Source organism: Cloacibacillus evryensis DSM 19522, from assembly GCF_000585335.1.
Classification (GTDB): domain Bacteria; phylum Synergistota; class Synergistia; order Synergistales; family Synergistaceae; genus Cloacibacillus; species Cloacibacillus evryensis.
Genome location: NZ_KK073872.1, coordinates 3,422,579 through 3,479,541 on the forward strand (window position 1 = coordinate 3,422,579; position 56,963 = coordinate 3,479,541).

At 56.7% G+C, this 56,963-nt stretch carries 52 protein-coding genes, 1 tRNA gene, 3 rRNA genes and 1 other annotated feature (2 of these 57 running past the window's edge); of the genes, 24 read left to right on the forward strand and 32 right to left on the reverse strand.

Annotated features, from left to right (window positions below):
• The 4 genes from CLOEV_RS15220 to CLOEV_RS15235 all read left to right on the forward strand — a co-directional run.
• On the forward strand, positions 1-1,876 hold the 3' portion of the coding sequence (locus tag CLOEV_RS15220) for a DUF4118 domain-containing protein (protein ID WP_051485160.1). Its footprint begins 122 nt before the window's first position; 1,876 of the gene's 1,998 nt are visible here — the last part of the coding sequence; its start codon lies off the left edge, out of view; it ends in the stop codon at positions 1,874-1,876.
• Positions 1,877-2,297: 421 nt separating this feature from the next.
• A complete protein-coding gene (locus CLOEV_RS15225) occupies positions 2,298-2,570 on the forward strand; it encodes a thioredoxin family protein (protein WP_218915534.1) in 273 nt (90 codons plus the stop codon).
• Positions 2,571-2,760: 190 nt separating this feature from the next.
• Positions 2,761-3,834 (forward strand): ACR3 family arsenite efflux transporter, encoded by a 1,074-nt coding sequence (arsB, locus tag CLOEV_RS15230; protein ID WP_034444837.1) that lies wholly within the window; start codon positions 2,761-2,763, stop codon positions 3,832-3,834.
• 98 nt (positions 3,835-3,932) lie between these two features.
• Positions 3,933-4,118, forward strand: a complete 186-nt coding sequence (locus CLOEV_RS15235) for a hypothetical protein (RefSeq protein ID WP_034444840.1) — start codon at positions 3,933-3,935, stop codon at positions 4,116-4,118.
• 76 nt (positions 4,119-4,194) lie between these two features.
• On the opposite strand, the gene CLOEV_RS15240 is transcribed toward CLOEV_RS15235, so the two are convergent.
• Complete coding sequence (locus CLOEV_RS15240; protein WP_034444842.1) at positions 4,195-5,088, reverse strand: LysR family transcriptional regulator; 894 nt, start codon at positions 5,086-5,088, stop codon at positions 4,195-4,197.
• Positions 5,089-5,216: 128 nt separating this feature from the next.
• On the opposite strand from CLOEV_RS15240, the gene CLOEV_RS15245 reads away from it, so the two are divergent.
• The 4 genes from CLOEV_RS15245 (at position 5,217) to CLOEV_RS15255 (ending at position 8,150) form a co-directional block, all read left to right on the forward strand.
• Complete coding sequence (locus tag CLOEV_RS15245; protein ID WP_034444844.1) at positions 5,217-5,411, forward strand: hypothetical protein; 195 nt, start codon at positions 5,217-5,219, stop codon at positions 5,409-5,411.
• A 261-nt stretch (positions 5,412-5,672) separates the two neighbouring features.
• Positions 5,673-7,493 (forward strand): BACON domain-containing protein, encoded by a 1,821-nt coding sequence (locus CLOEV_RS15250; RefSeq protein WP_034444846.1) that lies wholly within the window; start codon positions 5,673-5,675, stop codon positions 7,491-7,493.
• 86 nt (positions 7,494-7,579) lie between these two features.
• Entirely contained in the window at positions 7,580-7,696 is a 117-nt protein-coding gene (locus CLOEV_RS16665; protein ID WP_083829518.1) for a 4Fe-4S binding protein, read from the forward strand.
• A gap of 4 nt (positions 7,697-7,700) precedes the next feature.
• Entirely contained in the window at positions 7,701-8,150 is a 450-nt protein-coding gene (locus tag CLOEV_RS15255) for a PaaI family thioesterase (protein ID WP_008708634.1), read from the forward strand.
• A 504-nt stretch (positions 8,151-8,654) separates the two neighbouring features.
• On the opposite strand, the gene CLOEV_RS15260 is transcribed toward CLOEV_RS15255, so the two are convergent.
• The 7 genes from CLOEV_RS15260 to CLOEV_RS15290 form a co-directional block, all read right to left on the reverse strand.
• Positions 8,655-9,434 carry a NifB/NifX family molybdenum-iron cluster-binding protein gene (locus CLOEV_RS15260; RefSeq protein WP_034444851.1) on the reverse strand — a complete coding sequence of 260 codons (780 nt, stop codon included), beginning with the start codon at positions 9,432-9,434 and terminating at the stop codon, positions 8,655-8,657.
• Between the two features lie 74 nt (positions 9,435-9,508).
• Complete coding sequence (locus CLOEV_RS15265) at positions 9,509-9,790, reverse strand: ArsR/SmtB family transcription factor (RefSeq protein WP_034444854.1); 282 nt, start codon at positions 9,788-9,790, stop codon at positions 9,509-9,511.
• 199 nt (positions 9,791-9,989) lie between these two features.
• The gene (locus CLOEV_RS15270; RefSeq protein WP_084482492.1) at positions 9,990-11,540 is read right to left on the reverse strand and encodes an HAL/PAL/TAL family ammonia-lyase; all 1,551 of its coding nucleotides are present in this window, start codon (positions 11,538-11,540) and stop codon (positions 9,990-9,992) included.
• Positions 11,541-11,584: 44 nt separating this feature from the next.
• Positions 11,585-12,151, reverse strand: a complete 567-nt coding sequence (locus CLOEV_RS16310; RefSeq protein ID WP_051485161.1) for a hypothetical protein — start codon at positions 12,149-12,151, stop codon at positions 11,585-11,587.
• A 25-nt stretch (positions 12,152-12,176) separates the two neighbouring features.
• Complete coding sequence (locus CLOEV_RS15280) at positions 12,177-12,425, reverse strand: hypothetical protein (RefSeq protein WP_034444856.1); 249 nt, start codon at positions 12,423-12,425, stop codon at positions 12,177-12,179.
• Positions 12,426-12,440: 15 nt separating this feature from the next.
• Complete coding sequence (locus tag CLOEV_RS15285) at positions 12,441-13,859, reverse strand: sodium:solute symporter family protein (protein ID WP_034444858.1); 1,419 nt, start codon at positions 13,857-13,859, stop codon at positions 12,441-12,443.
• Positions 13,860-13,899: 40 nt separating this feature from the next.
• Positions 13,900-14,835: a 4Fe-4S dicluster-binding protein gene (locus CLOEV_RS15290; RefSeq protein ID WP_034444860.1), complete on the reverse strand. Its 936-nt coding sequence runs from the start codon at positions 14,833-14,835 to the stop codon at positions 13,900-13,902.
• Between the two features lie 188 nt (positions 14,836-15,023).
• On the opposite strand from CLOEV_RS15290, the gene CLOEV_RS15295 reads away from it, so the two are divergent.
• Together CLOEV_RS15295 and CLOEV_RS15300 are read left to right on the forward strand one after the other, a co-directional pair.
• Positions 15,024-15,755, forward strand: coding sequence for a GntR family transcriptional regulator (locus CLOEV_RS15295; RefSeq protein WP_008708620.1), 732 nt, complete (start codon positions 15,024-15,026; stop codon positions 15,753-15,755).
• 146 nt (positions 15,756-15,901) lie between these two features.
• Positions 15,902-16,918: a threonine aldolase family protein gene (locus tag CLOEV_RS15300; RefSeq protein ID WP_245591146.1), complete on the forward strand. Its 1,017-nt coding sequence runs from the start codon at positions 15,902-15,904 to the stop codon at positions 16,916-16,918.
• Positions 16,919-16,992: 74 nt separating this feature from the next.
• Here the strand turns inward: CLOEV_RS15300 and CLOEV_RS15305 are convergent, their stop codons facing one another.
• The 13 genes from CLOEV_RS15305 to abc-f all read right to left on the reverse strand — a co-directional run bounded on the left by CLOEV_RS15305 (position 16,993) and on the right by abc-f (position 33,127).
• Positions 16,993-17,295 carry an AzlD domain-containing protein gene (locus CLOEV_RS15305; protein ID WP_008708616.1) on the reverse strand — a complete coding sequence of 101 codons (303 nt, stop codon included), beginning with the start codon at positions 17,293-17,295 and terminating at the stop codon, positions 16,993-16,995.
• A complete protein-coding gene (locus tag CLOEV_RS15310; RefSeq protein ID WP_051485162.1) occupies positions 17,295-18,038 on the reverse strand; it encodes an AzlC family ABC transporter permease in 744 nt (247 codons plus the stop codon). Before CLOEV_RS15310 ends, CLOEV_RS15305 begins: the two co-directional genes overlap by 1 nt.
• A gap of 187 nt (positions 18,039-18,225) precedes the next feature.
• Positions 18,226-18,807, reverse strand: coding sequence for an ANTAR domain-containing response regulator (locus CLOEV_RS15315; protein ID WP_051485163.1), 582 nt, complete (start codon positions 18,805-18,807; stop codon positions 18,226-18,228).
• A gap of 309 nt (positions 18,808-19,116) precedes the next feature.
• Complete coding sequence (locus CLOEV_RS15320; protein ID WP_008708611.1) at positions 19,117-20,418, reverse strand: glutamine synthetase family protein; 1,302 nt, start codon at positions 20,416-20,418, stop codon at positions 19,117-19,119.
• 686 nt (positions 20,419-21,104) lie between these two features.
• Positions 21,105-21,220, reverse strand: a 5S ribosomal RNA gene (rrf, locus tag CLOEV_RS15325).
• 245 nt (positions 21,221-21,465) lie between these two features.
• Positions 21,466-24,438 (reverse strand): 23S ribosomal RNA (locus tag CLOEV_RS15330).
• Positions 24,439-24,608: 170 nt separating this feature from the next.
• A 16S ribosomal RNA gene (locus tag CLOEV_RS15335) occupies positions 24,609-26,130 on the reverse strand.
• Together the 16S, 23S and 5S rRNA genes form the textbook arrangement of a ribosomal RNA operon.
• Positions 26,131-26,627: 497 nt before the next feature.
• Complete coding sequence (locus CLOEV_RS15340; protein WP_050805825.1) at positions 26,628-27,296, reverse strand: transglycosylase SLT domain-containing protein; 669 nt, start codon at positions 27,294-27,296, stop codon at positions 26,628-26,630.
• A gap of 436 nt (positions 27,297-27,732) precedes the next feature.
• Positions 27,733-28,614, reverse strand: coding sequence for a DMT family transporter (locus CLOEV_RS15345; protein ID WP_051485164.1), 882 nt, complete (start codon positions 28,612-28,614; stop codon positions 27,733-27,735).
• Positions 28,615-28,634: 20 nt separating this feature from the next.
• Entirely contained in the window at positions 28,635-29,642 is a 1,008-nt protein-coding gene (locus CLOEV_RS15350) for a hypothetical protein (protein ID WP_008708449.1), read from the reverse strand.
• A 138-nt stretch (positions 29,643-29,780) separates the two neighbouring features.
• The gene (locus CLOEV_RS15355; protein WP_034444864.1) at positions 29,781-30,653 is read right to left on the reverse strand and encodes a LysR family transcriptional regulator; all 873 of its coding nucleotides are present in this window, start codon (positions 30,651-30,653) and stop codon (positions 29,781-29,783) included.
• Positions 30,654-30,676: 23 nt separating this feature from the next.
• On the reverse strand, positions 30,677-31,129 hold the full coding sequence (locus tag CLOEV_RS15360) for a NanQ anomerase/TabA/YiaL family protein (RefSeq protein WP_008708451.1): 453 nt from the start codon (positions 31,127-31,129) through the stop codon (positions 30,677-30,679).
• 24 nt (positions 31,130-31,153) lie between these two features.
• Positions 31,154-33,127, reverse strand: coding sequence for a ribosomal protection-like ABC-F family protein (gene abc-f, locus CLOEV_RS15365; protein WP_034444867.1), 1,974 nt, complete (start codon positions 33,125-33,127; stop codon positions 31,154-31,156).
• A gap of 284 nt (positions 33,128-33,411) precedes the next feature.
• Here abc-f and CLOEV_RS15370 point away from each other — a divergent pair, with 284 nt between their 5' ends.
• The 3 genes from CLOEV_RS15370 to CLOEV_RS15380 all read left to right on the forward strand — a co-directional run bounded on the left by CLOEV_RS15370 (position 33,412) and on the right by CLOEV_RS15380 (position 38,641).
• Complete coding sequence (locus CLOEV_RS15370) at positions 33,412-35,544, forward strand: glutamine synthetase III family protein (RefSeq protein WP_008708453.1); 2,133 nt, start codon at positions 33,412-33,414, stop codon at positions 35,542-35,544.
• Between the two features lie 216 nt (positions 35,545-35,760).
• Positions 35,761-37,254, forward strand: coding sequence for an aldehyde dehydrogenase family protein (locus tag CLOEV_RS15375; protein WP_008708454.1), 1,494 nt, complete (start codon positions 35,761-35,763; stop codon positions 37,252-37,254).
• Positions 37,255-37,387: 133 nt separating this feature from the next.
• Complete coding sequence (locus tag CLOEV_RS15380; protein ID WP_034444870.1) at positions 37,388-38,641, forward strand: MFS transporter; 1,254 nt, start codon at positions 37,388-37,390, stop codon at positions 38,639-38,641.
• On the opposite strand, the gene CLOEV_RS15385 is transcribed toward CLOEV_RS15380, so the two are convergent.
• Positions 38,625-39,491 carry an amidohydrolase family protein gene (locus tag CLOEV_RS15385; protein WP_034444872.1) on the reverse strand — a complete coding sequence of 289 codons (867 nt, stop codon included), beginning with the start codon at positions 39,489-39,491 and terminating at the stop codon, positions 38,625-38,627. The two genes, CLOEV_RS15380 and CLOEV_RS15385, sit on opposite strands and share 17 nt — an antisense overlap.
• Before the next feature lie 541 nt (positions 39,492-40,032).
• Here CLOEV_RS15385 and CLOEV_RS15390 point away from each other — a divergent pair.
• Positions 40,033-40,707: a YoaK family protein gene (locus tag CLOEV_RS15390; RefSeq protein ID WP_034444874.1), complete on the forward strand. Its 675-nt coding sequence runs from the start codon at positions 40,033-40,035 to the stop codon at positions 40,705-40,707.
• A gap of 86 nt (positions 40,708-40,793) precedes the next feature.
• Here the strand turns inward: CLOEV_RS15390 and rplL are convergent, their stop codons facing one another.
• Positions 40,794-41,177, reverse strand: a complete 384-nt coding sequence (gene rplL, locus CLOEV_RS15395) for a 50S ribosomal protein L7/L12 (protein ID WP_008708462.1) — start codon at positions 41,175-41,177, stop codon at positions 40,794-40,796.
• Between the two features lie 72 nt (positions 41,178-41,249).
• Positions 41,250-41,783, reverse strand: coding sequence for a 50S ribosomal protein L10 (gene rplJ / locus CLOEV_RS15400; protein ID WP_034444876.1), 534 nt, complete (start codon positions 41,781-41,783; stop codon positions 41,250-41,252).
• A 63-nt stretch (positions 41,784-41,846) separates the two neighbouring features.
• Positions 41,847-41,989 (reverse strand) — a sequence feature (ribosomal protein L10 leader region).
• A gap of 397 nt (positions 41,990-42,386) precedes the next feature.
• On the opposite strand from rplJ, the gene CLOEV_RS15405 reads away from it, so the two are divergent.
• The 4 genes from CLOEV_RS15405 (at position 42,387) to CLOEV_RS15420 (ending at position 46,999) form a co-directional block, all read left to right on the forward strand.
• Complete coding sequence (locus CLOEV_RS15405; RefSeq protein ID WP_232196826.1) at positions 42,387-42,698, forward strand: metal-sensing transcriptional repressor; 312 nt, start codon at positions 42,387-42,389, stop codon at positions 42,696-42,698.
• A 13-nt stretch (positions 42,699-42,711) separates the two neighbouring features.
• A complete protein-coding gene (locus CLOEV_RS15410) occupies positions 42,712-45,237 on the forward strand; it encodes a heavy metal translocating P-type ATPase (RefSeq protein ID WP_034444879.1) in 2,526 nt (841 codons plus the stop codon).
• 224 nt (positions 45,238-45,461) lie between these two features.
• Positions 45,462-46,253, forward strand: a complete 792-nt coding sequence (locus CLOEV_RS15415) for a carbon-nitrogen family hydrolase (RefSeq protein ID WP_034444881.1) — start codon at positions 45,462-45,464, stop codon at positions 46,251-46,253.
• 35 nt (positions 46,254-46,288) lie between these two features.
• Positions 46,289-46,999 (forward strand): hypothetical protein, encoded by a 711-nt coding sequence (locus CLOEV_RS15420; RefSeq protein WP_008708468.1) that lies wholly within the window; start codon positions 46,289-46,291, stop codon positions 46,997-46,999.
• A gap of 90 nt (positions 47,000-47,089) precedes the next feature.
• Here CLOEV_RS15420 and rplA read toward each other — a convergent pair whose 3' ends face one another.
• The 8 genes from rplA to CLOEV_RS17020 all read right to left on the reverse strand — a co-directional run bounded on the left by rplA (position 47,090) and on the right by CLOEV_RS17020 (position 51,111).
• The gene (gene rplA / locus CLOEV_RS15425) at positions 47,090-47,800 is read right to left on the reverse strand and encodes a 50S ribosomal protein L1 (protein ID WP_008708469.1); all 711 of its coding nucleotides are present in this window, start codon (positions 47,798-47,800) and stop codon (positions 47,090-47,092) included.
• An 85-nt stretch (positions 47,801-47,885) separates the two neighbouring features.
• Positions 47,886-48,311, reverse strand: a complete 426-nt coding sequence (gene rplK, locus CLOEV_RS15430) for a 50S ribosomal protein L11 (protein WP_008708470.1) — start codon at positions 48,309-48,311, stop codon at positions 47,886-47,888.
• Positions 48,312-48,418: 107 nt separating this feature from the next.
• Positions 48,419-48,970, reverse strand: a complete 552-nt coding sequence (nusG, locus tag CLOEV_RS15435) for a transcription termination/antitermination protein NusG (protein WP_008708471.1) — start codon at positions 48,968-48,970, stop codon at positions 48,419-48,421.
• A 77-nt stretch (positions 48,971-49,047) separates the two neighbouring features.
• Positions 49,048-49,230, reverse strand: a complete 183-nt coding sequence (gene secE, locus CLOEV_RS15440) for a preprotein translocase subunit SecE (protein WP_008708472.1) — start codon at positions 49,228-49,230, stop codon at positions 49,048-49,050.
• A gap of 76 nt (positions 49,231-49,306) precedes the next feature.
• Positions 49,307-49,384, reverse strand: a tRNA-Trp gene (locus CLOEV_RS15445).
• Between the two features lie 21 nt (positions 49,385-49,405).
• The gene (rpmG, locus tag CLOEV_RS15450; protein WP_008708473.1) at positions 49,406-49,555 is read right to left on the reverse strand and encodes a 50S ribosomal protein L33; all 150 of its coding nucleotides are present in this window, start codon (positions 49,553-49,555) and stop codon (positions 49,406-49,408) included.
• A 71-nt stretch (positions 49,556-49,626) separates the two neighbouring features.
• The gene (gene tuf / locus CLOEV_RS15455; RefSeq protein ID WP_034444884.1) at positions 49,627-50,817 is read right to left on the reverse strand and encodes an elongation factor Tu; all 1,191 of its coding nucleotides are present in this window, start codon (positions 50,815-50,817) and stop codon (positions 49,627-49,629) included.
• Positions 50,818-50,922: 105 nt separating this feature from the next.
• Complete coding sequence (locus tag CLOEV_RS17020; RefSeq protein ID WP_156938452.1) at positions 50,923-51,111, reverse strand: hypothetical protein; 189 nt, start codon at positions 51,109-51,111, stop codon at positions 50,923-50,925.
• 227 nt (positions 51,112-51,338) lie between these two features.
• Here CLOEV_RS17020 and CLOEV_RS15460 point away from each other — a divergent pair, with 227 nt between their 5' ends.
• From CLOEV_RS15460 to CLOEV_RS15485, 6 genes are all read left to right on the forward strand, one after another.
• Positions 51,339-51,749 (forward strand): hypothetical protein, encoded by a 411-nt coding sequence (locus CLOEV_RS15460; RefSeq protein WP_008708478.1) that lies wholly within the window; start codon positions 51,339-51,341, stop codon positions 51,747-51,749.
• A gap of 123 nt (positions 51,750-51,872) precedes the next feature.
• Positions 51,873-53,519 (forward strand): carbon starvation CstA family protein, encoded by a 1,647-nt coding sequence (locus tag CLOEV_RS15465; RefSeq protein WP_034444886.1) that lies wholly within the window; start codon positions 51,873-51,875, stop codon positions 53,517-53,519.
• A 78-nt stretch (positions 53,520-53,597) separates the two neighbouring features.
• Complete coding sequence (locus CLOEV_RS15470; RefSeq protein WP_008708480.1) at positions 53,598-54,011, forward strand: EamA family transporter; 414 nt, start codon at positions 53,598-53,600, stop codon at positions 54,009-54,011.
• 323 nt (positions 54,012-54,334) lie between these two features.
• Entirely contained in the window at positions 54,335-55,672 is a 1,338-nt protein-coding gene (rsxC, locus tag CLOEV_RS15475) for an electron transport complex subunit RsxC (RefSeq protein ID WP_008708481.1), read from the forward strand.
• The gene (locus CLOEV_RS15480) at positions 55,672-56,601 is read left to right on the forward strand and encodes an RnfABCDGE type electron transport complex subunit D (RefSeq protein ID WP_008708482.1); all 930 of its coding nucleotides are present in this window, start codon (positions 55,672-55,674) and stop codon (positions 56,599-56,601) included. Before rsxC ends, CLOEV_RS15480 begins: the two co-directional genes overlap by 1 nt.
• Positions 56,594-56,963 carry the 5' portion of an RnfABCDGE type electron transport complex subunit G gene (locus tag CLOEV_RS15485; protein ID WP_008708484.1) on the forward strand. The gene runs 197 nt beyond the window's last position, so the window shows 370 of its 567 coding nt (coding positions 1-370); the start codon lies at positions 56,594-56,596; the stop codon falls past the right edge of the window. The genes CLOEV_RS15480 and CLOEV_RS15485 overlap by 8 nt, the downstream gene beginning before the upstream one ends.

Below are 56,963 nucleotides of genomic sequence, written 5' to 3' on the forward strand. Positions count from 1 at the left end.
CGCGATGCTCGAGGCGGCGCGGCGCGCGAAAAGCCAGGGAATAGACGTGGCCGTCGGCTATATCGAGCCGCACACGCGTCCCGAGACGATGGCGCTGCTTGAGGGACTGGAGACGCTGCCGGTGAGAAGTGTCGGGTACAGGGGCTTGAAGCTCGACGAATTCGACCTCGACGGCGCGCTCGCCCGCCATCCGAAGCTGATTCTCGTAGACGAGCTGGCCCACACGAACGCCCCCGGCTCTCGCCACGTAAAGCGCTATCAGGATATCAAGGAGCTGCTGCGGGCCGGCATCGACGTATACACCACCGTCAACGTCCAGCATATCGAGAGCCTGAACGACATCGTCGCCTCGATAACGGGCGTGACGGTTGCCGAGCGCGTGCCTGACGACGTCTTTGACCGCGCGGAGCTCATCGAAGTGATAGACCTTGAGCCCGACGACCTTATCGAACGCATAGAGTCCGGAAAGGTATATAAGAACGAGCGGGCGAAGAGGGCGCTCGGCGGCTTCTTCACCAAAAAAAACCTCGGCGCCCTGCGCGAGATCACGCTGCGCCGCACCGCAGACAAGCAGAGCAGGGCGGCGATGGCGGAGGGCGGCGGCGTCAATGCCGGCGAGCATGTGCTCACCTGTCTCTCCGCCGCCCCCTCCAACGCGAAGGTCATCCGGACGGCGGCGCGTCTCGCGGAGGCCTTTCACAGCCGCTTCACGGCGCTCTACGTGGAAACCGGGGGCGGCAGGCCGGGAGACGGCGGCGGACGGCGGCTCCAAATGAATATAAAGCTCGCGGAGGATCTCGGCGCGCAGATAGTAACGGCCTACGGCGACGACATCGCCGGACAGATCGCGCAATACGCCAGCCAGAGCGGCGTGACGAAGGCGGTGCTCGGGCGCACGAACCACAAAAACGGCCTCTTCGGGCGAAAAAAGAGCCTCATCGACCGCCTCACCGAGACGGCCCCCGAACTCGACGTTTACATCATACCCGACCGGCAGCCGCCCTACCGCGTGAAAAAACAGTACGGCGGCGGATTGGAACTCTCCTGGCGGGACACGGCATACGCGCTGCTGATCTTCGCCGCGGCGACGCTGTTCTCTTATGTCTTCTTCCGCGCCGGTTTCCAAAACGTCAATACGATCGCCTTTTACATGCTCGCGGTGCTCTTTACCTCGCTCCTGACGCGCGGATATATCTATGGCGCCGCGCTCTCCTTCGCCAGCGTCGCCGCCTTCAACTATCTCTTCATCGAGCCGCTATATTCGTTCACCATGTACGACCCGGCCTATCCCGTCGTCCTTATCGTAATGCTGTGCGCGAGCCTGCTCGCCGGCTCTTTGGCGGCGCGTATCAAAAAACAGGCGGAACTTGCCTCCGGCAGCGCCTATATGACCGAGGTGCTGCTGGAGACAAGCCGGCTGCTCAACAAATCCGGGGGCTTCGCCTCCACCGCGGAAGTCGCGGAGAGGCAGCTGAGAAAGCTGCTCGACAGGCCCGTATTCATCTACGGGGAGGCGGAGCCGGGACGCTTGGCGAGGATATCTCCGGTAAAGCTGCCGAAGGAGGAAAGAGCCTACGAAAGCGAGGAAGAGATGGGCGTCGCGGAATGGGTCAGGACAAACAACCGTCGCGCCGGGGCGGCCACCGAGACGCTGCCGGGCGCGAAGTGCCTCTATATGGCGGTACGCGGGGGAGACGGCAAGGTCCTCGCGGTAGCCGCCATTGCCGCGGGACCGCAGCCGCCGCTCACAGCCTTTGAAAAAAACCTGATCCGCGCGATGCTCGACGAATGCGGCGTGGCGCTGGAAAAGGCCCTGCTGTACGACAGATATGTGCCGAAGGAGGGCGGAACAGATAAAGACCTATCTGAGAATTGAGCCCTTTTTCTCTCAGCCTCCGCGCGCAGTGCCTCACCCGTCTCAAGCACGACGGCATGAAGCAGGCAATCAGCGGCAAGCCCCTCCGCAAACGAAAGCACCGTATGCCCGGACTTCTTTCTTTATAATAGAGAGCCTGCAGCTCCGTTTCCGGCCCCCACACCCCGCGAAGAATGCGGCTCACTCCAGGCCGCATCAGCCCGCTTGAATCAGTCGGGTTCACTATAGCGTCGCAAATAATTTCATCAAGCGGCTCAGACGAGAGTGATATATCCATCTCCGCCATCCTTATAGAACAACTTCGCAATATTTATTCCTCCTCGTTTTTATATATACGTATTGACAAGTATCTATATATAGTTTATGCTATTTCCCGCAGGACGTCGACGACGGAATAAACTTGCGAAGGGGCATATCATAGATGTTAATTATGGATGCAATAAAGACAATTCTTTTATTTTTTCAGAATCAGATATTGGGAATGAGGTGGCTCAACACTCTCGCGGGGCAAACGCTTTCCGCGGCTTCCATCGGACGCGAACCGGAGGTCGAGAAGGTAACCGACATGGCGCGAATCGTCTCATACGGCGTGATCTCTACTCCGGCACTGGTTGTAGGAGAAAGAGTCGTCTCCGTAGGAAAGATCCTTTCCGCCGGCGAGATTGCCGGTTTGCTGAAAAAAGAAGGACTGTGACCATTCAAAATCAGCAGGGGAACGGCACTAGGAAGGTATATAAGGCTTTGGTCAACAACGACGCAGTAAATGTATTCAGAGCGTCTTGTGACATCAACGGGCTTACAATTCCGGCGCATTTACAAAACTGGGAAAAATACCCCTTAAAAGCAAAGAATAACAACCTTATACTTATAAAGGAGAAAATGCTATGGCAGAAAAAAGAAACAAAGACACTTTGGGAATCTTCGGTCGATGGCTGACGCTTTGGGTGGCGCTCTGTATGGCTGTAGGGGTGGGCATCGGCGTATTCCTGCCACGGGTCCCGGCGTTCCTTGCAAAGTTTGAATATGCCAACGTTTCTATCCCTGTTGCGGTGCTGATCTGGCTTATGATCTATCCAATGATGCTCAAGATAGATTTTTCCAGTATCGTTCAGGCGGTCAAAATGCCCAAGGGACTCATCATAACGTGCGTTACCAACTGGATGGTCAAGCCTTTTACGATGTACGCCGCCGCATCGTTTTTCTTCTTCACGGTATATGCGGGGCTGCTGGCCCCCGAGAGCGCGCGGGAATACCTTGCCGGTGCGGTGCTTCTTGGCGCGGCGCCCTGTACCGCGATGGTCTTCGTATGGAGCCAACTTACAAATGGAAATCCGGCATACACGTTGGTACAGGTCGCGGTGAACGATTTAATAATCTTAGCGGCCTTCACGCCAATAACGGCCTTTTTGCTTGGCGTCTCCGGCATCGCTATACCTTGGAACACACTGCTGCTTTCCGTCATTCTTTTTGTGCTGATACCGCTCACCGCGGGATGGCTGACGAGAAAGTTTTATATCGCGTACCGCGGCGAAAGAGATTTTTACCGTTTTATCAAAAAATTTGAAGGCATTACAACGGCAGGACTGCTCCTCACATTGATAATCATCTTTTCCTTTCAGGGAAAAGTAATCCTTGAAAACCCCGTTGATATCTTGCTGATAGCGCTTCCGCTCACACTACAAACCTTCTTTATCTTTGCCTTTGGCTACTTATGGGCGAAATTATGGAAACTGCCTTACGACATAGCTGCTCCGGCAGGGTTGATAGGCGCGAGTAATTTTTTTGAGCTGGCTGTGGCCGTGGCAATATCGCTCTTCGGGCTTCAATCCGGCGCGGCACTCGCAACGGTCGTAGGCGTACTGATTGAAGTACCGGTCATGTTGATGCTGGTCAATTTCTGCAACCGGACAAAAGATTGGTTTTTGAAAAAGCCTGTGATCAGGCCGCAAGGCAGATAAATCAGGGAAGGTTTTCGACGAATATACATAGATATATTACTATATAACGATGTTTAATTATCTAATTCGGCTTAAAAAGCCAATGAGGGACAAGAAAGATGAACGACAAAAAGAAAATGGAAGCCATAGAAAAAAAGTTGACAGATCAGAAGATCACGCAGGATTTTTACAAAGCGGCGGAAACCCGGATCAAAGGCAAACCTTTCCCCGCCGATTTTTACTGCCGCGCCGGGCTGCCGAAAGCTCCGGAAAGCTGGGCCCAGGATTTTTACCGGCTGCGGTAACAGAAGCGGAGAAGAGACAAGATCAGCCCCTCGCCGCCTTTTTTCACGCCGCCCCCTAAATGGGCGGCAGACGACTTTATGCGCACGGCACGGCCCCTCCCGGGCAGTTTAACCTCCCGGCGGCGTATTTGACGAAACGCTTTACCGCGGGGGCGGCGTTTTCCAGCGAAAAGAGGGCCATCCCGAGTATTATCTTCTGCGGCGGATCAAGCGGGAGTTTTACCACGTCGCAGGGCCAGTTGCGGGTGATCAGTTCGTTGATGACGGTCATCCCCAGTCCCTGCTCGACCATTGAGAGCGCCGCGAAGCTTTGCAGCGTGGTGAATTGTACGTCCGGCTCCAAGCCGTTTTTTTCAAAGAGCGCCGCCACGTCGGCGTCGCGCCCGAGGGCCGGCATGATGAAGCTTTCGTCGCGGCACTTTTGCAGCGGGTAGGCCGCCGCCCGTGCAAGCTGGTGCGTCTTCGGCAGCACCGCGAGCATCTGGTCCTCGGCCAGAGGGATCCAGTCGTACGACATGGGTTCTTTATGGCTCATAAAAGCCACGTCCGCCCTTTTTTCCTCAAGCCATTGGATTATCTCCTGCCGGATGCCCTCCATGAGTTTGATCTTGATGTGCGGATACTCCTCGCGGAAGCCCCTGATAACGCCCGGCAGCCAGTGCGTCGAGATGCTTGGATAGGTGGCGATCGTCACTTCGCCGAGCGAAAGCCCCTTGATCTCGGCCGCGATTTCGTAGATGCGCCGCTCCTGCGATAATAGCTCCCTTACGGCGACGGCGATCCTTTCGCCGTCCGGCGTCGGCATTACCCCCCTTTTGTTCCGCAGCAGAAGGGGAAACCCAAGATCGTTTTCAAAGGCCGTCACCAGCTGGCTCACGCCGGAGGGCGTGTAGCCAAGAATCTCGGCCGCCTTTGAAAAACTGCCTGTCTCCGCGGAGATCAAAAAAGCCTTGCACCTTGAGCTCTCCACAATTCCATCTCCTTTTAAGTAATACTAAAAACAAATATTACAGAACGTAGTTTTACTTTATATTATAGCCTTTATATAATGAGATCGCAAAGGCCCGAAAGAGCCGGCAAGGACGGGAGGAAAGGATCATGAAAAAAAACAACATTTACGGTGCGGCGGCGATCATCAGTTTGTTTGCGACAATAGCTTTGCGCTATTTATGGATAATAGAGAACAACGGCGAGTCCGCGGCTCTCGCGATTTTAATGTTCGCTTCCTGCGCGGTCTTCAGCTTCGCGGCGGCGGGGTACGTCACCGGCGGATGGACGACGCGGTACCGGTAGGAGAGAACGCGGCGCGGCTGAAATCATCAAGCCGCGCCGCATTATATAAAGAACAACTTGTCCTATAGCAGCCATACCCGCCAAATAGACGGCCTGTCGATCTTATTTTCTCTCCGCGGACAAAATGCCCCTTTTCACTCAATGACGCTATCACAATAAAATTTATCCTGCCAATATGCCATATAGCGTTCTGTTCAAAAAACATTTATAATGTAAAAAGTTTTTGTTTTAACTGTATACTTAGATAAGGAAGTGTTGGTCATGCTGAGAACAAACCGAAACCGGCTCTGTCTTACCGCCGCGTTCATCCTTCTCCTGCTCGCGCTCGTCGCCGCGGGCGGCTGCGGCGGAAGCGGCGGCGGCAACAAACTTTACGTCATGGGGGCGATGCACGGCGACCTGGCGGAAGAGCTGAACGAATTGTGCGACATCTCCGCATACGACGGAGTGAGCGCCGACGCGCCGCTGATCGTTTCTTATAAGGACGGCTCCGTTTTCGACGACGAAACGGCCAAGACGATACGGAAATTCCTTGACGCGGGGCAGAGCGTGGCGCTGGAGCACGCGGACGAAAAGGAGATAAACGGCTTCCTTGACGCGCTGGGGTTTGAAGGCGATTTCATAATGCCGTCCGGCAGCAGCTATGTCGAATATTACGGCGTAAAGATACTGAGCGGCGACATTTTCTCATATGTAACGCTCAATGACAACGAGTCGCAGCCGGAGATCATCAACAAATTCCCCGACGAGATCAGATCGGGCGATATTCTCGTATCGCAGGACAAGACGCAGTCGTGGCCGGTCACTGATACGTCGGGAGACGAAACCGTGTCCTTCTACCATTCCGAGCCGGATCTGACTCCGCCGCCGGCCGACGAACGCGCGGCGGCGAACGGCATCGTGAAGTGGATGAACGGGAGCGCGGAACAGGCTAAGGCCGCCGCCGCAGGCAAGGCGTCGGCGCAAAAGGCCCTCAACGGCGCTTCCTCGGGGACGAACGACCTTACGCAGGTCTCCCGTATGTATGAAAAAACTTACAGCGCCTCGCAGTGGGGCAATACTTTTGAGATAACGGTGGACGTCTACGCCTGCCACACCTACAACGAGGCCGACAAACTGGATTCCGACTGGTATTTTATCAAGCAGAAGGGCCAACTGAACCCCTCGGCTAATTACAGCAATCAGGATCACAAAGGAACCACCTCGGCGGTGATACAGGATTACATGGTCGAATATGGGTTTGACAACTGGATGGTGAACAACGACGGAAAGACGAACAACAACGCCGTGCTCAAGGATTCGAAGCCTGACACCTCCGTCGGCTCGACGGGCTTCTCCAGCGGCATCTCCTTCTCGCTGGGCGGCAACGTCGGTTTCTCGGGATTGTCGGGCAGCGGCGGCATCAGCGCGGGCGTGAGCTATTCCACCAGCGAGAGCCAAACCGTCTCCGAGTGTCAGGTGCAGAACAATTCTAAGGGATCGGTAAACGGCGTCACCCAGCAGAACGCGGCGTGGAGTTACACCTTCTCGCGCCCGCTGCTGAAGGGCGGCCCCTATTTCGCCGCCTGCAACGACTTTTACGACGCGCCGCTCGCCTCGCGCAGCCTCTTCCAGCCCGTGAATCAGTGGGCGTGGGCTGTCGGCCCCAACGACAGGGACAATATCAAAGGGTTCAAGTTCAAATTCAAGTGGATGACCGGCTATTCCTACAGCGCCGGCTACGCCTGGTGGATAAAGGTCGCCAAAGAGGAACACCACAACAAGGCGGCGCATGAAAGCGAGTTCTACGTCCCCCTCGAAGGGATACTGCCGCCGCTGATCGCCGCCAACAATCTGGACTTTTCAAAGGCCGCGGCCCATCAGAAGCTCGAGCTGGGGACCTTCCGCGACTGGACGGCGGAGAGCGATAAAGAATGGTGCACACTGAGCCGGACGGAGGGGACGAAAGAGGACGCCAACAGCGGCGTTTTTGTGGATGTATCCGAAAACACGACCGGCGCCAACCGCGAGGCCACGATCACGCTGAAAACTAAGGACGGCAAGGGCAGCTCGACGGTGAAAGTCTTCCAGTCAAGATATTAGCCTGCGATTCCAACAGTTCACAGCAGAAGCAACCGAGATGAGACGCCGGGTTTTGAGACCTGGCGTCTCATTAGGGGCTGATTGCGATGAGGGCCTCCCCTGAAGGAGAGGCCGCCGCGATAGAACATCCCGAGCGCTGCGCCGTCTGCGGAAGCTGCCGGCTCGTTTGCCCGGCTGGCGCGATAGATGTATACAAGGAATGAGAAAATGGCGGAAGCAAAGAAATTAAACAGTTGGTGCTTCGTCTGCGGGGCTGAAAATCCTCAGGGGCTGCACATCAAAAAACTTCGCACCGAGCATGGCTGCCGCTGCGATTTTACCGTGGAGCGCGGATGGTGCGGCTATGCCGGTATCCTCCACGGAGGGATACATGCGGCGATCCTCGACGAGATCATGGGCGACGCCGTGAACGACAGGCTCAAAACCGCCGTGACGCTCGACATGACGATAAGATATATAAGCCCGGGGCGCGAGGGCATGGCGCTCGTGTGCGAGGGCGAGGTCGCGTCCGTTTCCGGCAGGCGCGCCAAGGCGCGCGGGACGATCCGCGAAGCCGCGACGGGAAAGCTCATCTCGGAGGCGACGGGGCACTATCTAAGGGTGGATGTGGAGAACCTGAAGGAAAGGGCAGACGGACAGGACGCGGCTGGCATATAAGCCGCGCGTAATAAAGAGGGGCGCGCCCGGATGGGGATTTTTTATGAAGAGCGCCTTGGCCTACATGATGATGCTCGGCGTACAGCCGCCGCAGGCGCCCTTTTGAAAAAGCATTGAGATGCCTGTCATACCCGCACAAAACAGGCCCGGGAAGGGACATCGAAACATCCCCCTCCCGGGCCGCTCTGCTTGAGTGACCGTTATTTTAGAATATTAATGAAACCCTGATTAATTCACTTTGTCATATAAAACCTGACGTATCGTCCGCTGATTACGGCCAGAGAGCCGAAATCTTTGATTTCGTGCGAATCGGCTGGTTTGTCCACCAGATGTGCCAGCCGCTAAACAGGCAACCCCTGAGCGGGGCGGACGGCCAGAGAGCCAAATCAGTGATTCTCTGATTTGTGCGAATCGGCTGGTAGTCCCATCAGGCGTATTTACATACGTTGGAGCCACGGTCGGGGGCTGCCTGTGACGCGGATGGCGCATATAATCAGTGGTTCCTTAATGGCAGCCGTGCGAGGCTCCGTGGCCGCAGCCATGGCAGTCGCCGGATATCTCTTCGTGGTGGTGGTGGTCGCACTCCGCCGCGGGGTCGTCTTTGAGTTCGCCGGCGAGAAAACGCTTCACCGCTTCGTCGACGGAGCCGCTGACGCCGGAGACGAGCTCTATGCCCGCCGCCGCGAGGACGTTCTTCGCGCCGCCGCCGATGCCGCCGCAGATGAGCAGGCTGACGCCGTTCTCGCGCAGGAAGCCGCCGAGCGCGGAATGGCCGCTGCCTTCCGCGTCGATTATCTTCCGCGACGCCACCGCGCCGTCCCTGATCTCATAGAGCGCGAAGTAGCGCGTATGTCCAAAATGCTGAAAAACCTCTCCGTTATCTTCCGTTACCGCTATTATTCCGCTTTTCATGATCGTTTCCATCCTTTCCCTGAGAGCCTTGCCGCTCTCGCTGACAAAGGGGCAGCGCCTGCATCTGGCCATGCCGCCGCACCACTGCCCGGCGATCTCATAATTGCCGCCGTTGATGAAGATGCCCTTGCCCGTGCAGAGCGCTTCCGCGACCTTGGCGTGCGCGGAATAGATGATGCGCTGCAGCGTGCCGCGCGAAACGCCCATCCGACGCGCCGCCGTCTCCTGATCGAGCCCCTCAAGGTCGCAAAGGCGCAGGCTTTCAAGCTCCTCAAGCGAAAGGTCGAGTATCTCCGCGGCGACCGCGTCAGGCATGAAGCGCAGCGCCGCGGGGCGGCTGCATACGCGGCGGCATTTTATGCTTCCGGCCATGGCGTTTTCCCCTTTCGAAAATCTGTATATATCTTAATGTGCATATGCCCATTTTGTCAATGAGCATATGCACATCATTTCTCTTTTCCGGCGAGCCTGTCTATCGCGGAGGTCAGCATGGAAAAGCGCTCGTCGTCGAGCGTGTAATGCATCCATTTCCCCTCCCTGTGCCTTTTGACGAGCCCCGCGTGGCAGAGCGTTTTCATGTGGTGCGAAAGAGTCGGCTGCGTTATTTTGAAGCGTTCCAGCAGCTTGCAGGCGCACAGCTCCCCGCCGGAGAGCATCTCCACGATCATCAGCCGATTGGGGTCGGAAAGAGCCTTGAACACCTCGGAGAGTTCTGCGTAATCTACCATGTGTGATCCTTCTTTCGACCAAAAGTATGTCTATCTGTCTATTTATTATAACAAAAAATTCCCCGAAATTATGGCGGTCTGCGGAAAATGGCCGCGGGGGCGCTTCGCGCCGCCGCAGCCATTTCATTTAGGATATGAAGGTCCGCCCCCGTTTTGTAAATACACCCGGAGGCAGCCCCCCTTACCGGCTTCGCGGCCCTTAATACAGGCCGCCTATATAGCGCTCGGCCGTTTCCCTGACGCGGCCCGAGTGCACGAGTTCGCGCGCCCACTCCATGTCGGGCGAGATGTAATGGTCGTTTTCCATAAAGGGAGCCTTTTCGCGCACGGCCGCGCCGACGGCGGCGGTCACGGGCGAGAGCGGCAGCTCTTTTTGCGCGCGGAGCCCCGCGGCCTGTACTGCGGTAAGCAGTTCGTTGCCGAGGACATATTCCGCGAGACGCACGACTTTATAGGCCTTCATCGCGGCGTTGTAGCCCATGCTGACGTAGTCCTCCTGGAAGGCGCAGGTGGGGACGGAATCGACGGAGGCGGGATGCGAAAGGACGCGTATCTCACCCACCAGCCCCGCCGATGAGTACTGGACGATCATGTAGCCGCTGTTTTCACCGGGGTTCGCGACGAGGAACGGCGGCAGGCCGCTCACATGCTCGTTGACCATGCGGTCGGTGCGCCGTTCGGAGATCTTTGCCAGGTAGCCCATGGCGATACAGATGGAGTCGCTCTCGATGCCGACAAAGCCGGAGTCGCTGTTGCAGGCGCTCAGCGCTTCGCCGCTCGGGTGGATTATCGGGTTGTCGCAGCAGGAATTTATTTCGGTCACGATCGCCTCCACGGCGTCGTCGACGGTCTTGCGCGCCGCGCCGTGCGCCTGCGGCACACAGCGCAGCGAGAGCGCGTCCTGAAGGTTTTTGCCGCCGTTTTCTTTAAGGAAGGCGCTCTCCGCGAGGATCTCCCTCAAATGCGCGGCGGTCGCGGCCTGTTCATTGTGGGGCTTCACCGCCATCACCCTTTCGTCGAAGGCCTTGAGGTTCGCGCTTAGGGCCTCCAGCGTGCAGGCGGCGACGACGTCCGCCGTGGCCACAAGGTTCCTCGCGTCATAAGCGGCGAGCGCGCCCATGGCGTTTATCGAGGTGCAGCCGTTGACGAAGCAGAGCCCCTCTTTGTAGCTCGGCGTGAAAGGGGTGATGCCTGCGCGTTTGAGCGCCTCGCCGCCGTCGAGCAGCTCGCCCTGATAGTAAGCCCTTCCCGCTCCCGTAAAGACGAGCGCGGCGTGCGCCTCGGCGTCAAGGTAGCCGACGGAGCCGTGCAGCGGCACCCACGGCGTGACCCCTTTGTTGAGCAGCTCGGCTATCACCTCAAGCGCTTCAAGCCGCGCGCCGGAGACGCCGCTGCCCACGTTGACGAGCATCATGAAGAGCATCGCGCGCACGACCTCCTCCTCCATCGGTTCGCCGACGGTGGTACAGTGGGTCAGCATTGTGTTTTTCTGATAGCGGATCGCCGATTCTTCGGGGATCGCCCGTTTGACATTCTCGCCGAGCCCGGTGGTGATGCCGTACATACGCCGTTTTTCCGCAACAAATTTATCCACGAGGGCGCGGCACTTATTGACGCGCTCCCTGTACTCGTCGCTGAAGGATACTTTCGCGCCAAATCTCGCCACCGCCGCGAGCTCTTCGATAGTTACCTCTTTGCCCAGAATTACCTCTTTGATATCGCGCGCCTCTTTCATGCTCTCCCTGTTCATCGACCAAACGCCTCCATAAAATATTTTTATTTGCCTCTGTTGGATCAGAATGTTCTTTTTACCATGCAGCCGTCCGCGGCCACGGGAACGTAGTAGATTTTTTTACCCTCCTCCGGTTCTCCGAAAAAGGCCACATGATAGGGGCGGTAGACGCTCTGTATCTCCGAGGGTTCAAGGGAAAAATTCCCTCCGACGCGCCGGCGCAGTATCCTGCGCGCGAGCGCATTGCCGCGCGTTACGAGTTCCGCGTCCGAAAAATCAGAGCGCTGCAATGCCTCTTCCGTTACCTCCGTCTCCGCCGTCTCTACGCCTCTGCCGTCGTAATATGAAACGCCGCAGGTCGAGCCGTTCGCGATCATCATTATTTTGCTTTTGCGCGGCTTCGCCTCTTTCTTGAATATTTTTTCAAGAAAAATGGGATCGGTCGTTATTTCAAAGGTGATGAGCCTGTTTTCTATATAGATCGTCTTCATAACGATCTCTTGATCTTCGCGTTGTCCGCCGCTTGTCAGGCGCGTTATGAAGCGCGCGATGAGGCCGTTTCTTTTGCGCGCCTCGTGCTTCGCCTCTTCTACGCTCATCTTTATGGGGAAGGAGGTAATGACCGCCATCGTCCCGCCCTCTGTCCTGTCTATCCTATTTGCGCGTGCCGCGCGAGAACGAGATCACCTGGAATATGTACTTCAGGAAGACCCATGCGGTGACCAGCATCGCGCTGTAGGGCAGCAATCTGCCCAGCACGATATCGACGTCGTGGATCATGCTCCAGCCGATAAATACCGCTTCAAAGATAAACAGGAGGCAGAGCATTCCGTCTATGCCGAACCATGATATTTTGAGGCCGTCGTTTGTTTCGTTTTTCGTTTCGTTATTTGTATTTGCCATAATGTGTGCCTCCTATCAGCATCTGATCGCTTTTTTATCAGTTTCGGTATCTTCGCCGAATTTGCTGCCGATCACCCAGAAGAGGAACGAGAGCGGCAGTGATACGAGTATCGGCTCAAGCACGCCGAAGCTTTCCGATATCGTTACCGGCCAGAGCGAGAGCGCCGCGAAGGAAAGGCATCCCGCCGCCATCGAAAGCAGTCCCGCCGCCTTGGTCTTTTTCCCGCCGTACATCAGCGCCATCAGCACGGGGACGAAACCGGTGGACATCCAGAGGCTGATGAGGAAGACGAAGGCGTCGTATACGAGCGTGAAGCGGAAGGCAAGGCAGAGGCCGATGACCCCCAACAGACAGGCGCCGAGGCGGCTCAGGTTCACAAGTTTTTTGTCGCTGAGCTCTTCTTTCACAAATATACGCGCGTAGATATCCTTTGCGAGCGTCGTTCCGCCGATGAGGTAGTAGCTGTCGAGCGTGGAGATTATCGCCCCGAAGAGCCCGATGACGAAGAAGGCGCGTATCCCGACGGGAAGTTCAGAGAGTACCATTCGCACATACGCGAGCTCCGGCTGTGCTCCGGGGTATTTGACGTGTACCACCATACCGGCGATGTTCGTCACGGCGTCGAATACGAGCCAGAGACAGAAGCAGGTGAGCATCGCGCGGCGGCCGGTCTTCGCCGAGTTGCTGGCCGAGAAACGCTGATAGAAGCAGGGGTCGGCGTATACGTTGATGCAGAGCAGCACCAGCATCAGCGCCTTTGTGAAGGTCATGCCCGCGACAGGGTGAGTGAAGGAGGGCGTCGCCGCCGTCGCCGCGCGTATGCCCGCCATGCCGCCGACGCTGTCATATATCTGCGGGAATACCATGCAGACGCTCATCAGCATGAAGAAAAAGAAGATCATATCGGTCACCGCGACCCCCATCAGGCCGCCGAGACAGGTCAGCGCGATCGTCAGAACGACGACAATGACGCCGAGAAGGACCTTATTGACGCCCCAGGCCGCCTCTCCGATGAAGCCAGTCGCCGTTATCTCGCCCAGCTGAGAACAGTACATGAAGAGGAATATCGAGGCGACGATCGCGGCCGTCTTGCCGTAGGCGTGGGCGATGACGTCGGGGATCGTTACGTCGGAACGCACGTGGATGCGCGGCCCGACCCACAGCGCGAGTGGGAATCGGACCGCGTGCGCGCCGATCGACCAGATGAACCATGTCGCCATGCCAAAGACAGAGGCGTAGCCGATGGTGCCCACAACGCCGACGCCGCCGTACCAGGAAGCGACGAGCGTGCCGACCACAAGCGACCAGGGAAGGCTTCTGTTCGCGAGATAATAGCTCTCCATGTCCGTGATCGACTTTGAGAAATAGTAGCCTATCCAAAGAACGGCGATCACGGTAAATACGATAACGATGTTGTCGATGCCGGTTAACATGAATCCAACACTCCTTTTTGAGCGCCCTAGAGGCGCTCCTTTAGATTTTTTCTATCGAAATGGCGCCGACGGGGCAGTTGCTGCCGCAGATGGTGCAGCCCCAGCAGTCCTTTTCTTCAAATGTGATCTTGCGTCCCGCCTGTCTGAAAGCGCCGAAGTTGCAGACCTTCGCGCACCTGCCGCAGGCAACGCATTTTTTTTCGTCCCATATAATGCGGTATCTCTGCTTCGGCCAAACGCCCTGCGTGCCGATCCTCTTTGAGGCGCGGATCGGATAGCAGCAGTCGCCGCAGCAGTTGCATATAGCCGCGTCTTCTTCGGAGGTGTGCATAAGGCCGCTTTTGTCGGCAAGACGGAGGATCGCCTTCGCCTCCTCCTTTGAGAGCGGCCTCCCGTGGCCGCGGTCCCATTCGGAATTGAGCCCTCTCTTGAAGAGTATGCAGACGCTGCGCGGCTTTTCGCAGTTCAGCGCCACGCTTTTGCAGTTGCAGGGGACCATGTAGGGTTCGCATTCAAGGGAATCTATCAACGCGAAAGCTTCATCAAGCGTAAAGAAGGAGGCGTTTTCGATAAGCCCCTCTCCCCTCAGTGCGGCGTCGAGACGCGGCTTTGCTTTCTCCATATACCGCGCGACATACCATTCGTCGATCTTCTCGCGCTCGGACGCCGGTATCTCTGCCCAAAACTCGGGCTCGTACTGCGCAAAAAAGGCCAGCCGCGTGTAGAAATTGGCGGGGCGGAAAAATATTTTCCCGGCCTCCTCGGCCTTGTTGAGAACCCCGCGCGAATAGGCGTTCTTAACGAAAGCCTCCGGGTCGTCGGTGAAATTTTTTAACAGCGTTAAAAGTTCGTCGGGAGAATAATTTCTGGGCTCCATCGTCTCAAGCAGACAGAGCTCTTCCGTGTCAAGGAACGTCTCCATAAACGGCAGGGCGAGATCGGGTATTTCAAACAATTTTGCAGCCTTATCGTACATTTGTTACACCGCCTTTTACCTTCATCAGAGTATCAGCAGAGCAATATCAAACATTTCGAATAACTATAAGGAACAAAATTACGTGTTGTGTTATTGATTTTATGTCCTACATGTTACATGCAGCATGTAGCTGTGGTTATGTTATACTTGTGCAAAGATTTTGTCAAGTTCCAAGAGGGAGAATAATTATGTCATTTTTCCACAATGAATCGCTGCGAAAAAAACTTTACGATTATATTAAACGAAAGATAAATTCCGGCGAGCTGAAGCCGGGAGACCCCATCAATCAAAAGGAGATATTCGAGGAACTCAACATCAGCCGCACGCCCTACCGCGACTGCATGATACAGCTGGAGTCGGAGGGGCTCGTGAGGATCATTCCCTGCAAGGGCGTCGTCGTGCGCGAGCTTTCCATAGACGAGGTCATGGAAGCCCAGGAGGTGGGAGCCGCGCTTGAGGGCATGGCCTATGAGCTTGCCTTTTACAACGCGCGGGAGCGGTGCATACCAAAGCTCACCGAGCTGATCGCGAAGGCGGAAAAATGCTTCCGCGACAACGAGCCTATCGTCCAGGATCTGAATATGGAGTTCCACCTGGTCGTCTTCGAACAGTGCCCAAACCGCGGCCTCGTTGAACAGCTTGTGAAGATGCGCGAGCGGATTTATGATTTTCCGCAGCGCGCCCTGCTGCCGCTGTTGAAATGGGAAAAAGTATTCTGGCAGGAGCACCGCCGTCAGGTCGAAATACTGAAAAACGGCACGCCATCCGAGTTTGGCCGTTATACGCGCGACGTGCATTGGAAAGTTCAGGGAAGGGAAGAGTATTGGGAGACACTGTTATCCGTCAGGCCGGGAACGGTAAAGCAGTATTTTGAGCGTCGCCGCGCCTATTGCGAGCAGGAGAGAGAGAACTCCCTATAACTTTTAGCGGCGGTAACGTTTTGCTGATCTCAAACCGCGGAATGGACGCCGTTTTTACGCCCTCGGCGTTATAATCAGAAAAAGAAGCTGTAACGACCGGCGCTTTGGAGGCGCCGTTTTATCAGGAGAGTAGAAAATGATTCGTTTTGAATGCGACTATGGCGAGGGGGCGCACCCCCCGGATATTGGAGCGGCTGGCCGCCACAAATATGGAGCAGACGGCCGGCTATGGCGAGGACCCGCACTGCGAGGCGGCGCGGGGCTATATAAGAGAGCTCTGCCGCATGCCGGACGCCGACGTGCATTTTCTCGTCGGCGGCACACAGGCGAACCTGACGGTCATCGCCGCCGCGCTGCGTCCGCACCAGGGCGTGATCGCCGCCGAAAGCGGACACATCAACGTACATGAAACAGGAGCGATCGAGGCGACGGGACATAAGGTCATCACCGTGCCGGGCGAGAACGGCAAGATCACGGCCGGAGAGGTGCGCGGCGTCTGCGACAGCCACTGGCGCGATCCGACCCACGAACATATCGCCCAGCCGGCGATGGTCTACATTTCTAACCCAAGTGAGATCGGCACGATCTATACCCTCGCCGAGCTGGAGGAGATCTCCAAGGTCTGCCGTAAATGCGGCCTGCCGCTCTTCATGGACGGCGCGCGGCTCGGCTACGGGCTCGCCTGCGAGCTCTGTGATTATACCTTGGCCGACATCGCCGCCCTCTGCGACGTCTTTTATATCGGCGGCACGAAGGTCGGCGCGCTCTTCGGGGAGGCGGTCGTCATCACCGATGCGGCGTTGAAGCGTGACTTCCGCTATATAATGAAGCAGCGCGGCGCGATGCTCGCGAAGGGGCGTCTTCTGGGTATACAGTTCGAGGCGCTATTTGAGGACGGGCTTTACTTCGAGATATCGCGGCACGCGACGGAACTTGCGATGACGCTCCGCGCGGCCTGTACGGCGAAGGGATATCCTTTCCTCGTCGACTCAATGACGAACCAGCAGTTCCCGATCCTGCCCAACAGTCTTATTGAGCGGCTCAAAGTGAAATTCGCTTTTTCGCTCTGGCAGCCGACCGACGCGGCGCACACCGCCGTGCGCTTCTGCACAAGCTGGGCGACTAAAGAAGAGCACCTTGACGAACTGATCGCGGAGCTTTAGGGTAAAAAACATAAGGCGGCGGCGCGGCCACGGCCGGCTATACGCTGACATGGCGCGCCGCGGCAGACACGCGCCTAGAAAAGCCGCGTCGCGAGAAAAGCCGCCGCGATCGAGGCGGGCAGCACCACGAGGATGTTGCCGCTGAACCAGCCGGTGAGGAAGGCGACGACGGTGGCGGCGGCGGAACTCTTGAAATCTCCCGTCGCCCAAAGGATATCGGGAAATACCAGGGAGCCGATGACGGCAAAGGGGATATAGTTGAGCACCGAGGAAACAAAGGGCGGCAGCCTGCGGCCGGTGAGGAGAAAGGGCGGCAGTATGCGCGACGGCGCGGTGACACACATCATCAGTATTGAAAGAAAGACGATCTTGGACATTATCCCCGCGCCTCTCTGCCCGCCGGAAAGAGCAGGGCGCCGATCACGGCGGCGGCGCCGGCTGAAATTACTATCGCCACGCCGCGGTTCATCTGCGCGAGGACCGGCAGCCATTTGAAAAGCGCCGACAGCGCCATCGCCGACAGCGTGACAATGAGCGCCGCGCGGCTCCGGCGCGCCGCCGGGATGATGATAGCCAGAAACAGCGCGTATATCGCGACGCCCATGCTCGACTGCAGATCCCGCGGCAGGAAAGAGGTCCCGATATAGCCGCAGACCGTAAGAATGTTCCACGTCAGGAATATCGGCAGCTGCACGCCCCAGAGGAAACCAGGGGTAACGATCTCCGCATCCTGCAGCGAGGCGAGGCTGAAACTTTCATCCGTGAGGAAGAAAAAGAGGGCGCATTTTTCAAACGGGTTCATCCCGCGCTCCATACGCTGCGAAATGGAGGAGCCCATCATGATGTGGCGCGCATTGAGCAGAGCCGTCGTAATAAGGATGTCGGCGACGGAGACCCCGATCATCAGCATATTCAGCGCGGCGAACTGGCTGGCTCCCGCAAAGACCACCGCCGACATGAAAAGGCTCTCGCCGGCGGTAAGTCCAGCGGTCTTCGCAAGTATGCCGAAGGCCATCGCGCTCGGCACCATACCGATTATGATCGGTAGCGATTTTCTCGCGCCGGCGGAAAAACCTCCCGTAACGCTGCGGCCCCCCGAAGCCCTCTGCGTCTCTCCCATCAGCAACACCTCTATGTTTTCTTTTTATGAAAAAACATCAATCAGGTAATTGTACACGCCGCGCCGTCAAATAACAACGGAGGGAATGCATGGCAGACAAATGAAAGCCCTCCGTGTCCGCAAACCAGGGGAGCCTCTCCGGTGCGGGGAAGAGTGTCAACGGCATCTTGACGCGGCCGGCGCCGCACTACTCGCCGGAAAGAATCTCCCGCGCGATTATTTCATCGGCGACGTCCCGTTTCGAGCGGCGGCTGTCCATCGCCCGCTTCTCAATATACCGATGCGCGCCCGCCTCGCCGATGTCGTACCTCTTTATCAGCAGACACTTTGCGCGGCAGACCAGCTTTTCCTCGTCAAGGCGCGTACGCAGCCTCCTGTTTTCCTCCTCGACCAGCGAAATTTTCCCGCGCATTATCTCAAGGGCCTGCAGCGACAGCCTAAGCGCCTCTCTGTCTATTGGCTTTGGGATGACGATGATGCCGCGTCCGGCGCTTCCGGCCTCAAGCTCGGCCGCCAGTGCCTTCTTCGCGAAGAGAACGACGCCGCCGCTGCATTTGGAGGCGGCGTAGAGCGCAAGTTCCGCCCCCGCCTCATCCGGAAGCGGCGTATCTATCACAACGTTGACGAAAAGGCGCTCTCCCATCAGGCGGCGTGCCTGCGCGCCGGAAAAGGCCTCCGTAACACATCCGGCCAGCGCGCAGCCCTCTATTGAACGCAGGGCCCTGATATTCTCCTTCAGAGCCGAAACGACCAAAAACCTGCTGCCCATTCTCCCTCACGCTCCTCCCTAAGGAAACACAGATTAATTCGCTTTAGCATATAAAACCTGACGTATCGTCCGCTGATTACGGCCAGAGAGCCGAAATCTTTGATTTCGTGCGAATCGGCTGGCTTGTCCATCCGATGTGCCAGCCGCTAAACAGGCAGTCCCTGAGCGGGGCGGACGGCCAGAGAGCCAAATCAGCGATTTTCTGATTTGTGCGAGTCGGCTGGTAGTTCCATCAGGCGTATTTGCATACGTTGGAGCCACGGTCGGGGGCTGCCTGTGACGCGGATGGTGCATCTAATCAGTGGTTCCCTAAAGGGAGTCAAAGTAGGATGCCATCTCGAATTGACGGCGATCCTTCGCCTTCCAGCAGGCCTCCCATTCAGCCCTCTTACACTGCGCCACCTTTTCAAGCACCGGCAGGGCGAGATGCTTTTTAAGAAACTGGCTCCCCTCCGCAAGCTCCACGGCGGCGCCGAGATTGTCCGGCAAACTTTTATACTGGTGCAGAAGCTCGGCCGGAGCCTTGGAAAGGTCGAGATCGGCCGGGGCTCCGGGGCGGCTCCGCGACAGAATACCTTCCATCGCCGCCTCGATTATCAACGCATAGGCGATGTAGGGGTTGCATAAAGGATCGGGGGAGCGCAGCACCAGGCGCGACGAGCCGTCGCGCGCGGTTTTCGCCAACAGCAGCTGCGCGCGGTTCGCGCCGACCCAGCTCACGTACCTCGGGGCTTCAAACGAGCCCAGGCGCAGATAAGAATTCGTCGTCGTGTTAAAAAAGAGGGTCATCTCCTCGATATGCTCAAGAATACCCGCGATCGCGCCCTCTACCTCCGTCCCCATACCCAGCGCCCTCTCGGAGCCGTTCTTAAATATCGAAATATCAAAATGAAGGCCGCTGCCGCTCTCATCGTCGAGGGGCTTCGGCATGAAAGAGGCGAAGAGGCCGTCGCGCGCCGCGATCGTACGCACCACCGATTTAAACGAGACGAAATCATCCGCGCTTTCGACGGCGTCGCGCAGGCGGCAATCGATCTGATTCTGTCCCGGCCCCTTTTCATGATGACAACTCTCCGGGCAGTCGCCAAGCTCTTCGAGCGTCAGACATATTTCGCGCCGAAGATTCTCACCCTTATCGAGCGGCGGGATATCGAGATAACCGGCGCCGTCGTGGGGCTTCGTCGTATATTCGCCCTTTTCGTCAAGCTCGAACAGATAAAATTCGCATTTTGAACGGAATTTAAAGCTATACCCTGCCAGAGCCGCCCGTTCCACGGCGCTTCTCAGAAGAAAACGACCGTCGCCCTCAAACGGCGCTCCGCCGGCGTGGCGGATATCGCAGAACATCCGGGCGACACCGCCCATCGCGGGCCGCCATGGCAGGACGCAGAAGGTCTCGGGGCATGGATGGAGGAGCAGGTCCGTCTCCGCGATATTCATGAAGCCGTCTATCGCCGAGGCGTCAAAGCCAAAGCCGCTTTCAAAGACCCTGGGCAGCTGGTCCGACATCACCGCGATACTCTTCGGCCTCCCAAAAATATCACAGAAAAAAAGCCTCACAAACTTGATATCGTTTTCCTCAACAAAGCTCAAAACCTTTTCGCCATCCATCACATCAACATCCCTCTCTGCTTATCGTCTGCCGCCGCGGGGCTTCCTCCACGCTCGCTCATCATAAAAAAATATCCACGAATGACGGCTTGCGCCGTTCATCCATGGACGCCGTTGTCCGGACATTTTATAACGTGCAAAGAATATTACACACTAATTTTCTAATTGTCAATAAATGAATAAAAGATCAATAGACAGTAAGATCATTTTTTGCATATTACATACAAAACCATATATGCCGTTTTATGTATATTTACATCAAAATTAAGCATAAAACAAATGCTTGACATCTGCTTAATACGGGAGTATTATATCGCACATCAAGGAAATAGATGTTAAAACATTTATTTTTAAGATAGATTGAAGTAAAATGTAAATATTAATTAGATACAAAGAGGTATCTGTTTCTGCTCCTGACGGCCATTGGGAGCGAAAAAGATGCCTCTTTATTTTACGTAACCGCCAATCCGCGGCCCGCCGCAGGGCCTTTTACACCACTCCTGAAAGCTGCCCTCGGGTTTTTCCGAGGGTGGTTTTTAAATAACTTTCCTAGCGCGCCTTTCCAAAACACAGACAGAGGCCGCGGCAGAGAGCCAACAGCTCCGCCGCGGCCGTCAACCTTCCTGCGCGAGAAGACAAAAAAAGAGAGCCAAGACTAAAAGTCTCAACTCTCTTTTCTCAATTAATTCCGGCAACGACCTACTCTCCCACGGATACCCTCCGTAGTACCATCGGCGATGAGAGGCTTAACTGCCAGGTTCGGCATGGAACTGGGTGGGACCCTCTCTCCATAATCACCGGAAACTTTATGAATAAACGCTTGCGCGTCTATCTGCTTTGTCATTTTCCACGCGAGATATTATATCACACGCTTTGGACTGTAGACCCTCTAACTTTTGTGATTTTGGCAGAGTTTTGTTCCAGAAGACGTGAAGCGCGTAGGGAGGGCGAGTTAAGACGCACTCCAGTGCGTCGACGCGAGCCCGACCAGCGCTTTGCGGCTTCTGGGGCAAAGTTCTGTCAAAATCAGGTCTATAAAGGATTTATGAGGTTAAGGCCTCGGTGTATTAGTATTGGTCAGCTCAAAGGGCGTTACCCTCTTACACTCCCAACCTATCTAACCGGTCGTCTGCCGGACACCTTACTTGCTTATGCAATGAGGTATCTCATCTTGAGGCCGGCTTCCCGCTTAGATGCCTTCAGCGGTTATCCGATCCGAACATGGCTACCCAGCTTTTACTCCTGGCGGAATAACTGGTTCACTAGCGGTCCGTCCATCCCGGTCCTCTCGTACTAGGGACAGTTCCTCTCAAATACCTTGCGCCCACAGTGGATAGGGACCGAACTGTCTCACGACGTTCTGAACCCAGCTCACGTACCGCTTTAATGGGCGAACAGACCAACCCTTGGGACCTGCTTCAGCCCCAGGATGCGATGAGCCGACATCGAGGTGCCAAACGCCGCCGTCGATAGGAACTCTCGGGCGGCATCAGCCTGTTATCCCCGGGGTAGCTTTTATCCGATGAGCGATGGCCTTTCCACTCAGGACCACCGGATCACTAGGACCAACTTTCGTTTCTGATCGACCTGTCAGTCTCACAGTTAAGCCACCTTATACCCTTACGCTCTTTGTGTGTTTTCCATTCACACTGAGGTGACCTTCGCGCGCCTCCGTTACTCTTTGGGAGGCGACCGCCCCAGTCAAACTGCCCGCCTGACAATGTCCCGCATCATGCTTCAATGCTTGCGGTTAGAATCCCAGCACAATAAGGGTGGTATTCCAACGGTGTCTCCATAAAGACTGACGTCCTTATTTCACTGACTCCCACCTATCCTATACATACTATACCGAAATTCAATATCAAGTTACAGTAAAGCTCCACGGGGTCTTTCCGTCCTACTGCGGGTAACTGGCGTCTTTACCAGTACCACAATTTCACCGGGTCCACTGTCGAGACAGCGCTCAGATCGTTACACCTTTCGTGCAGGTCGGAACTTACCCGACAAGGAATTTCGCTACCTTAGGACCGTTATAGTTACGGCCGCCGTTTACTGGGGCTTCAGTTCAAGGCTTCGACTTGCGTCTAACTTCTCCCTTTAACCTTCCAGCACCGGGCAGGTGTCAGACCCTATACTTCGGCTTGCGCCTTGAGCAGAGTCCTGTGTTTTAGTTAAACAGTCGCCTGAGCCTGGTTTCTGCGAACCAAAGATGCTTATTACGTATAGTATTGACATCTCCAGCCACTCCTTCTCCCGAAGTTACGGAGTCAACTTGCAGAGTTCCTTAACAATGGTTATCCCGTTCACCTTAGCCTTCTAAGCCAACCCACCTGTGTCGGTTTTGAGTACGGGTTCGATAGTTCTCCATAGTGGCTTTTCTCGGCAGCCGAGCATTTGCACCTTCTCGAATCAGATTCTTCCACGTCAGTTCTCGGCCTTTAGAAAAAAGGGATTTGCCTCTTTTTTCAGCCTACGACTTTGTACCGGGATTTCCATCACCCGGCGTGCATAGCTTTCTGCGTCACCACTTCTGTCAAACGAGCTACCGAAGGGCGGGATTGTCTACCCGCTGTCCATCGACTACGCCTTTCGGCCTCGCCTTAGGTCCCGCCTAACCCTGGGTGGATGAACCTTCCCCAGGAATCCTTGGGTTTTCGGTGAGTGTGTTTTTCGCACACTTTTCGCTACTCATGCCGTCATTCTCACTTCTTTATTGTCCACAGTGCCTTACAGCACTGCTTCGTCCTATAAAGAACGCTCCCCTACCAGTCAATAGATATCTCCATTGAATCCGAAGCTTCGGCGCCATGCTTAGCCCCCCACATTTTTGGCGCAGGGACGCTCGACCAGTGAGCTGTTACGCACTCTTTCAAGGGTGGCTGCTTCTGAGCCAACCTCCTGGCTGTCTGGGCATCCCCACATCCTTGTAACACTTAGCATGGGCTTTGGGACCTTAGCTGTCGGGCTGGGCTGTTTCCCTTTCGACTACGGATCTTCGCACTCGCAGTCTCACTCCCAATCTTGATCTGCAGGTATTCTGAGTTTGATTAAGCTCGGCAGGCAGTGCTGCCCCCTTACCTATTCAGTGCTTTACCCCCTGCAGTCTGTCGATTGAGGCTGCACCTCAATGCATTTCGGGGAGAACCAGCTATCACCATACTCGATTAGCTTTTCACTCCTATCCACACCTCATCCAGGCCTTTTTCAACAGGCTGTGGTTCGATCCTCCAACCGGTGTTACCCGGTCTTCAATCTGGACATGGATAGATCGTATGGCTTCGGGTCTATAGCACGCGACTTGCGCCCTGTTCAGACTCGCTTTCGCTGCAGCTGCAAACCTTGTAGTTTTTAACTTTGCCACGTACTATAACTCGACGGCTCATTTTCCAAGAGGCACGAGGTCACATCCGAAGATGCTCCCTCTGCTTGTTAGCACGAGGTTTCAGGTCTGTTTCACTCCCCGCCAGGGGTGCTTTTCACCTTTCCCTCTCGGTACTGTTTCTCTATCGGTCGCTGAATGTGTTTAGCCTTGGACCGTGGTCGGCCCGGATTCGTACGGAATTTCACGTGCTCCGTATTACTTGGGTGTCTGTCTAAGAGGCCTTTTTATTTCACTTACGAGGCTTTCACTCTCTGTGGCTCGATTTTCCAACTCGATTCGGTTATAAAACGGCTTTGTAACTCTTTCGGAGTTCTGCAGGACTCCGCGACAGGTCCCTCTACCCCATTTACACAACGCCTGCAGGCTTGGCATGTATATGGTTTGGGCTGTGCCCCTTTCGCTCACCACTACTTGGGGTATCTCTTACGATTTCTTTTCCTCCGGGTACTGAGATGTTTCACTTCCCCGGGTTGCCGCCTATTGGATAGGCTCACAGGTTACTCTGTGAAGGTTGCCCCATTCAGAGATCCGCGGATCACGGGATGCTTGCTCCTCCCCGCGGCTTTTCGCAGCTTGCTGCGTCTTTCTTCGGCATTCAGCGCCAAGGCATTCCCCTCGTGCTATGTTGTACCTTAACCTCATAAATCCTTTATTGACCTTGTATTGTCCTTGCGGTTTTGAAGGTCTTTTTGTCATGGTTCTTTTGAACAAAAAGAATGAGAAAGCAAAAGGTCATTGGGTCCTGTCGAGTCGTCTCAAAAGGGCACTTTGTTGTTTTAGCTGTCGCTTTTAAGCGACTGCTCCTTAGAAAGGAGGTGATCCAGCCGCACCTTCCGGTACGGCTACCTTGTTACGACTTCACCCCCCTTACTCGGCGCACCTTAGACGCTTCTTTCCCTTACGGGTTAAGCCTGCGGCTTCGGGTGCCCCCAACTCGGGTGGTGTGACGGGCGGTGTGTACAAGGCCCGGGAACGTATTCACCGCAGCTTGGCTGATCTGCGATTACTAGCGATTCCGGCTTCATGCAGTCGGGTTTCAGACTGCAATCCGAACTGGGAACGGCTTTCAAGGATTCGCCAACTATCGCTAGTAAGCTGCCTTTTGTGCCGTCCATTGTAGCACGTGTGTCGCCCTGGGCATAAAGGCCATGATGACTTGACGTCATCCCCACCTTCCTCCGCCTTGTCGGCGGCAGTCTCGCCAGAGTGCTCAACTTCACTTGTTAGCAACTGGCTATAGGGGTTGCGCTCGTTGCGGGACTTAACCCAACATCTCACGACACGAGCTGACGACAGCCATGCAGCACCTGTTCTACTTCCCCAGCAAGCTGGGGTCCCTTCCCTTTCAGGTCAGTACCGGTAGTATGTCAAACCCAGGTAAGGTTCTTCGGTTTGCATCGAATTAAACCACGTGCTCCACCGCTTGTGCGGGCCCCCGTCAATTCCTTTGAGTTTCAGTCTTGCGACCGTAGTCCCCAGGCGGGATACTTAACGCGTTAACTACGGCACGGATGAACTGCTTCACCCACACCCACGTATCCATCGTTTACGGTCCAGGACTACCGGGGTAGTCTAATACCCGTTCGCTGCCCTGGCTTTCGCACATGAGCGTCAGTTGTGTGCCAGGAAGCCGCCTTCGCCACTGGTGTTCCTCCCGGATATCTACGCATTTCACCGCTACACCGGGAATTCCACTTCCCTCTCACATACTCTAGACCCGCAGTTATCTATCGTAGAACGAAGGTTGAGCCTCCGCCTTTGACGACAGACTTACAGGTCCGCCTGCGTGCGCTTTACGCCCAGTAATTCCGAACAACGCTCGCCCCCTACGTATTACCGCGGCTGCTGGCACGTAGTTTGCCGGGGCTTCCTCGTGTGGTACCGTCATTATCTTCCCACACAACAGAGTTTTACATCCCGAGGGATTTCTTCACTCACGCGGCGTCGCTGGGTCAGGGTTTCCCCCATTGCCCAATATTCCCCACTGCTGCCTCCCGTAGGAGTCTGGACCGTGTCTCAGTTCCAGTGTGGCCGATCGACCTCTCAGTCCGGCTATCCGTCTTGGCCTGGGTGGGCCGTTACCCCACCTACTAGCTGATAGAACGCGAGTCTCTCGTGTACCGGATCGCTCCTTTTACCCGAAGGCTTATGGGGTATTAGCAGACGTTTCCACCTGTTGTCCCCCTGTACTCGACAAGTCCTCACGCGTTACTCACCCGTCCGCCACTAAAACCATATTAAAGCAAGCTCCTCTATGGTCTTCGTTCGACTTGCATGTGTTAGGCACGCCGCCAGCGTTCGTCCTGAGCCAGGATCAAACTCTCCGTTTGATTCCTGACGTGTCGCTTTCGCTGACTTTTTTCTTGACCGGCTCGCGCCGGCCCGGAATTCTCTTTTTCAGCGGCTCCCGCGTTTTCGCGCTTTTGCGATCTCGCTTCCGGTGCCGCCTCAAGGACCACACACCTTCTCCAATTCTTTCCGCGTCTCCGCGTCTGAACCGGGTTACGATGTATGTTGCTTTTGCTTTCTCGTTATTCTTTTTGTCATGGTGCCTGCCGCGCCGCCGGGGTTAAAAAAAGCTGCCCGTCGCGGGCGCAACGGGAGCAAGTATATTATGCCCGGCCCTTTTCGTCAACCCCCGCGACGGCTTTTTTCGCAAGGACACACGGACTCGTGTCTTCGCCTCCATTCTTTCTTTTCTCTGTCATTCCGGATTTTCTGACTGGATTTTTTTTGAAACCGCAATTCTTTTAATTTCTGTCGAAAGACAAAAAATGCGGGGAAGGCGTACCTTCCCCGCTGCGTTAGAGCGATCTGTCGTTCGCGGCTAGTAGCCGCTCTTGTCCGTATGGCGCTGGAGCATCGCCATGTTGTTGTTCACTTTTTTGAGGTAGTTGTGCGCGATGCCGCCGTAGTAGCGGTTGAGGGCATTCTGTACGGTCCCGTAAGCGCTCATGTAGCGCGAGAGTATGAGGACTCCGGCTTCCACGCCGCGCTCGGGATCGAACATGTGGTCGCGGGTCGGGGCGATGCCCTTCGCGCGGAGCATTCCGTTATGCACCTTCCACATGACCTGCATGACGCCCAGCGCTCCCGCCTTGCTCTGCGCCGACGGGTTGAAGCGGCTCTCGGCCTTTGCGATGCTGACGACGAGGTCCGAGGGGACGTTGTATTTGACGCTGTAGAATACCAGCGCGCAGGCCTCTCTCCAAGCGGTTTTTGCCGGGATTTGGGGGTTTACCTTTCTTATGAAGGCTGCTACGTTCGCAACTTTTTTCTGTTTCGCGGGCGCGAGCGTGCCCAGTTTGTTGAGCGTGCTTAGCGGGTGCTCGTCCTGCCAGACTCCTATATGCTGTTCGGTAAGTCCCTGGTGTTTCAGCGCGGCATAGATGGATCTGTCGAACGGAGCCGGATCTTTATCCTGCGTGATCTCTTTCGGGCTTTTGCCAGTCTCGGTCTGTGCGGTATAGATAACGGAGGTTTTGCTCTCCGTCATTACGACATTCTCTGTTAGAGCGGTTTCACTGACTGTTGTGATTACGGTGCCGTCCGAGAGGGTGCTATGTGTTTTCGGTGATGATTCCGTACTGCTCATTCCGGCCGCCGGGTGCATTATTACCGAAACGAGGAGCAGGAGCATCACTGCGATTTGCGACAAGTGGAGATGCCGCTTTTTCATTATTTTTCGCATATTGACCTCCTTGCGAGTTTGGAAACGCAGAAAACCCCTTTCAGAAAATCTACATTTTAAATTTTCTGAATTGTGCTGTCCGCGGGCACTCTTAACGCATGAAATATGATAACGGCAAGAGTCAATAAGTCAAGCTCAAAACGACAAATACCGTGCTTTCTAATGTTACATGAGGGCACGGCTTTTCAAAAAAGGCTTATATTAGAAGCAAAATATCTGTTTAGTAAAGATTCATCGAGTATCAGCCTTGATTTTTATTGCAGGCGAGCAGCAAAATGCCGCAAAAAAGTATACCTACGCCAAGCGAACCGATCCATGAGAGACGTTCCCCCAGCAGCACGGCCGACAGGAACCAGGCGGTGAGGGGTTCGGAGAGCGAGAGTGTGTAGACGGTCCCAAGCGCGATGTTTTGAATGCCGATCGTAAATAATGTATATGGGATGATGGTGCTGAGAAAGGTGAGCAATCCCATGCAGGCGGCTCCGCGCGGTTCGAGCATCCAGCCGATGTCCCCCGCAAGGAGCCACGGCAGCGCCATGAGGCCGCTGACGGCGCTGACGACGGCGATTACGTCGTATGGGTCTCTCTTTATGAGGCGGAGTCCGACTCCTTCGAGCGCGTAGGAGAGGGCCGCGCCGAAGGCGAGAAATACGCCGAGGGCGGATACTGAGAGGGCGCCGCGGTTGCCCCCCAGCACGAGCATAACGCATCCCGCGACCGCGAGTACGGTGGCGGCATACCAGCGCCAAGGCAAGCGTTCCCCGAAGAGGACCCGTCCGAAGATCCCCGCGACGGGCGGGGCGCTGCCGATCGCCACCATTGTACCGACGGCGACTCCGGTCAAGCGCACGGCGGAGAAGAAGGTAAGCTGATAGGCGGCAAGTCCCGCCGCGGCAAGCAGCACGCCCTTCACGCTCCATTCGCCGCGGAGGAGCCCGCCCCGTTTTTTTATCAGCATGTATATAAAAAGGATGATGCCCGCAACGGCGACGCGCGCCGCGCCGATGGACAGCGAGGAGGCGCCCTCCGGCGCGAAGGCCTGTATCGTTCCCGTCGTGCCCCAGCACATTCCCGCCCCGATCACGCACAGGGTCCCTTTCAAAGTGCTCTTTGATATCTTCATGCTCTGTCTCCGCATTCCTTTCAGCAGCGGCAGCTTGCGCACGCCGTCGTGCGGCTGACCGAATGGCCGATGTCGGGGATGAGCTCCCATATTATTTCGCGTTTGTCGCGCACCGCCGCCAGCGCCTCCTCCGAGAGCGTCCAGATATCGAGGGGCTGAACTCCCGACGCGATCTGCGCTCCGAAGCGCGCAAGTCTCGCGGCGCTCTCTTTTGCCCGCGCCTCGCTATCGGAGACGAGCAGCAGCTGGCAGATGCTGTCCTGTTCCTGCGTGTCTATATCAAAAAACCCGGGCAGCATGACGCGGCGCTGAAACATGACCCACCGCCGGAACCTGCCGATCTCGCGCAGCTCGTCCTCTTCGCGGCCGCTGTCAAAGACGAACAGGAAGCGGTCGGTATTTATCAGCCGCAGAGGATCGTTAGGATGGCCTTTGAAGTTCTCATATTGGAGATAGTCGTAGCGGCAGACGTAGAGGATGTCAGGGGTAAAAATCTCCGTCAGTCCGGCTTTTTCCGCCAGCCAGGCGCCGGCCTTTTCCGCGTCCGCCGCCATTCCCGCGCCGCGCCCGCGAAGTCCGATGAGGGGAAATTTTTCCTCCATCTCCAGCTCCGCCTCGCCATTCATGTAGGGCCAGGCCAGTTCGTCCTTATTAACGGCGAACAGCTCTTCGTCACGAGCCTTCGGAAATATTTCCAGCGCCGGCGAGGTATAGTATTGTTTTATGCCCCAGCGCTGAAGGTGGGCGGCGTTGAGAAGTTTCAGGAAGCCGCCCGCCCTTGCCGAACGGACGCGGTCGGCGGGAGCTTCTCCCGGTTTTTCTTCGATAAAGTTTTCCAGCGCGATACGCCTGAATTCGGCGACGCCCGTTTCGCTGAGCGAATAGACGCCGTCCTCCGGCACTATCAGCCCCTCTTCAACGAGCCTTTCCAGCGCGGCCATGTCCACGCCCTCTTTGACGAGCATTTCTCTTGTCCAGCAGGGATAGAGGGAGTCGAAGAGGGTAATGAGCATCATATTGTCTATCATGAGGGTAAATGCCTCCTTTTTCCGTTTATTGTCATACCATGATATTATCTATCTCCGTTTTCATAAAGCGACAATAATTAACAGCGGCTGTGAGAAACTTTCACAGCCGCGCGCTATGCGGTCAGGGAGACGGTCATTTTACATATCGGGGATCATGCGTTTCGCGTAGGAGACGAATTCGAGCGCCGCGGGGGAGGCCTTTTCAAGAGAGGGGAGCGCGATGCCGAAGCTGATATGGCGCGGCGGATCGAGCGGCAGGATCGCGGCTTTGTTGAGGCGTCCTTTGGTTATCAGTTCGTTCATTATACTCATGCCGAGGCCGCATTCTATCATTGATATCGCGGCGAAGTTTTCAATGGTGGAGAAGGCGATGCTGGGGGAGATGCCGGCCTCCTCAAGGACGGCGGTCACGTCTTCGTCGCGCCCGAGCGCCGGCATGATGAATTTTTCCCCGGCGCAGCGCGAAAGCGGATACGAGGCGGCGCCGGCCAACGGGTGGTCGGGCGGCAGGACGGCCATTATCGGGTCGTCCCGCAGCGGTATCCAGTGGCACTTCATCTTGGGGCGCCAGGTGTAGAAGCACATCTCTACGCTCATTTCGTCGAGCCAGCTTTGCAACTCCTGCCGGATGCCTTCGCGTATCTGTATCGTCACACCGGGATAATCGGCGCGGAAAGCTTTGATGACATGCGGCAGCCATTGTATCGAAACGCTGGGATAGCTGCCGATCGTGATGCTGCCGCTCTTTATCCCCCTTATTTCGGCCATCCGCTGGGCAAGCCGTTCGTTGCATTTAAGGAGGTCGCGCAGATAGGGGGCCAGGCGCAGGCAGTTGTCCGTGGGAACGACGCCGCCGCTGTTTCTGATGAAGAGCGGAAAGCCAAGTTCGTTCTCTATCGTATCGATCATATGCCAGATGCCCGACGGCGTGTAGCCATAGTCCTTGGCCACCTTTGAGAGGTTGCGGTAATCTATCGCGTCAAGCAGTATTTTGCATTTTTTCAGATCCATCTACATCTCCGCCGCCCCGTTCTTCACCAGGGCAGCTTGACGACGATCTTTTTTATCCGGCACGGCCTCTCTCCCGCCTTCACCCCCGGGCGGTGGCCGTCCCACGGCGCGAGAAGCACGGCCGTTCCGCGCGCGAGCTTCAGCTCCTGTCCCTCGCCGCCGTAAAAGGCGATGTCCTCTTTTTCGTCGTACGGCGTCGTCTCCCTAAGCTCCGCGAGCGGCGCGTAACCGAGAAGTTCCTCTCCCTCAACGACGAGCTGAAGGTCCCAGTATCTCCTGTGCGCCTCGAAGGGGACCTCCGCGCGCGGCTTAGTCTCGTATTCCCCAAAGCGCAGGTCCAGCGGCGCGAAATCCATCTCCCGGAGCTCCTCAAAGCTTTTTTCACCGGCAGACGAGAGAAATTTTACAAGCTGCCCCGCGCACGGCATGTACTTCGGCAATTCGGTGATAAAACGGTCCACTGAGTCATATATCATCTCTGTCGCCCCTCTCCGCTTCCTCTATTTTATCTCTTCTATCTTAATACTGAGCTCTTCCCACTCTTCGTAGAGCCTTTTCAGCGCCTCTTCTTTTTCTTTAAGCTCGATCATCAGGCCCTGGATGCGCTGGGAGTCGGAGAGCACCTCCGGCGAGCAGAGGAGGCCGTTTATCTCATCTTTGCGCCTCTCGGCGAAGGATATCTCCCTTTCGCATATCTCGAGGCGCTCCACAAAGTCCTTCTTCGCGCGGTAGAGGCGGTTGCGCTCCTCAGCCTCGGCGCGCCGCTGCTCTTTCGTTCTCGCCTCCTGGCGGGCCTCGGCGGCCCCCGCGCGCAGTTCGGCGGCAAGTTTCTCCGCGGGGTCGACAGCAGTCACGGCGATGGGTGCGGCCTCGCGACCGCTTCTTTTTTCGATGAACCACGAGTAGTTGCCGGGATAATCATAGAGCTTTCCGTCGCGTATCTCGACGACGCGGTTCACCAGGTCGTCGAGAAAGGCGCGGTCGTGGGAGACGATCAAAATGGTGCCGCCGTACTGGAGCAGCGCCTTCTGAAAAAGCTCTTTCGTACCGTAGTCGAGGTGGTTCGTCGGCTCGTCTAGGATCAGCAGATTTGACTCGGAGAGCAGCATCTTCAGCAGGCCGAGGCGCGATTTCTCGCCGCCCGAGAGGACGGAGACGGGTTTGTGTATCTCGTCCCCCGAAAAGAGGAAGGCTCCGAGCAGATTGCGCTTCGCCCCCTCCAGCAGCTTTGAGCCGGTATTGTTGACCTCCTGCCAGATGGTGCGGCTGTAGTCAAGGTTCTGGGCGCTCTCCTGCGAGAAATAGGCCTTCTTGACGTTGAGGCCGAGCTCCGCCGTGCCGGCGGTTGGTTCTTCGCTCTGATTCAGCAGGCGCATCAGCGTCGATTTACCCGCGCCGTTGACGCCGACGAGGGCGACGCGCTCGCCGCGCTCGATGACGAGATCCACGTCCTGAAAGACTGTATGCTCTCCGTAGCGCTTCGCGAGCCCCGCGGCCTTTATCACCTCGCGGCCGCTGCGCGGGCTCTCCGGGAAATGAAAGCTCACGCTCTTCGAGGGGCCCTCAAGCTCCGTTATCTCCATCTTTTCCAACTGTTTGATGCGGCTCTGCACCTGGCGCGCCTTTGTCGCCTTATAGCGGAAGCGTTCGACGAAGCGCTGTATCTCGTCGATCTTCTCACGCTGCTGCTCCCACTCGGCCTCCAGCCGCGCGCGGCGTTCCTCGCGCTCCGTGAGAAACTTTTCATAACCGCAGGAATAAAGATTTATCCGGCCGTTCGCGAGTTCCGCCACCGATGTTACCATATTGTCGAGAAAACGCCGGTCATGCGAGACGGCGATGATCGTGCCGCGGTAGTCGCGCAGCCATGATTCGAGCCATTCCATGCTCTCGGTGTCAAGGTGGTTCGTCGGCTCGTCGAGCAGCATGATGTCCGAATGCGAAAGAAGCAGCGCGGCAAGGGCGATGCGCATCTTCCATCCTCCGGAGAATTCGGAGGTCAGCCGCGCGGCGTCGCGCTCCGGCGCGAAACCGAGCCCCTTGAGCACCTGCTTGGCCTCGACGTCAAAGCCGAAGCCGCCCTTCGATTCAAAAAGCCTCTGCAGCCGCTCATGCTCGGAAAGCAGCCCCTTCACCGACGGATCGTCTTCGGCCAGCGCCGACATCCTCTGTTCACATTCGGCGAGCCTTTGTGATATCTCCGTGAGTCCGGCCCGCCCTTTCAGGTATTCTGCGAGAGGGAGCTCCCCGATCTCCACAAGGTCTTGCGGAAGATAGCCGACGCTGTGTCCCTTCGGCATCGTAATGGTACCCTCGTAATCGGCGCTCCCCGCCAGCACGCGCAGCAGCGTCGTCTTGCCGGCGCCGTTGTCGCCGACGAGGCCGATACGGCTTTTCGGCGTGATGAACCAGTCTATGCCGCGCAGTACCTCCTGTTCGCCGAAATTTACCTTCAAATCCTTTATCTCGATCATCTTAAGATGAATTCCTCCACTTTAAATGCAATTTGTATATTATAGTTGGAACGGCCCTCAAAGAAAATAGCGGCGGACGCCCGCCTGCCAGCCTCCCGGAGAATCGTCAAATGTTCGCGCGCGCTTTGGAGAGAAACCTTATTCCGAGGACAAATCAAACCGTTTTTTTACTCTTCCGCACAAGAAAACTGTTATTAAGCATCGAAATGCTCTTGATTTTATGTTTAAGTCGTTGTATAAAGATACTAATGTGTTTGATCCCCCATTGGAAAGGGTTTTATATAATGGCAGAAGCAAAAGAGTACCAGAAAATGAAAGATATATATGGCTCGCTTGTCTTTGACCGGAAAGAGATGAAACAGCGCCTGCCGCAGGACGTCTTTGAAAACCTCGCGGGGGCGATGGAGGGCCGGCAGAAGCTCGACTCCGGCATCGCCGACACGGTGGCGCTCGCGATGAAGGACTGGGCGGTCAGCAAAGGCGCCGACCACTGGGCGCACTGGTTCCACCCGCTCACCGAGCTGACGGCGGAGAAACATACCGCCTTCCTCACCGCCGACGAAAACGGCAACCCGCTGAACTCCTTCCGCGGCAAGGACCTCATGCAGAGCGAACCCGACGCCTCCTCTTTCCCCTCCGGCGGCACCCGCAGCACCTTTGAGGCGCGCGGCTACTCCGCCTGGGATCCGACGAGCCCCGCCTTCATCATCCGCTCCCGCAAAGGCGGCACTCTCTGTATACCATCCATATTCATCGCCTACGACGGTTCGCCGCTCGACCTCAAGACCTTCCTGCTGCGTTCGATGCAGGCCGTCGAGAGCCGCGCCATGAAGATGCTCAAGCTCTTCGGCAACCGCGGCGTGCGTTACGTACACGCCACCGTCGGCGGCGAGCAGGAGTTCTTCCTTCTCGACCGCCCGCGCGCGCAAAAACGCCCCGACATCCGCTTCTGCGGCCGCACGCTCGTCGGATCGCCGCCGCCGCGCGACCAGAAGATGGAGGACCACTATTTCGGCGCGATACCGACGCGCGTACTCTCATATATGGAGGACGTGCAGCGCGACCTGGCGCGCCTCGGCGTCGACCTCGCCACCCGTCATAACGAAAACGCGCGCTGTCAGTTCGAGTTCGCTCCACAGTTCACCGAGGCGAACCTTGCCTGCGACCAGAACCAGCTCATCATGGAAACGATGCGCAAAATGGCGCGCCAGCACGAACTGCGCCTCCTCTTTCACGAGAAACCCTTCCAGGAGATGAACGGCAGCGGCAAGCACATCAACTTTTCGCTGGAGGACAGCGAGGGGCGCAACCTGCTGAAACCCTCGACAAACCACAGGAAGAACGTCATCTTCCTCTCGTTCCTCTCCGCCTTCATCCTCGGCGCGGCGAAGCATTTCGGCCTCCTGCAGGCCTCGATCTCGACGCCGGGCAACATGTACCGCCTCGGCGGCCACGAGGCCCCGCCCTACATCGTCAGCGTATACCTCGGCGAAGCCGTCGCGGGAATGCTGCGCGCGATAGACGAGGGCGTAGACGAGGGCGTGAGGCCGGCAAAGGGCACGCTCGACCTCGGGTTGCCGAAGCTGCCGGACATCGTGGCCTTTGACAGCGACCGCAACCGCACGAGCCCGCTCGCCTTCACGGGCAACAAATTTGAATTCCGCGCGCCCGGCGCTTCTCAGGCGATGGCGGTGCCGGTCATGGCGCTGCTCTCCGTCTGGGCCGCCGGCCTGGAAGAGTTCCTCTCGCTGTTCGAGGAACGCATAAACGGCGGCGAGGACCCCGTCGAAGCGGCGATAAAGACGATCCGCAAAGCCTCAGAGATGAACAGGGATATCCGCTTCGAGGGCGACGCATACACCGGCGGCTGGCACGCCGAGGCGGAACGCCGCGGCCTCGTCAAAGCCCACACCATCCCCGAGGGCATCGACCTCTTTATGGAACCCTCGACGCTGCAGATGCTGGAAGAGCTCGGCGTCTTCCACAAAAAAGAGATGGAAGCCTTCCATACGATCAAAATGGAGAGCTTCGTAAAAAACATCGAGATAGAGATGTCCGTGCTTCGCGATATGGTATGGGAGGGAATACTTCCCGCGATCTCAAAACAGCTCCTCCTTGAACGGGATTCCTTCGCCATCGCGGACGGCTTCGGCCTCCCTGGCTCCGACAGATGGAAGAGCCTCATCGTCAAGCTCGCCGAAGCCAAGATATCGCTGATTGAAAAAACGCGCGAACTCGCGGCGCTTCGTGAGAAGATGGCCGCGATGACGCCGCGCGAACACGCCGATGAAATTGTGAATTCCGCCGTCCCCCTCATGAAAGAGATCAGGAAGACGGCAGATTCGATAGAGATCTTCCTTTCCGGTGAAAACATGCCTTACCCAAATTACCGGGACCTCCTTTCACTTTCGGCCTAGTGCCGACCCACCCGCAGGCTCCCCAGCCCTTTTGGCCGGGGGGCCGTTTTTATTGCCTTTTAGTTATTAAAGTTCATATTAAATGAGCATTAATACCTAAATCAATAATAAGAGTAGTGTTAAAATGAATATTCAGAAAATAATATATTACGCCCTGTAAAAAGGGGCGCTTTGCTGTTTGATCCGGAAACCGAAAAAATAAGGGGGGCATTCCTAATGCTTAACAAAGAACCGGAACTGCAAAAGCAGTATGGATTGTTTATCAACGGAGAATGGCGGCCGGCAAGCGACGGCAAATACTTCAAGGCCCACTGTCCGGCCAATGGAAAGGTACTGGCCGAGTGCGCCGAGGCTACGCGGGAGGATGTCGACCTTGCCGTGACCACGGCGTGGGAAGCCTGGAAGAGCTGGAAAAATGTCGACCCGGCAAAGAGAGCCGACATCCTGCTCAAGATCGCCGACGTGATCGACGCCAACAAAGAACACCTCGCGATGGTGGAATCGCTGAACAACGGCAAACCGATCCGTGAGACGATGGCCATCGACATCCCCTTCTCCGCAGACCACTTCCGCTATTTCGCGGGAGCGGTGCGCACCGAAGAGGGCAGCGCGGCCATGCTCGACGAAAATACCATGTCGATAATCCTCCGCGAACCGATCGGCGTCGTCGGACAGATCGTGCCGTGGAACTTCCCCTTCCTCATGGCGGCCTGGAAGCTCGCGCCGGTGCTCGCCGCCGGCTGCTGCACGGTATTCAAGCCATCGAGCCTGACGCCGCTTTCCGTGCTTGAACTCGCGCGCCTCATCAGCGGCATCCTGCCGCCGGGCGTCTTCAACGTCGTCACCGGCAAAGGCTCAAAAGCCGGACAGTTCATGCTGGAGCATGAGGGATTCAGGAAACTGGCCTTCACCGGCTCGACCGACGTCGGCGGAGACGTCGCCAAGGCGGCGGCGCACCGCCTGATCCCCTCGACGCTCGAACTGGGCGGCAAATCGGCGAACATCTACTTCCCCGACTGCAAATGGGATATGGCGATGGACGGCCTGCAGCTCGGCATCCTCTTCAACCAGGGGCAGGTCTGCTGCGCCGGCTCGCGCGTATTCGTACATGAGGACATCTACGACAAATTCGTAAAAGACGCCGTCAAAGCCTTCAACAAAATCAAAGTCGGTATGCCGTGGGAGCCGAAGAGCCAGATGGGCAGCCAGATAGACAAAAACCAGGTCAAGAAGATCCAGCAGTGCGTCGACATGGGCGTCGCGGAGGGCGCGCGTGTCGCCTGCGGCGGACACCCGCTCGCCGAGGGTGAATTTGCGCACGGCGCCTTCTATGCGCCGACCCTGCTCGTCGATGTGACAAACGACATGAAAGTGGCGCAGGAGGAGATCTTCGGCCCCGTCGCCTGCGTCATAAAATTCAAGACGGAGGAAGAGGTCGTCGCGATGGCCAACGACAACGCCTACGGCCTCGGCGGAGCGGTCTGGACGCGCGACATCAACCGCGCGATAAGGGTCTGCCGCGGCATCGAGACGGGACGCATGTGGGTCAACACCTACAATTCGATCCCCGCGGGCGCGCCCTTCGGCGGCTATAAGGCGAGCGGGATCGGACGCGAGACACACAAGGTGATCCTCGAACACTACACCCAGATGAAAAACATCATGATAAACCTCAGCGAAGCCCCGAGCGGCTTCTATCCGAAAGGATAAAAGAGCGGGACCGGAAAGCTCCGCCGGCCGTTAAGGCCGGCGGAACTTTTTTTGACCTTGAAACAGAGAAAAAGTTCTATAATAACCACCATAAAGCAAGAACATCAAAGCAAAAAGCGGGCTGGTGGAATCAATGTTTCTCACAGAGAAAGCGGCCTCCATGTCGGGGACGGTCTTTGCCTCACTAAAACACCGGGATTTCCGGATATTCTGGATCGGACAGTGCGTCTCGCTGATGGGCACCTGGATGCAGCGCACGGCGCTCGTATGGCTCGTCTACACGATCACGAACTCTCCGTTCAAAGTGGGGCTTGTCGGCGTGGCGCAGTATCTTCCGATATTACTGTTCACTCTCTTTTCCGGCGCGATCGTCGACCGTTTTTCAAAGCGCAGGCTGCTCATCGTAACACAGTCCCTGCTGATGCTACAGGCGCTCGCTCTCGCGCTGCTTACGTTTTTTCACTGCGAACAGTACTGGCTGCTGCTGTTGCTCTGCACGGCGCTGGGGCTCACGACGACCGTCGACATGCCGGCGCGCCTGTCGTTTTTCATGGACCTCGTCGGCAAGGAAGACATAATGAACGCCGTGTCGCTGAACTCGACGATAGTGAACCTGGCGCGCATAATCGGGCCGGCCGCCGCGGGAATAGTCATGGAGCTTGGCGGAGCCTCCGTCTGCTTTTTTATAAACGCGGTCAGCTTTCTCGCCGTCATTTTCAGCCTTACCCGGATCAAGACCGTTGAAAAGCCCTCCTTCCCCCGGACGCAGAACGTCGTTGCGGATGTGAAAGAGGGGCTCGATTACATCCGCGGCAGCGAGACGCTCGTCATAAACGTTATTTTTCTGGCGGTTTTATGCACCTTCGCGATGAACAGCGACGTCATCATCCCGGTCTTCGCCCGTACCGTGCTCGGAATGGGCGCAGGGGCCTATACGAGGCTCCTTTCCGCGGTCGGGCTCGGCTCGCTTATCGGTGCGGTCGTTATGGCCGGCCTCGCAAGATACGGCGTCAGAAAGTGGTTCCTTCCCGCCGCCGCGGCCGGCGAAACGATCATTCTTATCGCGATGGGCCTCTGCCGCAGCTACGGCCTTGTGCTCGTAATGGTAACGCTACTCGGGATACTGAACCTCATGTTCCTGAACAGCGGAAACTCGATCTTCCAGCTCTACGCGCCCGAGAAATACCGCGGCCGCGTCATGAGCGTCTATGCGCTTATAACGGTCGGCTCCACAACGTTCGGGAACTTTTACGCGGGCGTCGTCATGCAGGCGTTCGGCGGCTGGGCCGGCTGGCCCTTCTGCGGCATAGCGGCGGGGCTGTCGCTGTGGCTGCTTTTAAGGAAGAAGCGCGCGGTGCTGGAAAGCTGGTTCAAGCAGTCGGCATAGCGGGCTCACGGCCGCCGCCGAATATACGCGCCGCATTCCCGCCGAGCAGCTTTTCTTTATCTCCCTCCGAAAGCCTGGTTTCGCCTATAAGCTTCTCATAACGCGGAAATTTCAGGATCGGCCAGTCCGAGCCGAACATTATCTTATCGCCGGCTCCGGCTGCGAAGATCGCGTCTATTATCTGCGGCTCATAGAGCCACGGCCACGCCGCCGTGTCATAGCTCGCGTTCGCAAGCAGCAGCCGCATCTCCGGCATCGCCTCGAAGGCCCAGAGGCCGCCGCCGAAGTGCGCGAACGTCACCTTCACCATCGGAAAATTCCGGCAGAAAGCGGCCGCTTCGCGCGCGCCGTACGCGCCCTTGCCCGCATACTGGTGCCCCGCCTGCTCCGCCGTGTGTATCATAAGAGGCTTGCCGCGCTCGAGGCAGACGCCGCATATTCCGCGCAGCGCCGCCGCGTCCTGCAGGTCGAAGCCTTGGCCGTCGGGAAAAAGCTCGCCCAGCCCGGCGGCTCCGGCGTCAAAGGCGCGCTCGGCCTCCCCGGCCGCTCCTGGGCGAAGCGGCGAGACGACGGCAAGCGGAACGATGCGCCCCGGAAAGCGTTTCGCCGCCTCCAGCACATAGTCGTTCATCTCGCGGCAGAGCCCCTGGTCGCGAAAGGCGAAGGTCGTGGCGCGCGACTGCGTGATCCCGGCCTCGTCCATCGCCGCGACAAGCTCCTCCGCCGTGCCCCATTTCTGCACCTTCGACGAGGTCAGCAGCTCAAACCACGGTTCGCGCGCGGCGATCCTGTCGCGCTCTTTTTTGAGAAATTCGGGATATATGTGTACGTGCGCATCGATTATCTTCATCGCAAACAACCTCATATTAATAATAATTCACGGACTGAAACTTCGCACATCAATAATACAGCTCTAACTGTGAAAATCCAATATCAGGCCAATCTAAAATAGCGTCAGAAATATAAACCAAGGCAAACTTGCATTGTTTGTGGAAGAGAAAAAATAAACTTATCCCTCTTTTTCAATGATGGCCGAGATAAGTTCATTTTTTCTATATTTTCGTATGTTATCCTGTTCGTGGCATGAGTATCTCCTGCGGCTTTGTTTTTGTCGATAAAATCATAGCAGAAAGGGGCCCCTGCCGCTTATTTCTGGCCTGGAAATATTAGTTTTTCAAGGTTCGATCTGCATTATTATTGATATACAAAGTTTCAGTTAAAAAGTTCAGCGGGTGAATTTCTTCCTGAAGCGGATAAATAGAAGATACGGCCATTCGTTAATATATAAATTCTTCCGGCGGGAGAAACGTATTGATACGGCTTCTCCATATACGTACTTGAAGTATGATATCCTTATACAAAGACATTATTCAAAAGAGGGGGCAGGGGCGATGGCGGAAAAGATAAGGCAGATGTCCGATTCGATGCGGGTGGCGCTGCTGCTCGCGCTCGCCGGGGGCTTTCTCGACGCCTACACGTTTGTGACGCGGGGGCGGGTATTCGCAAACGCGCAGACCGGCAACATCGTCCTCTTCGGGATAAATCTGTTCGAGGGAAATTTCATTGGGGCAAAGGATTACCTGGTGCCGGTCTTCGCCTTTTTCGTCGGTATCATCATCGCGGAGATGATAAAGAGCCGCTTTCGCGAAAATACCGCCCTGCACTGGCGGCAGATCGTCGTCCTGATCGAGTTTGCCGTGCTCGTAGCGGCCGCCTTTATGCCGCAGTCCTGCAATACCGCTGTGAACGCCCTCATCTCCTTCGTCTGCTCGCTGCAGGTGGAGAGCTTCAGAAAGGTCAAGGGCAACCCCTTCGCCACGACGATGTGTACGGGGAATCTGCGCAGCGCCACCGAGCACCTTTATAATTATCACAAAAACCGCGACCGCGCGGCGCTGGAGAACAGCGGCCGTTATTTTCTCGTGATCGCCCTCTTTACGGCGGGCGCCGGCGCCGGCGCGTTGGCGTCCAAATTATTCCACCTCCGGGCGGTCCTCTTCGCCGCGGCGCTGCTGCTCACCGCGGCGATCATCATGGCGAAAACCCCGGCGTCGCCCAGGGCCTGAACGAAATCCAGGCGTGGCGGACAGGAAAGAAAGAAAAAGCGCACCCCGCAAAGGGTGCGCTTCGTTTTGTTCTGGTTTAAAAGGTCTTACTTCAGTTCGACCTTCGCGCCGGCCTCTTCGAGCTTCTTCTTCATCTCTTCGGCCTCTTCCTTCGCGGCGGCTTCCTTGACTGTCTTGGGGGCGCCGTCTACCATTTCCTTGGCTTCCTTGAGTCCAAGGCCGGTGATCTCGCGGACGACCTTGATGACGCCGATCTTGTTTGCGCCATGCTCGAGGAGGACTACGTCAAACTCGGTCTTCTCTTCCTCTGCGGGGGCGGCGGCGCCGGCGGCGGGCATGCCGCCCATGGGCATCATCATCGCGGGAGCGGCGGCGGAGACGCCGAACTTCTCTTCGAGTTCCTTAACGAGCTCTGAAAGCTCGAGTACTGACATTTCGCTGATAGCCTGGATAAGTTCTTCACGTGTCATTGTTGTTTCCTCCTAAAATTTTTCGTAGTTTAAATTTTTTACGCTGCTAGGCGGCCTCTGCCGCCGGTGGTGCTATGCTGCTGATTCTTTCTGCTCCTTGATCCTTTCGAGGACGGTGACAAAATTCCTCTGGGGGCCGGAGAGCACGGTAACGAGTCCGCGAAGCGGAGCCGCGATGGTACCCACGACCTGGGCGATGAGCGTCTCTTTTGAGGGAAGGTCCGCGAGAGCGAAGACCTGTTCCTTGCTGAGGAGCTGCTGTCCGCCGAGGATCGCGCCTTTGATGACGAGAGCCTCGTTGCCCTTCTCCTTGGAGAAGTCGCGTATCGCCTTGGCGACCGCCGCCGCGTCGCCGTAGGAGAGGACGTAGCCGTTGGGACCGAAGTCGATCTCGGAAGCCTGGACCATGTCGCATTCCTTGAGGGCTATGCGCATGAGGGTGTTTTTGCAGACCTTCATCTCACCGCCGGCCTGACGGATGAGTTTACGCACCGCGCTTATCTTCTTTACTGTCAGTCCGCGGTATTCGGTGATGAATACGGCGTCGCTCCTTTTGAGAGCCTCTGCCAGCATGTCGATATTTTCACGTTTTGCTTGTGTCGGCATTTTCGATTTCACCTCCTGATGATTGAGTTGTTATTCGGAATGCCGTCTTTAGGGCCTCATAGAGCCGCCATAAAAATGGCCTCCGAACCCAAGCAAGTCCGGAAGCCATAATAACTGTCATATATACAGAATTATCCTTCGCGAGACCTCGGCAGGAAATTAAGCACAAGTGCGCCTGCTGTCTTGAGTCATAGCTAGTGGATTATATCTCTTGTGTACTATTTTGTCAAAAGGTCTCATCGTTTTTATCAGGGCGAAACGCATCAAGAAAGGTCAGGCAAATGGTAAACTGGGATTTATCCTGTCATGCCGGGCTTGACCCGGCATCCAGTGGCTTCAGGTTTGTTCCAACATCGATTGTAAAACAAAAACCAACGACTCTAGGCTCCGGCTCGGAGGCCGGAGCGACGGAAGGGCGCTAAACCGCTATTTATCTTTCCCCGTAATCGTTTATAAACGCCAAATCACTCTCCGTTGGCCTGTTTATGCGCCTGCCCTGTTATGCCGTGTTATTCATTGTTGATTGCAAAAGCTCTTGACATATACCCAATAGGGGTATATAACATAAATACCCGGTAGGGGTATTTTTAAAAAGGGGAACGGATGATGAAAGAAGAAGAAATTTGCGGCTGCCATGAGAAAATGACCGAGCGCACCGAAGAGGAGCGCAAAAAACTGATCCATCGCCTCAACCGCATCGAGGGGCAGATCCGCGGCATCCGCGGCATGGTAGAAAAAAGCGTTTATTGTACGGACATCTTGACACAGTCCGCGGCGGTGACGGCGGCGGTCAACGCTTTCAATAAAGATCTGCTGGCCAGCCACATCCGCAATTGCGTGGCGAGGGATATCCGGGCCGGCAAGGACGAGGTCATCGACGAGCTGGTCGCCGCCCTGCAGAAGTTGATGAAATAAAGGAGGCGCACAGATGAAACAATATACGGTAACGGGGATGAGCTGCGCGGCCTGCGCCGCCCGCGTGGAAAAGGCGGTGGCGAAGGCGCCGGGGGTGACCTCCTGCTCCGTGAGCCTGCTGACCAACTCTCTGGGGGTGGAGGGCACGGCCTCCGACGCGGAGATCGTCGCCGCCGTCCGAAACGCCGGATACGGCGCGGCCCCCAAGGGCGCGAAAAATAGCGGCGCGCCCGCGGACGGCGCGGCCGACGCGCTGCGGGACCGGGAGACGCCGGTACTGAAACGGCGTCTGGCCGCCTCTTTGGCCTTCCTCGCCGTTCTCATGTATTTCTCCATGGGGCATATGATGTGGAACTGGCCGCTGCCGGCCTTCTTTGCCGGCAATCACATTGCCATGGGGCTGATACAGCTGCTGCTGGCCGTCGCCGTGATGGTCATAAATCAGAAATTTTTTATCAGCGGCTTCCAAAGCCTCCTGCGCCGCGCGCCTAATATGGACACGCTTGTGGCGCTCGGCTCGGCGGCGGCTTTCGTATACAGCACCTTCGCGCTCTTCGCGATGACGCAGAGGCAGCTTTTAGGCGACGCCGCGGGAGTCGCGGCCTATATGCATGAGTTTTATTTTGAATCCGCGGCGATGATCCTCGCGCTGATCACCGTAGGCAAAATGCTCGAGGCCCGCTCCAAGGGGCGGACGACCGACGCGCTCAAGGGGCTGATGAAGCTGGCCCCTAAAAGAGCGGTCGTCGTGAACAACGGCGAGGAGAAGACGGTTCCCATCGAGGAGGTCAGAAAGGGCGATATCTTCGTCGTGCGTCCCGGCGAGAACATCCCCGTCGACGGCGTCGTGCTCGAGGGTAACAGCGCCGTCAATGAATCCGCGCTTACGGGGGAAAGCATTCCCGCGGATAAGAGCGCAGGCGACCAGGTCTCCGCGGCGACGCTGAACCAGTCGGGCTTCATTCGCTGCGAGGCGACGAGGGTCGGCGAAGATACGACGCTGTCGCAGATAATCCGGATGGTAAGCGACGCGGCGGCCACCAAGGCTCCGATCGCCAAAATCGCGGACAGGGTATCCGGCGTCTTCGTGCCGGTCGTCATCCTTATCTCCATCGCGACGACCGCCGTCTGGCTGCTCGCGGGCGAATCTCTCGGCTTCGCCCTAGCGCGCGGCATCTCCGTCCTCGTAATAAGCTGCCCCTGCGCGCTGGGGCTCGCGACGCCGGTGGCGATCATGGTCGGCAGCGGCATGGGCGCGAAAAACGGGATCCTGTTCAAAAACGCCCTCTCCCTCGAAGCGGCGGGCAAGGTACAGATTGCGGCGCTTGACAAGACCGGCACCATCACCTCCGGCGAACCGAGGGTGACGGATATCGTTCCCGCGCCGGGGACAGGCGAAGACGAGCTGCTGCGCCTCGCCTGCGCTCTGGAGCAAAAGAGCGAGCACCCGCTGGCGAGGGCTGTTTTACGGCGAGCGAAGGAGCGGGGGATGCAGCCGGAAGAGGTCGAAGGGTTCCAGGCGCTTCCGGGCAACGGCCTGACCGCTCTCCGGCAGGGCCGCGAATTAAGGGGCGGCAGTTATAAATTCATCAGCGGCCGGTCAGAGGTCCCCGAAGAGATGAAGATACGCTCAGAGAGGCTCGCGGAGGAGGGCAAGACACCGCTCTTCTTCAGCATGGACGGAGCGGTCGCCGGCATCATCGCCGTTGCCGACGCCATCAAAGAGGACAGCGCGAAGGCGATCGGCGAGCTGAAAAACATGGGCATCCGCGTGGTGATGCTCACGGGCGACAACGAACGCACCGCGCGGGCCGTCGGCAGAGAGGCCGGCGTCGACGAGGTGATAGCCGGCGTACTGCCGGACGGCAAGGAAAACGCGATACGTCGTTTGAAGGAGAAGGGCACGGTCGCCATGGTGGGAGACGGCATCAACGACGCCCCCGCGCTGACGCGCGCCGACATCGGCATCGCCATCGGCGCGGGAACCGACGTCGCGATAGACGCGGCGGACATCGTCCTCATGAAGAGCCGCTTAGCCGACGTGCCGGCGGCGATCCGCCTGAGCCGCGCCACATTGCGGAATATCCACGAAAACCTCTTCTGGGCCTTCATCTACAACATCGTCGGCATCCCGCTCGCGGCGGGAGTTTTCATCTCCCTGTTCGGCTGGAAGCTGAATCCGATGTTCGGCGCGGCGGCGATGAGCCTCTCGAGCTTCTGCGTCGTCACAAACGCCCTGCGCCTCAATTTCTTCAAAATGTACGACGCCGGCAGGGATAAAAAGATCAGGACGGACTATAAAAATAAAAACACAAAGGAGCGAACGACGATGGAAAAGACAATGAAGATCGAAGGAATGATGTGCGGCCACTGCGAGGCCGCGGTGAAGAAAGCGCTGGAGTCGCTGCCTCAGGTGGAGGCGGCGAAGGTGGACCACACCGCCGGTACCGCCGTGGTGACGCTGAAGGCCGAAACAGAGGACGACGTCTTGAAAAAGGCGGTCGAGGAGAGGGATTATAAGGTGATATCGATCTGTTAGCGGCGTTTATATAGAATAAGCAGGGAGTGGCGCGCCGGTCGCTGTCACTCCCTGCTTATTCCTTTGCGCGGGCATCGCCTGAGATCGGATTTCTTTATTTTACCCGGCCGACGCCAGCGAAACCTGCGCGCTAATTTGAACCTGTGCCGGAAATCATCGCCGGCTATATGCGATAATTATCGGCAGAGAGTAAAGATAAAAAGGACGGGAGGAGAGCTAAAGAGATGCTAAGGGTAGGGATTGCGCAGATAGATGTAAAGCTCGGAGAGCGAACGGCAAATTTTCGGACCGTTACGGAATGGATGGCAAGATACCATACTCCCTCCGAGGTCGAGACGGTGATCGTGCTGCCGGAAATCTTCGACGTCGGTTATGTCATCGACGAGGCGGAGAAGTACGGGGACCACGACGCGGCGCAGGCGGCGGGATTCTTAGGCGGACTCGCGCGGCGGTACAACGTCTGGTTCGCCGGCGGCTCAGTGCTCGCGACGACGGAAGAGGGGGCGGTAAACCGCGCGCTCGTCGTCGATCCGCGCGGCGAATACGTCGCGCACTATGACAAGGCCCATCTCGTGCCGATGATGAACGAGGAAAAGTATCTGCGCGCCGGATCCGCGCCGGGACTCTTTGAGATCGGCGGCGTCAAGGTCAGCTGCGCGATCTGCTATGACCTGCGCTTCTGCGAGTGGCTGCGCATGGGAGCCCTTGCCGGCGCGCAGCTCTGCCTGATCTCCGCCGAATGGCCGTCGCCGAGAATAGAGCACTGGCGGACATTGCTGCGGGCGCGGGCGATTGAAAATATGATGTTCGTCGCCGCCTGCAACCGGGTGGGGACCACGCCTTCCGACAGTTTCGGCGGACGATCGGCGGTGATCGACCCCTGGGGCAAGATTCTTTACGAGGGAGGCGAGGGCTGTGAGGGCGCTTTCGTCACTATCGAACCACGCGAATCCGGCGAGGCGAGGGATTTCATTCGGGCCTTTGAAATGCGCCGCCCCGAACTTTATCGGCTATAATATTTTCGTATTTAATCAACCGGGAGGTTTTCACTGTGAAGAAAACAATCGCTCTGGCCGTCTCCGTACTTTTGCTGGCATTAGCCTCTGCGGCGTTTGCAAAACCGGATGTGACCGAATTCAGGAACAACAACTATGACCTATCGACGATCAAGACCGTACTCGTGCTGCCTGTGACTTACGACGTCTCGATCCCGCAGTCGGAGCCTTTCCTTAAAGAGGCCGCTGAACAGAAGTGGCAGGAGCAGACCCTGAAAAAACAGGAGCGTTTCCCCTACCTCATGAAGAGCCCCAAGGATGTCGTCGAACGGGCCGCCTTCGTCAGCGGCCAGCCGGCCGAGCCGATGGCGCCGCAGCAGATGGCGGAGAAGGCGCTCGTACTCGCCGCTGACCAGGTCGACGCGATCCTCACCTGCACAGTCACCAAATGCGGCGTCGGCGTGATCAAACATCCCGGCGAGTATGTGACGAAGTACAGATATGTCGACGAGCCGGTCTGGCGCAACAACCGCTGGGAGCGCGAGCGCGTGCGCGTCCCCTATCAGGAATACAAGGAACCGTGGAACGAAAGCTTCACGCGGGGCGCGGTAAAGGTGGAGCTGCGCTCGGCGAAGGACAACAGCCTCATCTACGGCGAGGCCGTGGAGGCCAACACCGGCGCGGACCTCTTCACCGACGCTCCCTCGATAACGAAGCATATACAGAACATCATTGAAAACGCCGCAAAGCGAATCCCGGTGAAATAGCTCAAATCCGACCGGCTGAAGATATAAAAAGCGGCCCGTTCAGTCAATGAACGGGCCGCTTATGTTTTAGCCTTTAGAACGGTAAGGGGGTTACTCCGCCGCTACCTCTTTCTGTGCCTGGAGCGGGTCTACATGAAGGCCCACGCCCATCGTCGAGGAGACGGTGATGCCCTTTATATATGTGCCCTTGACCGCAGCGGGACGGGCTTTGATGATTGCGCGGAGGAGCGTCTTAACGTTGCCCATGAGGTTCTCTAGGGGGAACGAAGCTCTTCCTACAGCATTATGGGTGATAGCTGTTTTGTCAACGCGGAACTCGACACGGCCCGCTTTGATCTCTTTGATAGCATCGGCAACATCGAATGTAACGGTATTGGTCTTAGCGCTCGGCATAAGGCCGCGGGGTCCGAGGACTTTACCGAGGCGTCCCGCCGACTTCATTATATCCGGTGTGGCGATTACTGCATCGAAATCAAGTCTGCCGTTCTGGATCTCTGCAACCAGATCTTCGCCGCCGACGATGTCCGCGCCTGCATCCTGAGCTTCCTTCTGCTTGTCACCGAGCGCCAGCACTGCGACTTTCTTTGTGTGGCCGGTTCCGAAGGGAAGGACTATTGTGCTGCGTACCTGCTGGTCTGCATGACGGGGATCAACGCCCAGACGAATATGGAGTTCGAGGCTTTCATCAAATTTCGCGGTCGCGCATTCCTTTGCGAGCGCTACTGCCTCTGAAAGGGAGTACTGCTTTGTAAGATCAACTTTTTCGAGCAGCGCCTTGTAACGTTTTCCTTTTTTTGCCATTGTGTTTTCCTCCTCGTGGTAATGTCGGATGTCCTGACGACATCCTCCCACTCCTGAAATCGTCTTTCAGGATTAAAAGATCGAATTAGCGAACTATTTCGATACCCATTGAACGCGCGGTGCCTTCGATCATCTTCATTGCCGCTTCGATGTCGTTGGCGTTGAGATCGGGCATCTTAAGAGCCGCGATATCCTGCACCTGCTTCTTCGTCAGCTTGCCGACCTTGTCCTTGTTGGGGACGGCCGAACCCTTTTCCTTGCCGGCGGCCTTCTTGATAAGGATGCTTGCGGGCGGGGTCTTGAGTACGAACGAAAAGCTGCGGTCCGCATATACCGTGATGACAACTGGAATTATCATGCCGACCTGATCGGCGGTCTTGGCGTTGAACGCCTTGACGAATTCCATGATGTTGATTCCGCGCTGACCGAGCGCCGGGCCGACCGGCGGTGCCGGTGTGGCTTTTCCTGCGGGAAGCTGAAGTTTGAGCTCCCCAATTACCTTCTTAGCCATGTTGATGTTTCCTCCTTAGGTTAAAGCCTCTCCCGCCATGGGGGAGGCTGTTATTCTGTTTTCAATGTGCGTGATGCGGAAGATCGTCGCGAAAGACGGCGCGGCCTCTATATCTTTTCGAGGTCGCTGTAGTCCGCCTCCACATCTGTCTCTCTGCCGAAGGCCGTAATCCGGAATTTTATCTTTGCCTTGTCCGCGTCGACATCGACGACGGGGCCGCTGCATCCGGCAAACGGTCCAGTCTTCATCTGTATCATGTCGCCGACTTTGAAGTCCACCTCTACCTTCGGCTTGGCCTCTTTGCCGAGCTTCTGCATTATATCTTCAGCCTCTTTGGGCGAAAGAGGGATGGGGTGGTTCCCCGAACCGACAAAACCCGTTACTCCGGGAGTGTGGCGAACGACATACCAGGACTGATCTTCAAGTATCATTTCGACAAGGACATAGCTCGGAAAGACCTTCCTTTTTACGCGTTTGGTCTTTCCATCTTTTATGGTCACCTTTTCCTCAACGGGAACAAGGACACGGAAAATCCTATCTTCCATGCCCATGGTCGCTATGCGCTGATCGAGGTTTGCCTTGACCTTATTCTCATACCCTGAGTAGGTCTGTACTATGTACCAGCGGCGTTCCTGTGTATTTCCAAATAATTCGCTCATGCTTAAAAGAGGACCTGAGTCCCCTCCACCTCCAGATTACAGTCGAGATACATCCAATAATATCCGAACATACGCAACTACTGGATAATCTTAGAGAATATTCCAGTTAGAATCAAATCTACCAGCCCGAGATAGGCTGAGGCGATGGCCGATACCACGATGACAATGATGGTAGAATACCATAACTGCTGTTTTGTGGGCCACGTTACCTTTTTAAGCTCAGCTCTAGATTCCCGGATGTAGTCGAGGACTTTCTCCATTAACCCCGACCTCCTCATTTATCGACTTTAGTATAAATTGCCTTGTTGCTTCCTGACCGTTTTCAGAGAATAAAAATGGCAGGCCTGGAAGGATTCGAACCCTCAACCCCCGCATTTGGAGTGCGGTGCTCTAACCAGTTCGAGCTACAGACCTGCATGCAGAGGATATTCTACACTATTTGCATTCTTTGTGCAAGGTGTGCTTGTCGCAGAACTTGCAATATTTTTTCTTCTCCAGCTTTTTGGTCGCCTTTTTCTTGTTAACAAGCGTAACATAGTTGCGGCGTTTGCACTCCGTGCACTGAAGACCGATGATGTCAGCCATTCCTATTCACTCCAGACAAATATTAATTTGAAAGGGGCGGCCGCTTTCAAGCCGCCCCGCTTACACCTTATTTACGCTATGATCTCAGTGACGACGCCGGCGCCGACCGTGCGGCCGCCTTCGCGTACTGCGAAACGAAGTCCTTCCTGCATCGCTATCGGCGCGATGAGTTTGACTTCAAATGTGCTGCTGTCTCCAGGCATTACCATTTCCACTCCCTCGGCAAGTTTGATCTCGCCGGTGATGTCCGTCGTACGGAAGTAGAACTGGGGCTTGTAGCCGCTGAAGAACGGCGTGTGACGGCCTCCCTCTTCCTTCTTGAGGACGTACACTTCGCCTTTGAAGTGCGTATGCGGCTTGATGCTGCCCGGCTTCGCGAGGACCTGACCGCGTTCCACGTCGTCTTTGCCTACGCCGCGAAGGAGGATGCCTACGTTGTCTCCCGCTTCCGCGTCGTCCAGGATCTTGCGGAACATTTCAAGGCTCGTCGCCACCGTCTTGTGCGTGTCTTTGATACCTACGATTTCTACTTCGTCGCCGGGGCGGATTATACCTTTTTCCACACGGCCCGTTACGACTGTGCCGCGGCCCGTGATGGTGAAGACGTCTTCGATCGGCATAAGGAAGGGGAAGTCCACTTCGCGCTCAGGCGCCGGGATGTAGTCGTCGCACGCCTGCATCAGGTCCATGATCCCCTTGGTCCAGTCGTTGTCTTCGTCGCTCTCAAGCGCTTTCAGCGCGCTGCCGCGAACGATGGGGATGTCGTCTCCGGGGAACTCGTATTTGTTGAGGAGGTCGCGGATCTCCATTTCGACGAGGTCGAGGAGTTCGGGGTCGTCTACCATGTCGCACTTGTTCATAAATACTACGAGCGCAGGAACGTTGACCTGGCGCGCAAGCAGCACGTGCTCACGGGTCTGCGGCATCGGGCCGTCGGCGGCGGATACGACGAGGATCGCTCCGTCCATCTGCGCGGCTCCGGTGATCATGTTCTTGATGTAGTCGGCGTGACCCGGGCAGTCGATGTGGGCGTAGTGGCGCGTGGGCGTCTCGTATTCAACGTGCGAGATGTTGATGGTGATTCCGCGCTCTCTCTCTTCCGGCGCTTTGTCGATCATGTCGAAGGGCGTGAAGTCAGCTCCGCCGTGGCGCGCCAGCGTCTTGGTGATCGCCGCCGTCAGCGTCGTCTTGCCGTGGTCTATGTGACCGATCGTACCGATGTTGAGATGCGGTTTGTTGCGTACGAATTTCTCTTTTGCCATACTGAAAATCCTCCCTGTATTTGGTTCTACGTTACTTATGCCCCATTGGAGCTCGTATTCATATTCCCACATCAAAAGAGACCCGGGAATCAGAGCCGGATCTCTTCAAAGATATGTAATGGGATTATAGCGTACAATCCTTTCAATTGCAACACTTTGCGCCCAAATTTCAGGGCAGACGCCTGTATATCCGCCGACAGCGTAAATTTCGGCGCTTTCACTGCGGCTGCCGTAAACCATACCGGCAAAACCCGGCGTACTGTATTTTTGTTCCGTACCTATCATGTGTTTCATTATTGTAACATTTAAAATTTCTATAAAGGAGCGGCTTGATCTGTTATTAAATAGGCCTGTCTGATATATCACTTTTTATAAATTTGGTATTTGAGGAATTTTTTTAATATTTATAAAAGGAACAAAAAAATCATTGACATTTTTTAAGTTTGCCATTCAAAAATTGTTAATGTATGATAATTCACGATGTCTAAGTGTTTTTATATCCTTGTCAGGATGTGTGTCGCATGACGGATTTTTCGTTTTTGGCCGCCGCCTCCGATATCTGGGAGGAGTGGCGGTTTGAACCCTGGAGGAGCGGTACGGCGGAGGGGCTTTACAGAAGGGTTTCGATGGTAAAATCAGGGCTGCTCGGCGAGGTCGCCCGTTATTACGCCGACGACTATATTATATGGAAATATGAGGAGAGCGACGCGGATCGGCTCAGGAAAGAGGCAAAGTCCGAAAGCGACCTGCTGCTTCAGCGTTTCCTCTTTCTGCGCGGGGGCGGCGGCTATCGTATGAAGAAAAGCTCCCTGATGTTCGGCTTCCGCGGCTTTGTGGAGCTGCACTTTTTCACGCCGGGAGACGATATCCCGAAGGCCGTCCAGGACACGGCGTTCCTTGTGAATGCGGCGATGAAAAGGGTGCGCGGCTGAAGGACGCCGGGCACGGCGGCGGGAACGCTCCAGCCTGTTCTGCGTTTTTATTGAGAGAAAAATAGCCGGACAATGGCGTCCGCTGTTTTATAGACAACAAAAATCTTTTTGGAGGTGGAACTTATGTTCTTCATAATGTTCGCAGTATCCGCTTTATTGTTGATACTCGGCTACATATTCTACGGGAGGTTCATGGCAAACCTTTATGGGATCAGCAACAAAAATATCACCCCGGCCGAGCAGATGAACGACGGCATGGACTACTGCCCCACGCATCCCGCGGTCGTCCTCGGACACCACTTTTCGTCCATCGCCGGCGCCGGTCCGATCGTCGGCCCGATAACCGCCGCTTCGATGTTCGGCTGGCTGCCCACGATCCTCTGGTGCATATTCGGCTCGATATTCCTCGGCGGTCCCCATGATTTCGGCGCCGTCGTCGCTTCGATGCGCCACGAGGGCAAGTCTGTCGGCGAGGTCATCGACCGTTGGATCGGCCATAAGGGGAAGATGCTTTTCCTCGTATTCACGATCCTCTCGCTCTTCCTCGTCGTGGCGGTCTTCCTCGTCCTGACGACGGCGACCTTCGTGACGGACCCGGTGGTCGCGTTCGTAAGCTGCATGTACATCCTGCTCGCGGTCATTTCAGGGCTCCTCATCTATCGTTTCAACATGAACCTTAAGTTTGTAACGCTTGTGATGCTCGCCATCATCGCCGTCTGCACGATCTGGGGCGGAGACTGGCCCTTTGTCGCGGCGGTCTTCACTCACAACGCCGATCAGTGGAACATCTTCCTCGCCGTCTACATCCTCGCCGCCTCGGTGCTTCCCGTATGGCTGCTGCTCCAGCCGCGCGACTACCTCGCCTCTTACTTCCTCTATTTCGCGGTGGCGATCGGCGCGCTGGGAATGATCTTCGGCGCCTCGATGGACAGCGGCAGCATCCCGATGATCGCCAAAGACATCAAATGGTTCGGGCTCGGCAAGGCCAACCTCTGGCCGATGATGTTCGTCATCGTCGCCTGCGGCGCCATCTCCGGCTTCCATTCGCTCGTCGGCTCGGGCACGACATCGAAGCAGCTCGCCCATGAGGCGGACGCGCTTCCCGTCGGCTACGGGGCGATGCTCCTTGAAGGCCTTGTCGCCGTCATCGCGCTCGGCACGCTGATGGTCGCGGGCGGAATACAGAAGGGTGGCCCCGTCGGCACCTTCGCGGCCGGCTTCGGCCAGTTCTGCACGATCCTCGGCATCGACCCCATCCTCGGGACACGCCTCGGCGCCATCGCCATCAACGGCTTCCTGCTGACCTCGCTCGATACCGCGACGCGCCTTGCGCGTTACCAGATACAGGAGCTGACGGACTACAAGGTCAACAAGTACGCGGCGACGATCATCGCCGTCGTGATCGCGCTCGTGCTCGTCTACGTCAAAACGACGGGCCCCGACGGAAACCCCGTTCCCGCCTGGGCGGTCATCTGGCCGGTCTTCGGCGCCTCCAACCAGCTCGTAGCGGCGCTCGCCATTCTCGGCATCGCGATGTGGATCATCCGCGGCCTCAAGAAGAAGGCGACCTTCCTGCTTATCCCCTTCTGGTTCATGCTCTTTACAAGCATGGCCGGCCTCGTGGTGGAGATAAAGGGAACGCTGACGAGCGCCCATCCGAATTACATCCTCGCCGGGATCAGCGTGCTGCTGCTCGTTCTCGCGCTCCTTATGACGAAAGAGGGCGTCTCGGCGCTCAACAGGGAGAAGAAGGGCGAGTTTGTAAAGTAGGCGCTCCCAGGTGCGGAAAAACTAAAAGTAAAGGGCCTGCCGCGGGGCGGGCCCTTTAATATCAGGAGGCGGTAAAAAGTGTGGGCAATATATGCGTTATGTTCGGCGTTCTTCGCGGCGCTTACTTCTATCCTTGCGAAGATCGGTATCGAAGGCGTGAATTCCAATCTCGCGACGGCGGTGCGCACCGTGGTGGTCGTGGTAATGGCCTGGCTCGTCGTCTTTATGACCGGGAGCGGCGGCCAGATCGGCGACATCAGCCGCAAGAGCTGGCTCTTTCTCGTTCTGTCCGGGCTGGCCACGGGAGCGTCGTGGCTCTTTTACTTCCGCGCACTGCAGATCGGCGAGGCCTCGAAGGTGATTCCGGCGGACAAGTTCAGCGTCGTCCTCGGCATCGTCATGGCCTTTATCTTTCTGCACGAGGCGGTCACGACAAAGGCGCTTGTCGGCGGCGCGCTGATCACGTTGGGGACCTTTGTTTTGATCTTTTAGGGAGCCGCCCGCGGCCGTCCCGGGCCGGTAAGTATCTAAATATTTCATATTCCCTCCCTCACGGCGAAAATCTTATGCGAAATTGAGTATTATTTGGGAAAAATTATAAAATTTCTCTTTTTACCGTATAAAAAATCGGAGCTTTGTCCTTTCAGCTCTGATTTTTTCTTTTCTTTATTTGTGAAACCCTAACCTTTCCTTACAAAAAATACTTTTGTTTTTCGCCATAAATGATAAAATATTGCTTTGGATTTCTGTTGTGTTATTCTTTGAGAATGACTTTGCTGAAATTTTTTTACCGCATATAAAGGAGGAACGATTTTATGAGGCTTCCAACCTTCTGGGGCGGCATCCATCCGCCTCAGAACAAAGATCTGACCGTAAACGAAGGGATCGAGCCCTATCTTCCGCAGGGAGAGCTTGTCTTTCCGATGGCGCAGAATATCGGCGCGCCCTGTTCGCCCGTCGTCGCTAAGGGAGATAAGGTCCTCGTCGGCTCCCGCATCGGCAACAACGACGCCTTCGTCTCCGCGCCGATCCTTTCAAGCGTTTCCGGAACGGTAAAGGATGTCACGATGAGAATGACGACGCCGGGCATGCTCGAGAACTGCGTCGTCGTGGAAAATGACGGTCTTTACGAAATGGCTCCCGAATGGAAGCCTATGGAAAATTATGAGAGCGCCGATCCGAAGGAATATGTCAAGCGGATCCGCGAGGCCGGCATCGTCGGCTTCGGCGGCGCGACCTTCCCGACGGCCGTCAAGCTCTCCCCCCCTCCCGACAAGAAGATAAAATGGCTCATCGTCAACGGAGTCGAATGCGAGCCCTACCTCAACTGCGACAACCGCCTGATGCTGGAAGAGACGGAAAGGGTGGTAAAGGGGCTTCAGCTCGTAATGCGCCTCTTCCCCGACGCCCAGGGCGTGATCGCGATCGAGAACAACAAGCCCGCGGCGGTCGCCAGGATGGACGAAGCGCTGACGAAGCTCTCCGCGGATAAGATCTCCGTCCGGCCGCTGACCGTAAAATATCCGCAGGGCGCGGAAAAGATGCTGATCGAGGCGCTCACCGGGCAGGAGTATGTGATGACCGCCCTTCCGGCCGACGTCGGCTGCATCATCCTCAACGTCCGCACCATTTACCAGATATACATGGCCGTCGCCGAGGGGATACCGGCGACGAAACGGATCGTCACCGTCACCGGGGACGCCGTGGCTCATCCCAGGAATATCGAAGTCCCGCTCGGCACCTCGGTGCGCGAGTTGGTCGACTTCTGCGGCGGCTTCAAGGAACAGCCTGTGAAGATCCTCTCCGGCGGCCCGATGATGGGTATTTCGATGCGCTCCATCGACGTGCCGGTGGTGAAGGGGACCTCGGGCATCCTCGCCCTCACCGCGAAGTCGGCGATGCTGAAACCGATCACCCCCTGCCTTCGCTGCGGACGCTGCGTCACGGCCTGCCCGATGGGCCTCGTGCCGAACGTTCTTGAGCCGCTCGTGCTCGAACGCCTCTACACGCGCTTTGAGGAAGAGGGCGGCATGAACTGCATAGAGTGCGGGAGCTGCACCTACATGTGCCCCGCGAACCGTCCGCTCACCCAGGGCTGCCGCGACGGCAAAGCCTCGGTGATGGCGATGCGCAGAAAGGCGGCTGCAAAATAATGGAACGTCTACTTGTTGTTTCAAGCTCACCACATATACACTCTCCGCTCGACACCAGGACGATAATGGGCTGGGTGCTGGCCGCGCTCGCCCCCGCCGGGATCGCCGGCGTTTACTTCTTCGGCCTCCGCGCCGCGGCGGTGATGGCGGTCTGCGTCGTCTCCTGCGTCGCCTTTGAATACCTCTGGGAGCGGTGCACGAAGAGGACGGTCACGGTCGGAGACCTTTCCGCGGCGGTCACGGGGCTGCTGCTGGCCTACAACCTGCCGCCGACCATTCCCTTCTGGATGGCGGTCTTAGGCAGCCTCTTCGCGATCATCGTCGTCAAGCAGTTCTTCGGCGGCTTAGGCTGCAACATCGTCAACCCCGCGCTCGCGGGACGCGCGATGATGCTCACGAGCTGGCCCGTGCCGATGACCACCTGGACGCTCGACGGCGTCTCCGGCGCGACGCCGCTGGCAATGATAAAGGCCGGAACGCTGGACAACCTGCCGGGCCTGCGGGACGTCTTCCTCGGCAGCGTCGGAGGCTGTATCGGTGAGACATCGGCGCTTGCGCTGCTCATCGGCTTCGCGATACTCCTTTATAAGGATATCATCAAGTGGCATGTGCCGGTGATCTATGTGGCTGTCGTGGCCGCGTTATGCGCGCTCTTCGGCAGGCCGGTGCCCCCATATTACGAAATACTGACGGGCGGCCTCTTCCTCGGCGCCATTTTCATGGCCACCGACTATACGACCACCCCCATCACGCTGCGCGGGCAGATGATCTTCGCCGCCGGCTGCGGCCTCCTCACGGCGCTGATACGCACCTGGGGCGGCTATCCGGAGGGCGTATCCTACTCGATACTGATCATGAACCTGACGGTGCCGCTCATCGACCGCGCCACAAAGCCACGCATATTCGGAGAGGTGAAAAAGCATGGGTAAGATCGTAAAACTCGGGTTAGTCCTCTTTGTCATAACCGCGGTCACAGGCCTCATCCTCGGCGCCGTGCATACGGTGACGCTGGAGCCGATCCGCAGGTCTCAGGAGAAGGCCAAGAACGAGGCGCTTTCCGCCACCCTGCCGGGAGCGAAAGATTTTAAGGCGATAGAGATCAAGGGCGACGCGGGAATAATCAAAGAGATATTTGAGGGAAGCGACGGCGGCAGCGTCGTCGGCTACAACTTCACTGTGACGCCTAAGGGATACGGCGGCCCCATCGAGTTCGTCGTCGGCATCTCCAATGACGGGCTGGTAAAGGATATCAAGATCCTTACCTCCAGCGAGACGCCGGGACTCGGCGCGA

Excerpts from the sequence above, each read along its gene's own strand:
- CLOEV_RS15285 (WP_034444858.1), bottom strand. The coding sequence starts at position 13,859 with ATGTTAACCGGCATCGACAACATCGTTATCGTATTTACCGTGATCGCC.
- CLOEV_RS15320 (WP_008708611.1), bottom strand. The coding sequence starts at position 20,418 with ATGGATGGCGAAAAGGTTTTGAGCTTTGTTGAGGAAAACGATATCAAG.
- CLOEV_RS15415 (WP_034444881.1), top strand. The coding sequence starts at position 45,462 with ATGCTAAGGGTAGGGATTGCGCAGATAGATGTAAAGCTCGGAGAGCGA.
- rplK (WP_008708470.1), bottom strand. The coding sequence starts at position 48,311 with ATGGCTAAGAAGGTAATTGGGGAGCTCAAACTTCAGCTTCCCGCAGGA.
- CLOEV_RS15245 (WP_034444844.1), top strand. The coding sequence starts at position 5,217 with ATGAAAAAAAACAACATTTACGGTGCGGCGGCGATCATCAGTTTGTTT.
- CLOEV_RS15290 (WP_034444860.1), bottom strand. The coding sequence starts at position 14,835 with ATGTACGATAAGGCTGCAAAATTGTTTGAAATACCCGATCTCGCCCTG.
- CLOEV_RS15465 (WP_034444886.1), top strand. The coding sequence starts at position 51,873 with ATGTTCTTCATAATGTTCGCAGTATCCGCTTTATTGTTGATACTCGGC.
- CLOEV_RS15255 (WP_008708634.1), top strand. The coding sequence starts at position 7,701 with ATGGCGGAAGCAAAGAAATTAAACAGTTGGTGCTTCGTCTGCGGGGCT.
- CLOEV_RS16665 (WP_083829518.1), top strand. The coding sequence starts at position 7,580 with ATGAGGGCCTCCCCTGAAGGAGAGGCCGCCGCGATAGAACATCCCGAG.
- CLOEV_RS15410 (WP_034444879.1), top strand. The coding sequence starts at position 42,712 with ATGAAACAATATACGGTAACGGGGATGAGCTGCGCGGCCTGCGCCGCC.
- CLOEV_RS15295 (WP_008708620.1), top strand. The coding sequence starts at position 15,024 with ATGTCATTTTTCCACAATGAATCGCTGCGAAAAAAACTTTACGATTAT.
- CLOEV_RS15250 (WP_034444846.1), top strand. The coding sequence starts at position 5,673 with ATGCTGAGAACAAACCGAAACCGGCTCTGTCTTACCGCCGCGTTCATC.
- CLOEV_RS15280 (WP_034444856.1), bottom strand. The coding sequence starts at position 12,425 with ATGGCAAATACAAATAACGAAACGAAAAACGAAACAAACGACGGCCTC.
- CLOEV_RS15225 (WP_218915534.1), top strand. The coding sequence starts at position 2,298 with ATGTTAATTATGGATGCAATAAAGACAATTCTTTTATTTTTTCAGAAT.
- CLOEV_RS15360 (WP_008708451.1), bottom strand. The coding sequence starts at position 31,129 with ATGATATATGACTCAGTGGACCGTTTTATCACCGAATTGCCGAAGTAC.
- CLOEV_RS15345 (WP_051485164.1), bottom strand. The coding sequence starts at position 28,614 with ATGAAGATATCAAAGAGCACTTTGAAAGGGACCCTGTGCGTGATCGGG.
- CLOEV_RS15340 (WP_050805825.1), bottom strand. The coding sequence starts at position 27,296 with ATGACGGAGAGCAAAACCTCCGTTATCTATACCGCACAGACCGAGACT.
- CLOEV_RS15370 (WP_008708453.1), top strand. The coding sequence starts at position 33,412 with ATGGCAGAAGCAAAAGAGTACCAGAAAATGAAAGATATATATGGCTCG.
- secE (WP_008708472.1), bottom strand. The coding sequence starts at position 49,230 with ATGGAGAAAGTCCTCGACTACATCCGGGAATCTAGAGCTGAGCTTAAA.
- CLOEV_RS15310 (WP_051485162.1), bottom strand. The coding sequence starts at position 18,038 with ATGGGAGAGACGCAGAGGGCTTCGGGGGGCCGCAGCGTTACGGGAGGT.
- CLOEV_RS15460 (WP_008708478.1), top strand. The coding sequence starts at position 51,339 with ATGACGGATTTTTCGTTTTTGGCCGCCGCCTCCGATATCTGGGAGGAG.
- CLOEV_RS15315 (WP_051485163.1), bottom strand. The coding sequence starts at position 18,807 with ATGGGCAGCAGGTTTTTGGTCGTTTCGGCTCTGAAGGAGAATATCAGG.
- rplA (WP_008708469.1), bottom strand. The coding sequence starts at position 47,800 with ATGGCAAAAAAAGGAAAACGTTACAAGGCGCTGCTCGAAAAAGTTGAT.
- nusG (WP_008708471.1), bottom strand. The coding sequence starts at position 48,970 with ATGAGCGAATTATTTGGAAATACACAGGAACGCCGCTGGTACATAGTA.
- CLOEV_RS15385 (WP_034444872.1), bottom strand. The coding sequence starts at position 39,491 with ATGAAGATAATCGATGCGCACGTACACATATATCCCGAATTTCTCAAA.
- CLOEV_RS15270 (WP_084482492.1), bottom strand. The coding sequence starts at position 11,540 with ATGAACAGGGAGAGCATGAAAGAGGCGCGCGATATCAAAGAGGTAATT.
- CLOEV_RS16310 (WP_051485161.1), bottom strand. The coding sequence starts at position 12,151 with ATGGCGGTCATTACCTCCTTCCCCATAAAGATGAGCGTAGAAGAGGCG.
- rplJ (WP_034444876.1), bottom strand. The coding sequence starts at position 41,783 with ATGCCGACACAAGCAAAACGTGAAAATATCGACATGCTGGCAGAGGCT.
- CLOEV_RS15350 (WP_008708449.1), bottom strand. The coding sequence starts at position 29,642 with ATGATAGACAATATGATGCTCATTACCCTCTTCGACTCCCTCTATCCC.
- CLOEV_RS15375 (WP_008708454.1), top strand. The coding sequence starts at position 35,761 with ATGCTTAACAAAGAACCGGAACTGCAAAAGCAGTATGGATTGTTTATC.
- rsxC (WP_008708481.1), top strand. The coding sequence starts at position 54,335 with ATGAGGCTTCCAACCTTCTGGGGCGGCATCCATCCGCCTCAGAACAAA.
- CLOEV_RS15390 (WP_034444874.1), top strand. The coding sequence starts at position 40,033 with ATGGCGGAAAAGATAAGGCAGATGTCCGATTCGATGCGGGTGGCGCTG.
- CLOEV_RS15480 (WP_008708482.1), top strand. The coding sequence starts at position 55,672 with ATGGAACGTCTACTTGTTGTTTCAAGCTCACCACATATACACTCTCCG.
- CLOEV_RS15405 (WP_232196826.1), top strand. The coding sequence starts at position 42,387 with ATGATGAAAGAAGAAGAAATTTGCGGCTGCCATGAGAAAATGACCGAG.
- CLOEV_RS15380 (WP_034444870.1), top strand. The coding sequence starts at position 37,388 with ATGTTTCTCACAGAGAAAGCGGCCTCCATGTCGGGGACGGTCTTTGCC.
- rplL (WP_008708462.1), bottom strand. The coding sequence starts at position 41,177 with ATGACACGTGAAGAACTTATCCAGGCTATCAGCGAAATGTCAGTACTC.
- rpmG (WP_008708473.1), bottom strand. The coding sequence starts at position 49,555 with ATGGCTGACATCATCGGTCTTCAGTGCACGGAGTGCAAACGCCGCAAC.
- CLOEV_RS15265 (WP_034444854.1), bottom strand. The coding sequence starts at position 9,790 with ATGGTAGATTACGCAGAACTCTCCGAGGTGTTCAAGGCTCTTTCCGAC.
- CLOEV_RS17020 (WP_156938452.1), bottom strand. The coding sequence starts at position 51,111 with ATGAAACACATGATAGGTACGGAACAAAAATACAGTACGCCGGGTTTT.
- CLOEV_RS15235 (WP_034444840.1), top strand. The coding sequence starts at position 3,933 with ATGAACGACAAAAAGAAAATGGAAGCCATAGAAAAAAAGTTGACAGAT.
- abc-f (WP_034444867.1), bottom strand. The coding sequence starts at position 33,127 with ATGATCGAGATAAAGGATTTGAAGGTAAATTTCGGCGAACAGGAGGTA.
- CLOEV_RS15260 (WP_034444851.1), bottom strand. The coding sequence starts at position 9,434 with ATGGCCGGAAGCATAAAATGCCGCCGCGTATGCAGCCGCCCCGCGGCG.
- arsB (WP_034444837.1), top strand. The coding sequence starts at position 2,761 with ATGGCAGAAAAAAGAAACAAAGACACTTTGGGAATCTTCGGTCGATGG.
- CLOEV_RS15355 (WP_034444864.1), bottom strand. The coding sequence starts at position 30,653 with ATGGATCTGAAAAAATGCAAAATACTGCTTGACGCGATAGATTACCGC.
- CLOEV_RS15305 (WP_008708616.1), bottom strand. The coding sequence starts at position 17,295 with ATGTCCAAGATCGTCTTTCTTTCAATACTGATGATGTGTGTCACCGCG.
- tuf (WP_034444884.1), bottom strand. The coding sequence starts at position 50,817 with ATGGCAAAAGAGAAATTCGTACGCAACAAACCGCATCTCAACATCGGT.